Genomic DNA, 53,190 nt, shown 5'->3' on the forward strand with positions numbered 1-53,190 from the left:
CACCGCCGAAGGCAAGCTCTACCTGTGCGCGGTCAAGGATGTTTACTCCAACAGGATTGTCGGCTATTCGATCGACTCACGGATGAAGTCCCGCCTGGCCGTGGCAGCACTGAACAGTGCGGTCGCCCGACGCGGTGACATGGCCGGCTGCATTCTGCATACCGATCGCGGGTCTCAATTTCGGAGCCGGAAACTCGTCCATGCCCTGAATCGTCATGGCATGACCGGGTCGATGGGCCGGGTCGGGGCGTGCGGGGACAATGCAGCGATGGAATCGTTCTTCGCTCTGCTTCAAAAGAACGTCCTGGACCGGCGTTTCTGGGCTACCAGGGAGGACTTGAGGATCGCGATCGTGACCTGGATCGAACGCACCTACCACCGCCGCAGACGCCAAGCCGCCCTCGGCCGTTTGACCCCGATCGAATACGAGTCCATCATGAACACGCAGGCCACACTGGCAGCGTGACTAACCACTGTCACCTATCCGTGCAGCAGTCCCTAAGTCGGCGGCTCGCAGCTTCCATCCTGCGTGGGTAGCGCCATTTCATCCCGTCCCCCTCTAGTTCTCGGCAATCATATCTCCCGACCCATTACCCGGCTCGCTAAGAAGGCCCTGACGTGACTCAGGGCCTTCTCTTCGTTCCCTAGTTTTAGTGCAGCTAGCCTAAGCCAGAATCGTAAATGACGAGCCAGAATCATTCATTCTCAACTTAGACAAGACTTGGATACCTTATGCCTAGGGCCCATGGTCCGGACCACCCAGATAGACCGAGCTGACGGAGAAGCAACCAAATTTTCAACATCGGACGTTAGTAGCTCATCTCACTCCCCTGCGCCGCCCCGAAAGGGCGCACCACCACCGGGCTCTTCGTAGCGATGTTGTAGACCGGCGTGTCAGCAGCAGCCGATATCTCAGGACCTGCCTGGACTACAGCATCAGGACCGACCGCCGCCGTGTGAGCCGAACGCTGGTACACAGTGGTTCCGAAGCGCAGGTCCGGCCCGATCGTGTCAGCGACGATACGGCGAGCTTCGCGCTTTTCGCCGTCTTTCTCGTATGAACGGAACTCAAGCTCCCCGGCGACTGTGACAGGGTCACCCTTCTTCAGCGAGTTCGCAGCGTTCTCTGCGAGCGCGCGGAATGCGGAGACGCTGTGGAAGACCGGTTCGCCGTCCTGCCATGTACCGTCTGCTCCTTGGATTCGCTGGTTGACGGCCACACGCAGTTTGGCGTGGGCTACCCCGGAGTCCCCATAGCTAAGCTCCGGGTTCGCGACGAGGTTGCCGGCAATATTGATGGGAATCTTGGTACTCATTGCTTTCATCCTTTCCAGTCCCAGCGGGCTTCTCCCGCTGGACACCTAACTGATCGTCAGAGTCCCGGGCCTGCGATCACGGGCTCGTCCGGCAAACTCAAGGGCTGGCCTACGCTCACGTAGGTTGCCGGTCGGTTGAGGTATGGATCAGCTTCGGTCGCGGGGACCTTGCCTCCGAACCCGGGCGGCTGGGTGACTTCGAGGATCCCTTTCGTCGCTGCCGTGACTCGTCCCAGCACTGACTTTGCGATGTCCACGCGGGACCGAGGCAATTTCACCCTCGGTCCTTGCGAGGCGGCGTCGTTCTCGGTCTCGATGACGGCGTCGGCCCATCCGGCGAGATATGAGGCTGATTGTGGTCCGCGGTCGATTCCGTGGGCGCGGAGGACTGTGTAGGCAATGGATTCGGCCTCGACCTCGGCCAGCCCGCGGTGGTCGGCGCTGCTTCCGTAAAGCCGGCCGACGTCGTCGTCCGGCCCGTGCAAGAGGACGTGCCCGAGCTCGTGCGCGAGCACGGCGGTGCGTTCCTCAGCGTTCAGCCATGAACCTACCTGGACGTGGTGCTTTGCGAAGTCCGTATAGCCACTCGTGAGTCCATACTGGGCATCCTCGATGTGGACTTTGAAGCCGCGCCGATGGGCAACCTCCCCCAAGGAATCGAAAAGGTTCGAAGCGACCACACCGCGCCCGATTCGGTCGCGCGGCACGAGCAGCGGCGTTCCCGACGTTTGCGAGACGTCGAAGACGGCCTGGCCGCGCCAGCCAGTGATGACGGTCTTCTTTCCGTCGTCCACGGCGCCGCCAGGTAGCTTCTCGCCAACACGCGTCCGTTGCCGGGTGCCGTCCGGCAGAGTGAATTCCTGCATGCGTGCAGTGCGCGGCGCAATGACCCAAAGAGCGTGCTCGCCCTTCAGCACTGTTCGGCCGTGGCGTTCCCACTCCCTGTATCCAGCCACGAGAGTGGGCTCATCTGTTCCGCGCTGTGCCATCTGCATCATCAGCAGTGCCACGTTTCCGCCGGAGTACCGCCAAAGGGTTGCCGACGCGTCCAACAGCGTTTGCCAACGAGACGGCGACTCAACGGCCTGCTCCAGGATCGTGTGAAGTCCATCCGTCAGGACCGCGATGCGCTCCTCCGGTGTCATCCGCTGCTTGCCCACTCCGGGCAACGCGGACTGCGGTCCGACGAGAGTGGAACGCGGTTCGCTTTCATTTCTCGGAGCCACGACGGCTACCTCCATGCCTCTTGGAATCCGGATGCGGATACCTATTCATGTCCATCGGCGGCCAGACAGCATGACTTCATTTGCTCGGCCCCGGGTTGCCGGTGCGCCAACCTCCATTGGAGAAACTCGGGATCCTCTACTGCGAGGAGTCTCGCAGTCGGTTCCTTGTGCGATTGCAGGCCTACGCAGCCGGCCGTCCGGGTATGCGTCCGGAGACGCTCGACGGCGTGTGGGAGCCTCTCGTGAAAAGCCAGCGGCCCGAACCCAGCGTCATCGGCGGAGAACGAAACCTGCTCTAACCGTTGAAGGGCATAAAGCTCTGCCACCATTTCCGGATGCCTCCACCAGCAATCGGGCACCACCGACGTAGTCAGTTGATAAGTGGCAACCAGCCATTTCACCCAAGCTGCGAGCGCGGTCCAGACGTTTTCGGCCTGTTCCGGGCTCATGTCCCGCCACCGGTGGGTTGTTCCCGGGGAAGCGCCGGTAGCGCGGAAAGCTGATCTGAAGAGTTCTGCGGTCAGTTCGTCGTCGTCCTTCCCTGCTGACGGGATGTCGAAGAATTCGACGTCGTCACGATTCCCCATCGCTTGTTCTTTCGGCCATTTGTTGTTGCTTATGCCCTTCGGCCAGGGCCTGTTCGATTTCCGCTTTGGAGCGTCCCAGTTCCGCTGCGTCTTTGCGCTTGTGCCATTCGCGCAGATCCAAAAGGATCGGTCTGGTGCGCCGGCCCAGCATGAGCGCTGTACCGGCGGGCAACCGGCGGATCTCATCAAGTGCAATGACGGGGCTGTCGCGGATTTGTTCCCCGTCCTGGCGGCCCTGGGACGACCAGGAGCGGGTGTTCAATGTCAGGCTCCGTTCCCCCAGCAACCCGGCGAGCGAGCGAAGGTCGCGTTCGTCCGAACCGCCGCCGAAGATCACCTTGATGATCGCCGAGTCCCAGATAGTGGCTGCCTCATCGATAGACCAGCCCGTCCGGGCTTGGGAGAGCGACTGCAGCACCACGAGGGTCGAGATGCCGATTCCTCCGCCGTCGGCGAGCGCGATAGGCAGACCGGGCCACGGCGCGAGGTTGGCGATCTCGTCGAGGATCAGCGTAAGGGGCGGATCGAGCCGGCCGCCGGGTGAGACGAAGGCCATTTCCCTGGCCGCGTTGTCTATGTCGTCGATCAATGCCGAGAGATACGGTCCTGCGGCTGCGGCTCCCGCTCGAGTGCCGATCAAATAGAGCGTGCCCCTATCCCGGATGAAACTCTTCGGGTCGAATTCTTCTGACTCGTCGCGAGGATTCAGCGCGGCCAGGACTTTGGGCGAGGACAAGGGCGCCACAGCCGCCGAGACGCCAATCCAGGAATTGGACGTATTCCTTGGATCGTCCTCGAGGATTCCCATAAGGTCGGCTTGCCACCCCAGCCCAGCCCCAGGACGGCTGAGGACCTCCAACGCCTCTCGGGCCAGCACCGGGCTCGATGACCAACGCCGGAATGCACTGACGCCTTCGCCAGATAAAGCTGCAGCGTGAAGCAAGCACTGCAGGACTATCAAGGATCGCTTCTGCCAGGCGGCGTTCTCACCCTTCATCTCTGTGTCGGCTGTGATGACCAGGGCACGGCGCGTGGCAATATCCGGATCCTGGCATCCGCGGACCGGCGACCAGCGCAGCGTCGACGCCAGCCCGGACATTCCTTGCGGGTCGAACACGGTCACGGGCCTGTTCCCGGCCGCCCGGGCTTTCATCGTGACAACAAGGTTGTCGGCGCGGGTAGAAGTCGTCACCACAGCGCCGGGCGCATCGAGAATTGCATTGATAACGACGTACAAGCCCTTGCCCGAACGTGGCGCACCTTGGATGACCATCGATTCTTCGGTCGAGACGTGAATTGTGACCCCTCGAGACCGCCCGAGAGTCCAAGACACATCCTCAATGGAGGGGTTGCTCAATCCTGGCCGGGTGAACTTCCCCCGCCGCCGAACTGCCCGCGCGCCGAAATCATGCAAAATTTCCGAGCGGCCTGCGACACCATCACGGTTCAAGATCTCTTGCCGCAGCCATGCCCCCGACTGCCGCCATGTTCGCCACGCCCAAATACCCGCGACCGCGAGCGCGGCAAGGATCAGCAGAACCGGGGCGACAATCCACCAGACGTCCCCCATGCCAACCTCACAGTCGCCCGGGCGACGCACTATCCAGTCGATCCGGCCTGCAAAGAGTCCGACGGCGGCAGCAGGGTTGAGGCGCAACGGAGGTGTGGTGCCGCATCGCAAGGTGACGAGGAAACCGGCGAGAGCCTGGACGAGGAAGGAAAGGCCCACAAGCCCGGAAAGTGTGATGAGCCCGGCCGTCACCATAGGGCTGGTGTTTCCTGCCCGCGGATGCATGAACATCAGATCATCCGTTCATCGGTGCCGAAAACCTCGAGCTCATCCGTAGTGACACGGTTGGCGACAATGAAGGAGCGATTGCCGACCTTCCACAGGCCGACGCCCTTCGGGAGATTCTCCACGTGCTCGCACTCGGCCTCGGTCAGGCCGAGCGCTTCCTTGGTGAGGCGCATGGCATCGTGCTTTTGACGGTAGATGATTCGCGTATCGGCCTCGGTGAGAAGCCCGAGGGCCTTTTGACGATGCCCGCTGGTGCTGTCGCCGATCTCGTTGAGGTCAGCAACCTTGTGCATAATGAGGAGGTTCGCGATCCCGTAAGTGCGGGCAAGCCGCCACTGCTCGCTCATTTTGGCCAACATGTAGGGATCGGCGAGCATTCGCCACCCCTCGTCGTACACCACGAGCCGCTTCCCGCCGTCGGGATTCGTAACCGCAGCCTCTAACCAGGTGGCGCCACAAGCCGCTGCCAGGGAGAGCGCCTGCTCTGATGCCCCGATCAACGCCGAAGTATCCATGACCATCATCGGCGCATCAGCATCGAACGCAACGGTTGAAGGCGCATCGAACATGCCCTCCAGATCGCCAGATACGGTGCGCCGCAGAGAGTGACTCACGGCAGTTCCTCCATCCCTGCCGACTAGCCCGATAGTTTCCTTCGACGGGTTCAGCAGGTGATCCAGGACCATTGGCAACGTTGGGTTCGAGTTCTGGGCAACCGTCTCCATGAGGGCCATATCCAGGGCTGTGTGCTCAACAGGATGGAGTGGCATCCCCTGCCGCATCAGCGACACTAAGGCCACCAGTAGGTAGCGACGGCGTTGGCGAACCACAGCCTGCCACTGCGCGTTGCTCAAGGCACTGGATCGTGGCCCGGCGTCGAGCGGGTTGACGCGAGCGGCGCGACCTGGGCCAACGGAGATGACTTTTCCGCCGACAGCGTTGGCGACTGCGACCCATTCGCCTTTGGGGTCTGAAGCCACCGCAGCCTTTCTCCCCAGGGTGATCGACCGAGCTACCAAGGATTTTCCGCACATTGACTTTCCGGTTCCGACGGTGCCGATAACGACGATCGACGGCCCGTTAATGACGCCTTTGTCGTAGAGGATCCACGGATCATAGGAAAAGGCACCGGACCCGAAGACGTCCGTGCCTATGTAGGTTCCCTCATGACCCAGGCCCGATTCGGTGATGAATGGGTAGGCTGCCGCGAAGGTCATCGTTGACGCACGGTGTGGTGCCAGGCGCAGCCGGTGAGGGCCGCGGAGGGAGTCCGGTTCGCGGCTGCCCCAGTCTCCTCCAGGCTCAACACCGTCCAGGCCGGCGTCGAGCGCTTCACCAATCTTCTGAAGGGCGCCGACCCAAGGTTGGCTATCCGCTCTCCCAACCTCTCGCCGTCGTTCTTTCCACGCGCGTTTCCCACCGGACGGAACGTATTGGACGTTCTGAGCGGCGCGGGTCATCGCAGACCCCTTCCGAACGGAAGCGCCCCCGCAACAAACGCCGCCCATTGCTGTCCTGCCAGTAGCCGCAACTCGACGAATGCACCGGCCGCCGCAGACTCCAGTTCTTGGCGGTGTCTGGCCAATTCCTCAAGCGACGATGCGGTGATGGTGATGTAAGCAGCTGGTCGCACGTCGCCGTGGCCAGCGACAATTTCTTCCTCGCGTTGGGAGACTTCTTCTTCCTCAGCCCGCTGCTCGCGGGTGAGGGGTCTGTCGAAGCGCGTGTTGATCCGGCGCCGGGTTTCATGGGCTTCTTGCGCGGAGCGTATGTCCCGTAACGCCTCCGCCGTCGGCACGGTCCGGATCACTTCGGTCACTGTGTGGCGGAAATCCCCGACATAAATCAAGGGATGAAGAAATCCGGGAAAGACCTTCTGCCGCGGCCATTCGGCGATCCAGAACGTTTGATGGAACCCCGAGTCGGTTCGGACATACGTCCAATGCTCTTCGACCGCCATGGGCCCTGAGGCGGAATTTCGTCTCGTCGAGTCCTGATTTTCGGTTCCATCGACGGCTCGATGCTCTGCGCTGTCCGCAACCGCTGCCGGGTCGAATGCTGCGCGGATAACGTCGAGAATTCCGTTCTCAGGTAGCCACTCCTCGACCCTGACATTGTGGGTCGCCAGCGCCGTCGTGATCGCTTCGACCTCCAGCCGAAGTACTTGTTCGACGCCGGCCACTCCCCCGCCGGATTCCCTGATCCGCCGTCGGGCTTTGGCTGTGTCAAGAACGAGAGCGATCAAGAGATCATGACTCATGGCGGATCCAGCCGCCGAGATCAGGTCCTCGTAAGCTCGCTGTCCCCAGGTGAGTTCGTCTGGCCTGCCTGCGCCCACCGCCCGTTCGTAGAAGGCACGCAGAGCCGACGACGGATAAGGAACGGTGTAATCCTGAACGGCGATTCTCGCCACACTCGTTCGCTGGGCCATTCCCGCCTGAACCCGGGACCACGCCTGCACGGCCCAGGCTTTGTCGTCGGTGTCCAACAGCGCGAAAGACCGAGTGCTGCAGCGCAACACTGCCACAGCTTCCCTACCGCGGACGTCCACGATAAAAGCTTCCCCATGAGCGGTACGGCGCAGCTCCAAGTTTCCCAGTCCGCCCGGAAGTGCCAACCGGCCGGCCAGGACAGCGCGTTCCGGCCGGCCCAAGAATCCGGTCTGGCTTTTGATCGATCTATAGAAGAACAGAAGAGCATGGCTCGCCCACACAGGGTACGGAATCCGCGAGTACTGCAGCAATCCGAGCAAGATCAGCACTAGCCACAGCGGGCCCGAGGTGAACAGGCCGGCGGGTCCGTTGACAGCCGAGGCCACACTTGCCACGAGGACACCCGCAGCAAGCCAAAGCAGTTGATACCACTTCAGCCCCATGAAAAGACCGCGGCGCTCGTACCGGGGGAACTTGACTGCCTCAAGCGTTCTTGCATTTTCATACATGGGAATCATTGGCTTTCGGCGTCTTCACGATTGTTTTGGATTGGGCCGACGGAGGGACCGTCGGGGCGACTGGAGAAGAGGACTTGGGCGATGCGGAACGTCCCGGCACCGAGAACTGCGGCGGCTGGCTCGGGGTCTTCGGAGTCAATCCGTCAGTTGAGCGGTGTGCCGAACTCGATCCCCCGGATCCCTGCATTCCGGGCGAGTCAAGACGCGAAGGCGCGGTTCCGGCGTCGAGCATTGGCGTTGCTCGTTTTGCACCAGAATTCCCCAACGGCGGCACAATCGGCGGCGTTCCTGGTAGGGCCGGTCGGGGCGGCTGCGCGGTCGAGGGAAACTTAGGACGGCTCGACGGGATGGGCCGAGTGATCGCCGAGCGGGAAGCCAGTCCAGCGAGTGTGAATCGACCGCCCGTCTGCCGGCTGATCTGCCGGGCCGTGAAGGCTGAGCTGCGTGAAAGGATGTGGCCACCGCCTGCGGTTTGTGCAGCCGCCGCCAACTCGCCACCGGCGAAGCTAACCAGCCTTAAAGCCATTAGAGGGGCGCCGCACGCCAAGGCCATACCGACGGCACCCCCGGCCAGCCCAGCGAATGACTTCGATTCGGCAAAAAGCCTGATGGCCACGGCGAGGACCGTTGCGGCCAGCGGCTTTGCGATGAGCAGCGCAACCACGATCTCACACCACCTTCGAGCCCAGGACTTCGTCTTTTCCCACGGCATGAGCATCAAGGCCACCGGCGCGACGGCCGCGAGCACGATGAGGGCGAACGACCGGAAGATCATCGAGCACATCAGGATGAATGCCAGGATCCAGACCACGATGACGGCCATGGCCGTTACGATGACCGCCCCAGCAGCACCGCTGCTCGTTCCCGGGGATAGCGACACCACGTTCCATTCCCGGCCGGATCCCTCAGATGCGCGTTCGAAGCCGAAAAGTCGCATGAACACGACGTATGGGTCGGTTCCCATCGAATCGAGGAGCGCCTCAGCTGCGGAATCACCGACCTTCGTGAGCTGCCGGGCCAAGTAGACCGCACCGGCCACCATCGGTATGGCAACAGCACCACCCACGAGTGCCCTGATCAAACGACGAGGCTGTTGGCTAATGAGCCCAGACAGCAACTGGAGGATCATAGCGATGACGAGCGGGGTCAACATGACGACGACCCACCAGTTCGTTAGGCCTTGCACCGCGCTCCACTGGGAGTCATCAACGTTTGAGACGCTGAACGCGCCGGTGATGAATGACCAGATCCACGACCCGATGTTCTGGAGGATCTCCGCGAACATCGACGTGATGGAGCCTTGGAAGCCATCGTTCGCTTGGGAGACGAGGCCGCAGCCAGGCGGCCACCATCCGTTCAGATCACACTGAACCGGCATGGCTAGAACCCTAGAGGGAATGCCGACTGGGACCAGAGGATGTAGCCGTTGATGCCGCCAAGGATCGCGGCCACCGGGCCGGTCCATAGCAGAATCATGCCGCCACCGGAGGCCAGCCGCGACGACTGGCTCAACTTTCCGGCCAGGAGCATCGCGGCCCCGACGATCGCCACAATGGCAATCACTATGAAGGCACCGACCAGAATGCCGCCGCCGATCTCTTTCAGCGAGGCAAGGAAAGGAAAATTAGGGTTCGGGGTGATTCCCGGATCCACAGCTGCGAAAAGCATGACGCGCGCTCCGTCCGTCGACTTCCAAAGGAATGAGCAAATTTGAGCTCACGACTTCATGGACACAGCGGGACGGAACGACATGACCTCGGCGGGCAGATCGGATCGGCCATTGAGGGAGCGGACTGATGTCGGACTGCCGTCAGGGGCGCTTGAGATGGACGCGCAGCATCCCGGACCAGTTGTTGGAGGAGTAGCTGCTCACGACACCGGCCTCTTTCAATCGCTCGAGTACCGAGCGATGCGCGTCGTCGTCGGGGAGGCTGGCCTGCCGGGTCCCCGGTTGGGTGATTGTGGCGTAATCCCCGCCCATGGCGTTGAGCAGGGAGCGCATCTCCTCGAACGGCAGACCCTGTGATCGTGCAATGAGGCCGATGAGACGTGCAGATCCCGCTCCTCCTCTCTGGAGCACATCGAGCTGCGCGTGGTTCAGTGCGATCCCCTCTTCCAGGGCGAAATCGGCGATGGGGCCGAGTCCGCGAGGTGCGGCAGCTGCATACGCGGGGAGATGTCCGATCACAGCGAGCTTGACGCTGGCAGGCACAAGGGCGCTGCCGAACAGCTGTGGCAATTGGGAGCCGGGGAGGACCATGGGGTCGAAGAATTCGGAGAAGTGCGAGGACTTACTGATGGCGAACTCGCGAGTCGGCCAGTCGATCATGAGCCTGTCGGAGAATGCTGATCTGTCGTCGGCTATGATCCCGCGCTCGATGAGCAGGCCGATGAGATCTCCGGATTCAGGCGTGATGCCGGTCGCAGGGAGGACATCGGAGAGTTCGAGGCTTGCTGCGAGATTCGCGCGGAGGCACTGGCTGGGCAGTGGCCCGCGGGCGTCCAGGATCGCCGCGGCCAGTTTGGCGCGGGCCGGCTCGGAGGCTCCTTCGATTTCGCTGACCTTCCCGCTGTGCCCGAGCAGGGTGGCGAGATTCGTGTCAATCTGACCTGTGGCGTCCATGTAGAAGGTGATGTTCGCAAACGTCGGAGGCACCCTCAGGTCGAAGACAAGGTCTCCGAATGCCGCTTCGGGCGCGCTCGTCAGGTCATCAATGCGGCAGTCGTCGGCGGAACGCCTGATGATCTCTCCAAGCGCCGGCGAGCTCGAAGTCGCAACGGCTTCGATGATCTCTGCGAAGGCAGCGGGCGAGTGTATGGTGGGCTGCTCGTGTTCGCACGCACTGACTGCGGCAAGGTATTCGGGGGCCCGGGCGACTGCCTGTCCGAATACGGGCTCGCTGTTGGACCGGAGAACGTCGAGTGCGATGTCGGGCGCTCCCGCGAGAGCCAGAAGATTCTCTTCGGTCATGCTGTAGGCCCCGGTGTTCGCCACTGCTGCGCGGGCGGCAGGGCTGAGAAGGGTGACCGACGGGATCTTTGTTCCGGTCCGCGTGATCAGGTCGATGGCGCGCGGCGCGTCGGTCTGGCGGGCGCTTTCAGTGATCGCCGCGAATTCTGTCCAGTGCGCGTCGATGTACTCGCGCACTGGGTCCCCGAGTTCGTAGGTGAGCCCATCCATCCAGCTGGACAGGGCAGCATCGAAGAGAGCTGACGGTGCGCCCGCGTCCACGGGGGCCTCGGTCGCGAGGTAGGTGAAGAATCCTGGCAATCGCCCGAGCAAATCCTCGACAAACCTCGTCTTCTCTCCCGTGCTGAGTTCGAGGTACTTACCGACGAATTTCCGCTCCGGCTCGCCCCAGCTGGCGATCTGCCGCATCAGCGGGTCAGCGCGGGACGGCGATTGGCTCAGAAGGAAGTCGACCACCGAGATGTTGTACATGCTCCGGTCTGAAAGGATCGTTTCTCCCTTCTCGGCGAGGATAGCTTCTACGTCTTCTGGGGTGAGCTGTGCCGTGTAGTCCGAGTGTCCTTTGTCGATGTAGTGGACGATGTAGTTGAGGGCGTTCGGCCGAAGGTGCTCGCCGTAGTAGATGGAGATGTAGAGCGCGAAGTACTCGTTGATGAAGCCGTTGGCAACCAGGTCGTACGCGAGGGGGGACTGTAGGATCTGCTTGGCCAGGTCTTGGAAGGAGTCTGAACCGAGCGTGAACTCCGGGCGGTTGAAGATCTCCTGCCACTCGTGGTGGCGTAGGAAGGCGACGTCGGCTTGCGCGTTTTCGCACCGGCCCTGAATGGCTGACCGCTCCTCGAGGTCCCACTCGGCCAGGTCGATTTTCTCATTCAGGAATGTCGGCAGGTCACCGAAGGGGACCCAGTAGGTGTGGCTGTTGGTTCCGCTTGCGGCGTCGACGTACAACTCTCTCTGGTTTGCGATGATGTCGATCCAGAAATCCTTCTCTTCCAGGCGTTCGAGAGGCACCCATGCCCCTCCCACCTGGAACAGCTGGGAGCCTCCACGTCGGGCGAGCCGGCCGTGGAAGGCGGCGACTTCCTTCAGCCGTTTTCCGAGATGCCGGCTGCGCTCCTCGATGAAGTCGTGCGACCTGAGAAACGTGGTCTCCTTCAGCACCTGCTCAGACCGGTCATCGATATTCACCCTGACCAGTTCCCTCCACGCATCGTGGAGTTCGTCCAGTTTGCTGGTACCAAATCGGATGGCCTCGAAGTCGCCCATGTGCATGTTCTTATACAGCACCATGGCGAAGAGCAGATCGGCGTTGAGGCCGGGCATCTTTTTTTGATCTTCAACCTCGTCGAGGAGGCGTCGTTTGAAGATGTCGAACTCGTTGCTGATGCTGAGGATGAGCCTCATGTCGGCCACGTGACGGGCGGCTACGTCGACCAAGGGCCGAGCCACGCGGTCACCCATGGTTTTGCTCATCAGGTCGCGGGCGTTGTGGTGCGTGATGAACGGCACGAGAGGAATTACGACGTCGAAGAACTTGGTTCGGCTGAACTGATCGGCGTGTCCCTGTTCCTTCGCTTCGTCCGTGGTCTCGCTATCGGCTTGCAGCAGCTTGTCGAACACGCTGTCCCGGAGTGCGTAGATGAACTTCACGGGAGGGCGGCCAGTAGTTGGGCGACCAAAGAACTGCTTGAATCCGCGGGAATCGCCTGCCCGGTTCGCAACCTGGTGGGACCCGTTGAGCAGGGTGTTGAGGGCTCGGAGTGTCTCGAAGATGTGGATGTTCTCGAACCTGTCGATGTCCTCGAAGACCACGATGTCCCGTCCGCTGACCTCGAAGAAGTAGACGATCTCGTCGAGATACTGGTCGAAATAACTCGTGGACTGCGGCGAGAGCGTCACAGTAGCCGCACCGGCGGCCACCTTCTCCAGGAACAGCCGGTTGTGGGTGAACCAGAGTATGGTGACCAGGATTGCGGCTATCAGCAGAACTAGGACGGCGTGCGCAAGCACCTGTGGAAGAAGGTCGTTCCCGACTCCGGCCACCAGGGGCTTGTCGAGGCCTGAAAGGAACAGGACAGCGACAACGGCTACTCCGATCGCGAACGCAAAGAGCGTCGGCTCGGCGATCCTGAAGCGGGTGATCCGGCGGAATCTCGAGCCCCGGGTCTCTGCGGGATCCAGGCTGTAGAGGATCTGCTTAACGATCTCCTTCTGGATCCGGTTCGTCGTCGTCGTCGAGGCCGGATTGGCGCTTGTCCCCGGTGTCGGAGATGCGGAGGGCTCGGGTTCGTCCGGCTTGTCCCCGACGGTCGAGAGCGACAGCTGGACCACCCGAGTCGGGTAGAGCTCGGAAATCTTCTCCAGAGCGCTGCTCTTGCCCGTGCCGTAGGGGCCGGTCAGTGCGATGTTCTTCACCTTGGGCCGATTTTCGATAGCATCGGCCAAAGCCTCGACATAGACGCCGTGCTGTTCTCTGCTGTAGCCAGGAGTAAGGCTCAACAGTTCCAATTTCCGATCCGAGCCGGTTTCTACTGCACCGTCGAGAGTGCCCCCATGATCCATAACCGAATGCTATCCCGCGTGGCCGTGATACCAGCGGATAGTCTCGGCCGTCTTAGTCGATGTGTCCGTCAAGTTCGGCCGTAGGCCCTTGAGGGCCTTGGCGATGCTGGTGTTCAGCTCGTCGGCCCGAGCGAGGATTGCGGCCTCCTCCTCCGGGGCGATCTGCCTTACTGACTTCACGGCAGGTGCATGACCGGTCGGAAGGTCTACTTGGTGCTGTCTGTTTATCGGGCATGTGCGCGGTCGTCATGATGCGCGATGACCCTGGACCGCTATGCCGACCGGACGACCCCGATACTGTTGCGGACGCGCTGGGGCGGCGCCGAGCAGACCGGCCCGCCTGACAAGGATCTGACAAGGGTGCAGGCGTGAAAAGCCGTGTGCAGATGTGAGTTGACCGGGGAAGAGTGCACCAAGAATGGCGGAATCACGAGGAAGTTGGAGGTTTTCCGAGGTTTACCGGAGCCATGATTCTGGGTTCAAATCCCACCGTCACCGCGAGGGGGGTTTTACGAATTACCCCCGCCAGTGATTATCATGCGTAATTTTGCGATGTCTCGTGACTCCATGAGCCTTACCCGCTATGTTTCGCGCACCCACGCGGCGAATCCACATGAGTTCGGGAAAGTTGAGGATATTCGCTGGCCGCCCCGGAACTCGACACCGACCGCGATCTGGCAAGCGCCGCGCATCTGCAGCACTACTTCTCTCACCGAATCCTCAGTCGCTTGCGTGAGTATGTGCTCTCACTTCGAAAGTATGCTCCGATGACAGGGAAGAACTACGACCGAGTCATCAAGGTCTGCCGAGGCAACACCGCCCTCAAAATAGAGGGGTCTTCCGCGCCGGGCGTCTACTTGGCGACATCATCGACCCTGCTGGCACCCCGTTTCATCAGTTCGCCAATTCGATTAGAGGATGCCCAATCGCTTGGGCGCTACGCTGGCAACCCGGTTCCCGCTAACTTCTAACTGACTCCTCTAGGCTCCCCGTGAACTCCACGGACCTTTGGAACAACCGAGAGGCGAAAGCGTTGTTCCTAGTCCCGGACCGTGGCACCTAGATTCCGTGACACCAATTCGGAGCCGGATTCCGTCACCTTGACGATCGGGGACAAAGAGGACGTTAGCGAGTTCGGCCCTTGGACCGGAGATGATCCGGGGCAACGTGTAGGTCCAGATCTCGTCTTGACACTGGGCGGACCGGCCTTGACCATGCCAGCAGTGTAGGGCGGAGTGTTGTCGGCCAGCAGCCCTACGGGACTTGGTCAGTTCCGTAGCGAAGCCAGTCGTAGACTACGCAGAGTTTGCCGTACTGCGTTGTCCACCACGAATATTGGCGTTGCGCAAGATTGGCAAGTAGGTATTGCTGCAAGCCCTGCCAATCAGCTGTGTAGCGGACGACCTCCCATGGGTTTTTGAAGATCCATTCGGTTCCCCTTTTCGAGACGAGCTCGTCCATTGTGAGAGTCTGAGGTTCCACCCTCGGTCTCAGCAACGTATTGACCCTATCTACGCGCTTCTTTACTTGGGTGGGAACCTTCGCGGCCGAGGCAACCTGCCCGTCCGCAGTCAAAGCATTCATCTGGCGCAAGTATTTGAAACAAGGCACGTACCAGGCCAGTTGGAAATGCGGCATAGCGTTTGCCACAACCTGCTCAGGCGCCAGGCCTCGATCTGGGGCTTCAAGTACATCGTCCATGATGTCGTGGCGGGTCAGACCAATGATTCCCTTCACGGTCATCTTCGCCCCAACTCCAAAGACAACGTCGAAGTTGTCGGAGCTGTCATCATCCTCGATGTCGGATACCCGCACCGGACGTCCATGCGGATCATTGTTCTTGACCAGCTCATAGACTTGAGATTTCAGGTGGCGCAGCACGCGGGCTGGCATTGCTCGCTCGCGTTGACCCAAAACCGTGAACAGTTCCACAAAGTCGGGCACAACGATTTCCACCGCTTGAATGCTTACCCCGTTAGCCAGGACAGATCTTGTTCGGACCTCAGGCGAGGAGGTAGGTCGCCAGTGGGAATATCAACCGGTCACGCAGTTTATCTACGTTCTTACCGCGCATCGCAGCTACAAGCGATTCCAGGATTTCCTGAATGTTCAGATCGCTCATGCTGTAGCCAAGGAAGATGACAGGGTGTTCGACGAAGACAGTCATCAGCTTGGCCGCCAGGTAGGCGTTACGGTCTCGGAAGTCTTGATAGTCCTCTGCTGTGAGTACAAGTGAGCCGGGGTCGGTCGAGGAACCGTGAATCATGTAGATCTCAGCGATTCCTTGAGTGTCAGAGAACAGGAGCTGATCCTGACCGACAAACGCGGTATAGCTCTCGAATGCCTTTGACAGGAGGGGATCGTAGTTCGTGGTGATGACGCCATCGGCGTCTACGGCCTTGAGCAGATCGAACTCAGCCGCATGGTCGGGCGGTATGGGAGTGCTGGCAACCTTGATGTCAACCAGATTGGCGACTTCAATCTTCAGGGCAGATGATGGATCGGTCACCTGATCCTGCCATTTGGCTCTGGACGCCTCGAAGTCCGGGGACTTCCACCACACCGGGTAGAACGCATCAGCAATCAAGCTGGCGGTCTTTGGTAGATCACTACCGGCGAGACCTTTTTAGTAGGCATACGGGTTAGATGTCAGGTCCGCGAAATGCCGCAGAAGCCCCTCCCAGTCAGGGATGCCCGCATACCGGCGAGACAATCCGGAACCTACGAAGAGGTACGGTCCGGCCAGACCCTTTAGATGAGGGCCAAGGTAATCTGCTACTACTCCCAAAAGGTCTACGCCTTCCTTCCGGTCCTGATGCGCATCCCCCGGCATTGACACAAAACCCGAGGCTCGCAGCTTTGGATGTTTGCTGCCCACTAGAGTCGAAGTTACCACCAGCCGATGGCGTTTCCGGTTGCGTACGAGCAGGATACCTGCCGCGGTGACCTTGTGCCCGTAGGCTCGAGGCAGCCTCGGGCCAGCCTTTCGGGCATGGATACGAGCAGCGCAGGGGTGCGAGCGCCTACCTCAGCGACATTTCTCTGCGACTCCTGTCGGCAGCGGCCATGGGTGGCATACCTAGTTAGGGCGCTCAGGGACTAGCGATTCGTGTGAGCCAAATGCATTGGCACAGAACATTGTCGATGTGGATGACTACATGGCTCCCGTGAGATCGAAATAGGCCGTTCCGGCGTTCCAATCAATGGGATGCAACAAGGTCCCGACCGCCGGGTTGAGCGCGCTATACATCATGCCGTTACCAGCGTAGATGCCCACGTGCCCCCAGTTGTTGGGCCCTTGTGGATCCTGGACCACGAGGTCCCCCGGCTGCGGTTTGTCTGTTTGGTGCCCAACGGTCCACTGGTCCACTCGTGGCAAGTGGATCCCTGCCTGCCTGTAGATCCATTGAACATATCCGGAGCAGTCCCAGGCCTTGAACGCCGTGCCGCCCCACACGTAAGCACCACCCACGCCCTCCTGAGCAAAACGCAGAAGGTCCTTCCGAATCTGGCTCAGATTCGGCGTCAAGCCCCGCAGCGCCGGGCCGTTTGTTGAACTGCCGCAGGACGCCGGCACAGCGCCATCCGCGAGCGCGTCCACGATTGCCGTGGCCTCCGGCTCCCACCGCGCATACAGCTCAGGAAAAGCGGACAGTTGTACCGCCTGAGCAGCGGCACCTTTGGCCAAAGACTCCCAGCCAGCAACATCGAGCAATCCGCGCGGACTGCTGTGGTTAGGACCAGTCGGGCCGCCGTAGAAAGCCTGCGCATCGTAGACGGGATCCATCAGTTCCCCGATCGTCCCCCAGCCAGCGCCTGGCCGTTGTTGGGCGGTGCCAACAGAATCGTGGTCGTTGCCGACGCCGTCGTGCGCGAATTGAAGCGAGTCTGGGACATTCGAATTCGCCAAGACTCGCAGACTGGACTCTTGGAGGGCCATCATGATGGCGATGACTTGACCGTCTTTCGGGACCCCCATTTGTTTTCCCACCGCTATGTAGGTCCTCGCAACCGATCGCTGCCCAGGGGTCAGAATGATCGGCGGCAGGCCCTGTGGCTGAATCTCCAAGCCTCCGGAACTATTCGACGAGGGTGGCCCTATTGCATCCGCGCCTAAGGTGCAGACATAGGCGGAAGCCGCTGATCCGGCTGCAAACACTGCCACGCCTGCACAGAACGCACACACAAGGAAAAGCCCCGTCGAAGTCGCAGCGGCAATCGACGCCTGCGCGATCACCCGGCGCTTCGTCAAGCCGGCCAGAATTGCTACAGCTGGCATCAGTAGACGATCCTGCCTGGCGTCGCGTAGAAGGCGACCAGAACGCAATGATCGTCTGGCGCTGTCGTCGCCGGCGGGCAATTCACCATGACACTTACAGGAGCCACGTACCCGTTGTGATCCGAATCGGATTGATCCACGACACCCAAAGTCACCGTGCACACGTGCAGCCCCGTCCAGGGCGCCGGGTGCTCACGCACTTTGGCCAATTCGCCGTCGCACAGAACGGACTGAGCCTTTGCCGAACGGCGTGCATGAAGTGCCGTCAATGACGCATACGTCCCGGCATTTACGCCGGTCGCCTCAAACTCCTGCACAAGAACCGATAAGGGATTGGAAGCATCAGGCAGGACCACCCACCAGTCCCGGAGGCGGGAGTAAACCTCAGAGTACGACGCCGTTCGCGCGTCCCAGGTGTAAATCGCCGTCGCTGCCGCTTCAGAAAGCTTCCGGTAATCCGTCGTATGAGGCTCGTCAACTGCGGACACCAATTCCGATGTGGCCGTAGGCGATGGTGCCGGCGGCGAACTGCTCGGGGTCGCTGAGCTCGAAGGGGACGACGCGGCGCTCGATAGAGGGACAATCCCCGATCTGACCCCGGTCGGAGGGCGCGTGAGAACCAAGAGCACGACGGCCAAGCTCGAGAGAACTACGACGCCGAACCACCAAGCCCTCAATCCGCTCCTACGTCGCTGTGGGCGCCTCCGTTGTATCGTCATACCAGCCTCCTCACCAGTTCATGACGAGAACCTCGGGATACACCATGACTCAGGAGGCTCGCGCCATCCCGTTTCGAAGAATCCGCCAGGAGGCCTGATACAAGCGGCGGGCAAAGCCGATCTGCACAGCCAGATAGCGTTCTGTGACACCGAGCTCCGTGGCCAATGACTCCAAGACTCTGGTTCGCTCCGACCCGCGCACATCTCGACGAACGATGCATGCGGCAACCCTGCGCAGCACCGGCGTCGGGAGGCATTCCACCGAGTTGTGGCAGACAGCCTCAACGCTCCGAAGATCTGACCGCTTTACATCAAGGGCGTTTTGAACTGTCCGCGCCGTGTGGCGTACAACTGTCACCGCACGCCACCGTCGACGATCCTGCGCTGACGGCGGACCGTATTGACGCGGGGTGGTGAGGCTGTCGAGGGCAAGTTCCCAAACGTCCTCGCGGACGCTGGCCCGTGTCAGGGCAATAATTGTTCGCGCCCAATCCTGGTCAATGGCTTTATCGGCGCCACCGTCCCACCCCCGATCAATGCCCAGAACGGCCAATGCATCGGGTGGCGCGTCCTCAGCGGCCCCTGCGGGATCGACGAGCAGCGGAAGCGTCTCATGGGCCAGTTCACGACGGATGTGCGATGCGCACACGTTGGCAGACACTCCCTGAACCCAAGCCTCGAATCTCACTCCCGGAAGCTGGCGATAGTGGCCGCGCCTGATCCCGTCCCAAACGGCCATCCGGATATCTTGCATGACGTCATCGACATCGCACGCGCGGCCGATCCGCGACAGTCGGGAAACGACGTAGGACCGCACGCCTTCGACGGCCACCATTATTTGATCGATTTGGACAGGGAAGTCGGCAGGATCTGGGGACCTGCTCAAGGAAATGTCAATACTGCTTGATGCTGGTTGATAGTGCCGGGCGCCGATTGCCCTGGCATTGACATCCATCGTGTTCACCACTTCGACAGTCAGACGCGAATGAGCTCTGGCGTCAGCTTCCCCGGCGCCGGTTAGGCGCAACGGCCAGAACCGGTTCGCGCCCAGAATCGCAGCAAAGCTATGCAAACTATCGTCAAGAGTATTTAAAATATTGTCAAGACTGCGAGACTTACTTTTTCGTTGCTGTTCGACAAGAATGGTTCCATGCCACGGATCACCCAGCCTCACGACGACGCGTGGTCCGCCGACGTCGAAGCGGCAGTCGCGACATTTGGCAACAGATCTCGAAACGAAATTCTCCGCTACCTTTCAGCGCACGGCCCCGCAACCCGGGGGGACATCGTGGACGCAGTGAGCGCCCGCGAGCCGAGTGTGGCTAAACATCTCCTGGCCCTTGAAGAGTCCGGCGCGATAACGGTAGACGTTGAACCAGGCCGGAGGCACGGGCGTTCTCCGCGCTATTCAGCCAACGGTGCACGAATCAAGGAACTGCTGGCGGCCCATCTGCAGTACCTACTTGAGGAGTAGCCGCGGCCTGTTCTCCTTCTGGGTGGAGGCTGATGTCCCTGTTGAGGAATTCTGTGATGGCGCGCAGCGTTTCGGGCGATACATCGCCCAGTGTCCGGGCGGCAAAGGACTTAACCCGGGCCGCCCGCAACGATCTGACGAACTCGAGCTGCGAGTCAATGCGTTCCGGCAATTCAGCATCGTCACCGATCAAGTAGGACGGATCGACATTGAACAGATTGCACAGACCGGTTAGCAGGACCCGGTCCGTGACAAGCCGGCCAGTCCCCTCTTTCATGTAGAACCAGCGGGCCCGGGAAAGCTTGATTCCTTTGGCCGCAAGTTCGGATTGGACTTCGTTGAAAGTCACGGGCTTGCCACGCTCGGCTACCACGACATCGAGCAAAAGATTCAGACGACGTGCAAGTTGGGCTTGCGGAGACAATGCGTCACCTTGAGATTCCCCGTCATCGCGCATTCTCCGTCCCCTCCCGCCACCACAGTCGTCCGCCAAGCCGCTCGTGTACCGGCCTCCGCGTCCCAGTATTCCGTGGGCAGCATCCGCCGGGCAACCGGAGTTGCTACACGGATCTTCCATCGCGATTCCAGGAGGCGTACCCTGCTCCTGTAGACCCGTCTACAGGAGCAGGTCCCGTCAACACCCAGGCTGTGGTCTCAATGTCGAACATCCTGATGAATAAAACGAGAAGTCGGATCGTCCGGTTTCTTGTCCGAAGGGGCCCGGCCACCTGCGCCCAAATCTGCGACGAGCTCCAGGTCTCGCCGTCGGCGATCCGACGGCACCTCCATCTAATGCGCGAGCAGGGCCTCGTGCAGAACCGATCACACCGATTCACGGTTCACCCCCAGCAGGTTCAGGAGCTGCTACGGGAAACAGCCCTGATTTTCGAGGTGCGTGTCATGCCGTGCGAGCCACCGGAAACCATGGACGAAGGCAGGAGAAGTTTCTCGTCCTAGGAGCGACCACGAGAGGATCGAGTGAGCTCGCATGAAACTCGAATTTTTCGAGCCAGCTGAGGCCGCCTCAGTGCTCAAGTGTTCCGAGGCATGGCTTCGGGAGGGCGCGACAAAGGGCGAGTTCCCCCATGTCGTCTGGGGAAAGGGCAAGATCATATTCACGTCCGGCCACCTAAAGGAGATTGCCGAGCTGCGCGAGGTCAGGGCAACTGCAACACCAACGTCTACGCCGAGGATGATTGGGACACGAGCTCGATCACAACAGAGGATTTCGTAGTGTTGACAGACGCCCTTAGGCTCGCCACGCAATCGACGATCGCTCGACAGCATCCGCGGCATCCTGCAGCGCTTGAGGCATGAGGTGGCCATAAACCTGCTCAGTTGTCCGAGTTGATGCATGCCCGAGGCGCCTCGAAACTGTGAACAAAGAGACGCCGTCCTGAATCAGCCAGGAAGCATGTGTATGCCGCAGGTCGTGGATTCGAGGTGACTTCTTCAAACCGCGGGCTTGTGCGGCCTCAACCGCGGGAACCCAGTAATGATGCCAGTACAGCTTGTGAACTATGCGCTCACCCTTGGGCGTCGTGAACAAGAGGTCAGAACCGGGTCGGCTGGCCACTAGGGGAATCAGGATCTCCACCAATTGAGGGTTCAACGAGACCGTCCGTTTCCCTGCACCAGTCTTGGTCGCGCCGATGTAGTACTCGGAGTCAGCGCCGCGCTTCCACGCTTTGTTGATACGCATGGTGGCAGGCTTGGACATCAGATCGACGTCGGCGACGGTCACGGCTGTTGCTTCTCCAAAACGCGTTCCAGTCATCACCAAGAACTCGGTAAAAGCCTTGTACCGCTCCCCCATACCCTCGAGAATCAACCCGAACTCGGCGTGAGTCAGGAACCTTGCTTCATCCTCGGCTTTCTCGCCGGAGGGGAGCTGGACCCCCCGACAAGGATTGTCCTTTCGGTATCGCAGCATCACAGCCGTCTCCATGGCCGAAAAGATCAATCCATGGTTGTTTTTGATGGTCTTCGGAGACCTACCCTTTGCCTGCATCGTCTTGATCCAGTAGGTCAAATGCCGGTAGTCCAGCTTGTCCACGGGAATGTGACCAATGACATCGGCGATATGCAGCCTCAGCATCGTTTGGTACGTGTGGACCGTGCCGACAGAAGGCCGCACCAAAAGGTCGATATGTTCCTGGATGACGGCCGCGACGCTGGGCGCTTTGGTTTGGTTCTTGATCATCGCGTGCTGGGCGATTTCAAAGGACTGGTTGTTTGCATCGAGCAGCCGCTTGAGGGTCTCTGCTTCTGATGCCGTGGAGAAGGTGATTCCTTCTTGCTTACGCGTCTCGGGGTTGCGCCAGCGGACTGTGAACGAAGTCGATCCGTCAGATTTTTTGCGCTCCCAAATGCTGGCCATAGCCCAAATTCTAGGCTTCGTGTGCACAAAAGACGAGATTTTGTGCACACTCAGAAGCCCAAAACCACTTTGACCTGCAGAAACACTGTGCCCGAGGTGGGACTCGAACCCACACACCTTTCGATACCGCATTTTGAGTGCGGCGCGTCTGCCAATTCCGCCACTCGGGCGCGGAACACCGAAACAAGACTAACCGACGTCAGGCTCTTCACAGAACTCAACGCTCCCTGTTGCAGTGCGCGAAACTACTCTACATGCAGATAGGCTAATTTCCAGAACCGGCTCGGCCGAGCCATAAATCATACGCAAGGACCGCGTACAACTAAGATGGTTGAGAACCCCGCCGTACGTCTTGAAGGAGATCCCGTGTCAGAACAGACGGAGTCTAAGCCCGCATCCCAGCCGGCACGCCGCGTAGTTGTCGCAGAAGATGAAACCCTCATCCGCCTGGACATCATCGAGATCTTGAAGGGCGAGGGCTTCGACGTTGTCGGCGAGGCCGACAACGGTGAGAAGGCCGTACAGCTGGCCGAGGAACTGAAGCCTGATCTGGTCCTCATGGACGTCAAGATGCCGGTCATGGACGGCATCTCGGCAGCGGAGAAGATCGTCAAGGCGCGGATTGCCCCCGTGGTCCTGCTGACAGCGTTCAGCCAGAAGGAACTCGTGGAGCGCGCCCGCGACGCCGGCGCCATGGCCTACGTCGTCAAGCCTTTCACCCCTGCGGACTTGGTCCCGGCCATCGAAATCGCGCTTTCCCGCCACGAAGAGATCAGGGCCCTCGAAAACGAGGTGAGCGACCTTCAGGAGCAGTTCGCCACGCGCAAGCTTGTAGAGCGCGCCAAGAGCCTCCTGACCACCAAGATGGGCCTCACCGAGCCGGAAGCATTCCGGTGGATCCAGAAGACCTCCATGGACCGCCGCCTCAGCATGCGCGAGGTAGCCGAGACCATCATCAACCAGGTCAACTAGCACTCCCCTTCGAAGGGCGCCGCTTCCACTCGAAGCGGCGCCCTTCGTCGTCCCCGCGGCCGGCCCCGCCGGCCCACCGCGGCCAGAGCCCCAAACCCCAAAAAAGGGGCTCCGCCAAACGGCGGAGCCCCTAAACGGCACTAAAGAGATCAGGCCTTGGCCTTCGCCCTCTTCTTCTTTTCCGGCCACGGTCCGAGCTTTTCCTTGCGGGCCGCGGATTCTTCCATGCGGGAAGTGTCTGCGAGGTCGCCCACCTTGTGGACCTTGAGCGAGTTCGTGGAACCGGCCTGTCCGGGAGGGGAACCGGCCGCGATGACTACGAGGTCGCCGTTCTCCACGATCTTCATTTCGAGGAGGCTGCGGTCAACCTGTGCCGTCATGGCGTCGGTGTGGCCCACCATGGGGACGAGCACGGGCTGGATGCCCCAGGTCAGTGCCAGCTGGTTCCACACGTGCTCAAGGGGCGTGAATGCGAAGACCGGCTTGACCGGACGAAGGCGCGACAGGCGTCGGGCCGAGTCGCCGGACTGGGTGAAGGTACAGATGAACTTCGCGTCCAGCTGGTCGGCGATCTCGACGGCGGCACGCGTGATGGCGCCACCGCGGGTCTTCGGCTTGGTCCCCAGCGGAGGAACGCGCTCGAGGCCGTGCTCTTCGGTGGATTCGATGATCCGGGCCATGGTCTTGACCGTCTCGATCGGGTACTTGCCGACGCTGGTCTCACCGGAGAGCATGACCGCGTCGGCGCCGTCGAGAACGGCGTTGGCGCAGTCGGACGCCTCTGCGCGGGTGGGGCGCGGGTTGTCGATCATGGACTCGAGAACCTGAGTGGCCACGATGACCGGCTTGGCCCAACGGCGGGCCAGTTCGATGGCGCGCTTCTGGACGATCGGCACTTCCTCGAGCGGAAGCTCGACGCCGAGGTCGCCACGGGCAACCATAATCGCGTCGAACGCGTCGATGATTTCGTGAAGCTGGTCCACAGCCTGCGGCTTCTCGATCTTGGCGATGACCGGGATACGGCGGCCGGCTTCATCCATGATTTCGTGCACGCGGGTAATGTCCGCGGCGTCACGGACGAAGGACAGCGCAACCATGTCCACGCCGCGCTTGAGGGCCCAGCGGAGATCGTCCTCGTCCTTTTCGCTCAACGCGGGGACGTTGACAGCAACACCGGGCAGGTTGATGCCCTTGTTGTTGGAGACCCAGCCGCCGACGGTCACGGTGGCAACCACCTTGACGTCGTCAACCTCGATGGCGCGCAGGGCAACCTTGCCGTCGTCGATCAGCAGGGCGTCGCCGACGTTGACGTCTTCAGTCAGGCTCTTGAGCGTGGTGGAGCAGATTTCCTTGGTACCCGGGACGTCCTCGGTGGTGATCGTGAAGGTGTCACCGACGGCGAGTTCGTGCGGACCGTCGACAAATCGGCCGAGCCGGATTTTCGGGCCCTGCAGGTCGGCCATGATGCCAACGGGCTTGCGGAGCTGGGCGGAAGCCTTGCGGACGTTCTCGTACGTGTTGTCGTGTACCGAGTAGTCGCCGTGGCTCATGTTCATGCGGGCGACGTCCACGCCGGCTTCCAGCACCGCGAGGGTGTTGTCAAAACTGGAAATTGCCGGTCCGAACGTTGCCACGATTTTTGCGCGTCTCATATACCTACCCTAGTAGTGTGCTGCGGTTGGAGTTGGGAAAGGGTCGTGCGCCGGTCCTTAGAGGACCGCTATGGCCCGGTCGGTGGGGGCGACCGGTGCCGGGAGGATGGTGCTGCCCATGAGGTACTTGTCGACGGCGGCAGCGCAGGCGCGGCCTTCGGCGATCGCCCAGACAATCAAGGACTGTCCGCGGCCGGCATCGCCTGCCACGAAAACACCCTCGGTGTTGGTCATGTAGTACCCATCTCGGGCCACGTTGCCGCGGCCGTCGAATTCTGCGCTGACCTGTTCGGTGATTCCGGCAGGCTCGGCCCCCGTAAAACCGAGCGACAAGAAGACCAGGTCGGCCGGAATGATGCGCTCCGTGCCGGCCTTCGGGAGGCGCCTGCCGTCAACGAACTCGGTCTCGGCGACCTTGACTCCAGTGAGCTTGCCGTTTTCGCCCACAAACTCAACGGTCGAGGCGAGGTAGGTGCGTTCGCCGCCCTCTTCGTGCGCGCTGGCCACCTCGAACAGCGTGGGGAACGTCGGCCAAGGCTGGTGCGAGGCGCGCTCGAGCGGGGGCTGCTTGCCGATCGCGAGGGTCGTGACGGACGCGGCGCCCTGGCGGTGCGCCGTGCCGAGGCAGTCAGCGCCGGTGTCGCCGCCGCCGAGGATGATCACGTGCTTGCCCTTGGCATCGATCTGGCCCTCCACGGTCTCCCCCGCGACCACGCGGTTGGCGGGCACCAGGTAGTCCATGGCGAAGTGGATGCCGTCAAGGTCGCGGCCGGGGATGGGCAGGTCGCGCGGAACGGTGGCGCCGGTGGCGATCACCACGGAATCGTAGCGGCGGCGCAGCTGCTCCCAGGTCACGTCGCTTCCGACCGCCACACCCGTGCGGAAGCGGGTGCCCTCGGCCTTCATCTGCTCGACGCGGCGGTCGACCTGTTCCTTCTCCATCTTGAAGTCGGGGATGCCGTAGCGCAGCAGTCCCCCGATCTTGTCGTCGCGTTCGTAGACGGCCACGGTGTGGCCGACGCGCGTCAGTTGCTGTGCGACGGCAAGCCCCGCAGGTCCGGAGCCGACGACGGCGACCGTCTTGCCGGTGAGGCGCGCCGGCGGAAGCGGTTGGACCCAGCCGTTTTCGAACGCGTCGTCGATGATCGAAACTTCCACCTGCTTGATGGTCACGGCAGGCTGGTTGATACCCAGGACACAGGATGCTTCACACGGCGCCGGGCACAACCGGCCCGTGAACTCCGGGAAGTTGTTCGTCGCGTGAAGGCGCTCGATCGCTTCCTCGCCCTTGCCGCGCCACATGAGGTCGTTCCACTCCGGAATAAGGTTCCCGAGCGGGCAGCCCTGGTGGCAGAACGGAACGCCGCAGTCCATGCAGCGTCCCGCCTGGGCTTTGAGCACGCCCCTGTCCTGGGCTTCGTAGACTTCCTTCCAGTCCATGATGCGCACGGGGACAGGACGGCGTGGCTGCGTCTCGCGCTGCCGGACTTTCAGAAATCCGCGTGGATCAGCCACCGGTTACCTCCAGGATTCGGGACCATACTTCTTCGCCGTCAGGATCAAGGCCCTCTTCAATGGCGTCAATACGGGTTTGCAGGACCGCGGCGTAGTCGCGCGGCAGGACTTTGGTGATGCGGGCGGCTGTGTCATCGAAGTTTTCGAGCAAGCGGCCTGCGAGGACGGATTCGGTTTCCTCCAGGTGCTTGACCAAGAGGCTGTGCACGATGGTGCGGTCCTCGTCGTCGAGCTCAAGGAGCTGCAACTCGCCGGAATCCAACGCCTGCTTGTTGACACGGGCAGGCTGGAGGTCCAGCACGTAGGCGGTCCCGCCGGACATGCCGGCACCGAAGTTGCGGCCGGTGCGGCCGATGATGAGCGTCTGGCCGCCGGTCATGTACTCGCAACCGTGGTCGCCGATGCCTTCGACGACGGCGGTGGCACCCGAGTTGCGTACCAGGAAGCGTTCGCCCACTTGGCCGCGCAGGAACATCTCACCGCTCGTGGCCCCGTAGCCGATCACGTTGCCGGCGATGACGTTGCGCTCCGCTTGGAAAACGTTGGTACGGTCCGGGCGGACGATGATGCGGCCACCCGAGAGGCCCTTGCCGACGTAGTCGTTGGAGTCGCCGAACATGCGCAGGGTGATGCCTGCCGGAAGGAAGGCGCCCAGCGACTGCCCGGCCGTGCCGTTCAGGGTGATGTCGATCGTGTCTGTGGCGAGCACATCAACGCCGAACGTCTTGGTCACGACGTGTCCGAGCATGGTGCCGACCGAACGGTCCGTATTGATGACGTCGACCGTGATCTTCACGGGCGTGCGGTCGCTCAAGGCCTCGGCGGCCATGCCGATGAGGCGCTGGTCGAAGTGCTTGTCGAGTTCGTGGTTCTGGCCGGTGAGGTTCCGCAGCGGAACATCGTCGTCGAACTCAAGGCCGTGCAGGATCGGGTCGAGGTCGAGTCCGTCGGCCTTCCAGTGGTCGATAGCTTCGCGGGTATCCAGGACCTCGGCGTGGCCGATGGCCTCTTCGAGGCTGCGGAAACCGAGTTCGGCAAGCAGCTCACGGACTTCCTCGGCGAGGAATTCGAAGAAGTTGACCACGAATTCCGGCTTGCCGGTGAAACGCGAGCGGAGCTCGGGGTTCTGGGTTGCGACGCCCACCGGGCAGGTATCGAGATGGCAGACGCGCATCATGATGCACCCGGACACCACGAGGGGCGCGGTTGCGAATCCGTACTCCTCGGCACCCAGCAGGGCAGCAATGACAACGTCGCGTCCCGTCTTGAGCTGGCCGTCCACCTGGACCACCACGCGGTCGCGGAGCCCGTTGAGCATGAGCGTCTGCTGGGTCTCGGCGAGGCCGAGCTCCCATGGGACACCGGCATGCTTGAGCGAGTTGAGCGGCGAGGCGCCGGTTCCGCCGTCGTGCCCGGAGACGAGCACGACGTCGGCCTTCGCCTTCGTGACGCCGGACGCCACCGTGCCGATCCCGACTTCGGACACCAGCTTCACGTGGACACGAGCCGAGGGGTTGGCCCGCTTGGCATCGTAGATGAGCTGCGCGAGGTCCTCGATCGAGTAGATGTCGTGGTGCGGCGGCGGGGAGATGAGCCCGACGCCGGGAGTTGAGTGGCGGGTCCGGGCCACCCAGGGGTACACCTTCTGCGCCATCAGCTGGCCGCCTTCGCCGGGCTTGGCGCCCTGGGCCATCTTGATCTGGATGTCCTCGGCGTTGGTCAGGTACAGGCTGGTCACGCCGAAACGGCCGGACGCAATCTGCTTGATCGCCGAGCGGCGCTCCGGGTCGAGCAGGCGGTCCACGTCCTCGCCGCCTTCACCGGTGTTGGACTTGGCGCCCAGCCGGTTCATGGCGATCGCGAGCGTCTCGTGGGCTTCCTTGGAGATGGAGCCGTAACTCATCGCTCCGGTGGAGAAGCGCTTCACGATGCTGGAAACCGGCTCGACCTCTTCAAGGGGCACGGCAGGGCGCAGGCTGTCCTTGAACTTCAAGAGCCCGCGGAGGGTCATGAGGTTCTCGGACTGGTCGTCGACGCCCTTGGTGTAGGACTTGAAGATGTCGTAGCGGCGTTCGCGCGTCGCGTGCTGCAGGCGGAAGACCGTCTCCGGGTTGAACAGGTGCGGTTCGCCGTCGCGGCGCCACTGGTATTCGCCGCCGCCGAGAAGCGGGCGGTGCGGCAGCTCGATGCCGCCTTCCGGGTAGGCCATCTGGTGCCGCGCGGAAACCTCCGCGGCGATGACGTCCAGGCCGACGCCACCCAGCTGCGAGTGGGTGCCGGAGAAGAACTCGTCGACGAGGTCCTGGGACAGGCCCAAGGCTTCGAAAGTCTGGGCGCCGGTGTACGAGGCGACCGTGGAAATGCCCATCTTGGACATGATCTTCATGACGCCCTTGCCGAGGCCCTTGATGAGGTTGTAGACGCCGTCTTCGGGAGTCACGCCCACCACTTCGCCGGTGCTGATGAGCTGCTCCACCGATTCCATGGCCAGGTACGGGTTCACGGCGGAAGCGCCGTAGCCCACGAGCACAGCCACGTGGTGCGTTTCGCGGACGTCGCCGGCCTCCACCACGAGGGCGGTCTTGGTGCGGTTGGCGCTGCGGAGCAAGTGGTGGTGCACTGCGCTGACGAGGAGCAAGGACGGGATCGGCGCCCACTGCGCGTTCGAGTCGCGGTCGGACAGCACGATGTACTGCACGCCACGGTTGATCGCGCCGGAAACCTGCTCGCAGATTTCGGTGAGGCGGCTCCGCAGTGCCGCTTCGCCGCCCTCCGGACGGTAGAGGCCGCGCACCTTCATGGCGACCTTGTCCCCGTCGGCGTTCTCGATGTTGGCGATCTTGGCGAGCTGGTCGTTGTTGATCACCGGGAACGGCAGGGAGATCTGCGGCTGGCGGACCTGCCCGACGTCGAGAAGGTTGCCGTTGGGGCCAATGGCGCACTGCAGCGAAGTCACGAGCTCTTCGCGGATCGCGTCCAGGGGCGGGTTGGTGACCTGGGCGAATGACTGCACGAAGTAGTCGAACAGCAGGCGCGGGCGCTTGGACAGCACAGCGACCGGAGTGTCGGAGCCCATGGCGCCGAGCGGTTCGGCCCCGGTACGGGCCATCGGACCGAGGAGGATCTTCAATTCCTCGGTGGTGTAGCCGAATGTCCGCTGGCGGATGTTCACGGATGCTGCGGTGTGCAGCACGTGCTCGCGCTCGGGAAGGTCGTTGAGGTCGATCAGGTTGTCCTTGACCCATTCAGCCCAGGGGTTGGCTGCGGCCACCTCGGCCTTGACCTCGGCGTCGTCGATGATGCGGCCGGCTTCGGTGTCCACCAGGAACATCTTGCCCGGCGAAACACGGCCCTTCTTGACCACCTTGGCCGGCTCGACCTCGATCACGCCGACTTCGGAGGCGAAGACCACCAGGCCGTCTTCGGTGATCCAGTAACGGCCCGGGCGCAGGCCGTTGCGGTCAAGGGTGGCACCAACGAGGTTGCCGTCGGTGAAGGATACTGCGGCGGGACCGTCCCACGGCTCCATGAGCAACGAGTGGTACTCGTAGAAGGCGCGGCGCGCGGGATCCATCGTGGCGTGGTTTTCCCAGGCCTCGGGGATCATCATCATGATCGAATGCGTGATGGGCCGTCCGGAAAGCCAAAGCAGCTCGGCAACCTCGTCGAAGGACGCGGAATCGGAGGCGCCGGGCGTGCAGATGGGGTACAGCTCTTCAGGCGTATCTCCCAGCAGCGGGTTCGCGAGTTGCGACTGGCGCGCCCGCATCCAGTTCCGGTTGCCTTTGACGGTGTTGATCTCGCCGTTGTGGGCGATGGTCCGGAAGGGCTGTGCGAGCGGCCATGACGGGAAGGTGTTGGTGGAGAAGCGCGAGTGCACAATCGCCAGCTTGGTCTTGAAGCGCTTATCCGAGAGATCCGGGTAGAACGGCTCCAGCTGCGCCGTGGTCAACATGCCCTTGTACACGATGGTGCGCGAGGACAGGGACGGGAAGTAGACGCCGAACTTGTTCTGGGCGCGCTTTCGGATGCGCCATGCCCGGGAGTCAAGTTCATTCCGCTCCAGCACCTCGCCGGTCGCGGAAGCAAGAAACGGCTGTGCGAAGTACGGCATGCAGGCACGGGCCATGGCTCCGACCAGGTCCCCGACCACCGGCACTTCACGCCAGCCAAGGACAGTCAGGCCCTCATCGGCTGCAAGCGCCTCGATGCCCGCTTTTGCGGTCTGCGCCTCGCGGGTTTCAGCTGGCAGGAATGCCGTACCCACCACGTACTGGCCGGGTGCGGGGAGCTCGAACTCGGTGACGGCCCGGAAGAACTCGTCCGGAACCTGCATGAGGAGTCCGGCGCCGTCGCCCGTACCTTCGTCCGCGCCGACGGCGCCGCGGTGCTCAAGGTTGCGAAGGGCGGTCAGGGCCGCTTCCACGATGTCGTAGCCGGGTTCGCCACGCAAGGTGGCGATAATGGCCAGTCCGCAAGCGTCCTTTTCCTGCTCAGGGTTGTAGAGTCCCTGGGCTTCCGGGAGCGCAGCGAAACGCTTGAACGGCGAAATGGTCCCGTGCGGTTCGGCTGATTCGGACCAGCTTGGATTATGAAGATGGGTCATTGAAGACGTCCTTCCTCGAGATCGTGCGAATGGAAGGGACAACGCTGGCCCCACCTTGCCAGCCGTGTGACGGGCATAACAAAGCGCTAGTTACTTGAAATTGTAGGTCAGCGGACAATACGCAACGAACAGTTACGCATGCCCCTGACCCAAGCTTGACCGCGGAGCCTCTGTGTGCTGCCGGGCGACTGCCAAGTGTGCCACGACGCTGTGGCCGGGGGCCTCTGGGCGGTAGCCCGGTTCCCCTGTGCCGTAGCGCTGGCTACTTGGTGCTGCCAGCTTCCGGCCCGGATCCGGGGGCGCTGCTGGCGGTGGTTTCGGTGGACGCGGAGCCGGAATCCGACGTGACGCCGGCATGTGACTCCTCGGCCGTTTCCGTAGGCTCAGCAGTATGGCCCAGATCGCTTTGGTTATTCGGGAGATTACCATGCGCACCGGTATCTGAGACAGATCCGTCCGTATCATGGGCCTTGGCATCGGTCACAATTGTGCTGTGCGCCTCATCGGCAGCGGCCGGCTCGTCGGCATCTGAGTGAGCGCCGGCCTCTGAGTGAGCGTCGGCACCTGTGTGAGCGGCGGCCTCGTCCTCCTCGGCGATCGCCGCGGCGGGCTCGTGGCCCGGAAGGTACGCCGTGTCCGGCTCCGGCCTGCCGCGCAGGCCCAGGACGATGAAGACGACGAGCGCTGCGACGAAGACGAAGATGCTCGTCCAGACGTTGAGCCGGGTGGTGATGCCGAAGAGGCTGATCTGTTCGGCGTCGTCGATGCGCAACGCTTCGATCCAGACGCGGCCAAGGGTGTAGTAGATGGCGTACAGCCAGAAGAGCCTGCCGCGGCGGAAGTGGAAACGGCGGTCCAGGACGAGGAGGATCGCGACGCCGATGATGTTCCAGATGGATTCGTAGAGGAACGTCGGGTGGAACAAGGTGCCGCTGGGCATTCCCGCCGGGAAATTGGGGCTGCTGGGGTCAATCTGGAGGCCCCAAGGCAAGGTAGTGGGTCCGCCGAAGAGTTCCTGGTTGAACCAGTTTCCCCACCGGCCGATCGCTTGGGCCAGCAGGAGGCCGGGGGCTGCGGCATCCATGAAGGCCGTGAGCTTGACGCCGGAACGGCGGCAGCCGATCCAGGCACCGACAATCCCGAGAACCACGGCACCCCAGATGCCCAGGCCGCCCCGCCAGATCTGCGGGATCAGGGAAAGGTCACCCGTTCCGTTGAAGCCCGGGCCGAAGTAGGCGTCCGGTGAGGAGATGACGTGGTAGAGCCGGCCGCCCACGATGCCGAAGGGGATGGCCCAGATGGCGATGTCCCACAGGCTGCCTTCGGGCGTGCCGCGGCGCTTCCAGCGCACGGCCGTGAGCCAGAGGCCCAGGACGATGCCCAGGAGAATACACAGGGCGTAGGCATGGATGCGGAGGCTCCCTCCGGGCAGCGGAATATCAAATCCGGACCATGAGGGGCTCGGAATGCTCATGGGAGCCATTGCCGCGACGTGGAGGAGACTCTGCATTGTCTACGCTTTTCCTTTTCTAGGCCTGCGCGGTGGCACGGCCGAGGCCGGCGCTGAGGTTCTTGGTGAGTTCGGCGACGGCGTCGACGCCGCCGTCGCGGAGTGCCGCTACCAGGGCGGTACCGACGATCACGCCGTCTGCATAGGCGGCAATCTCGCGGACGTGGTCTGCGGTGGAGACTCCGAGCCCGACGCAAACCCGTTCGGCGCCGGCTGCGTGGGTATCGGCCACAACCTTCTCCGCGGCGCTGCTGACTGACTGCCGGGCGCCGGTGACACCCATGATGGAGACGGCGTAGACGAAGCCGCGGCTCGCCTCCACCGTCATGGCGAGGCGTTCCGGCGTGGAGGACGGGGCTACAAGGAAGACCCGGTCGAGGCCGTACTTGTCGGATGCGGCGAACCATTCGGAGGCTTCGTCCGGAATGAGGTCGGGGGTGATGAGCCCGGCTCCCCCGGCGTCGGCCAGCCTGCGCGAGAATTCGTCGACGCCCATGCGCATGACCGGGTTCCAGTAGGTCATGACCAACACCGCGACGTCGGTTGCCGCCGTAATGCCCGCGACGACGTCGAAGACGCTTCCGACCCGGAAACCGTTGGCGATCGCCTCCGTGGTCGCAGCCTGGATGACGGCGCCGTCCATGACGGGGTCCGAGTACGGGATGCCGATTTCAATCAGGTCGGCGCCGTTGCGGGCCATGGCGATGCCGGCGTCGATGCTCGACTGGACATCCGGGTAGCCTGCCGGCAGGTAGCCGATCAAGGCAGCCCGGCCCTGCGCCCGCGCGCGGTCGATCGCGGCCGCGGACTTGCTGCTCATCTGCTCGGTCATCGGTTCTGGCCCTCGTTTGCTTCTTCGGTGCTTGTTCCGTTTGGTTCTTCTGTTTCTATTTCGAGGTTGCTGCGTACGGACGGCCCCTTGGGCTTGCGCGTGGAGAGGGTGGTGCCCTTGACGTGGCCGTCCTCATCCAACATGTCGAACCATTCGGCGGCTGTTTCCACGTCCTTGTCACCACGCCCGGACAGGTTCACGATGATGATCGTGTCGGCCGGGTTTTCCTTGCCTTCGTTGAGCCGCTGGCCCACCTTGATGGCACCGGCGAGGGCGTGGGAGGACTCGATGGCGGGGATGATGCCTTCGGTCCGGCAAAGCAGGCGGAACGCTTCCATGGCCTCGGTGTCCGTGATGGCCTCGTACGTCACGCGGCCTATGTCCGCCAGGTAGGAGTGTTCCGGACCGACGCTCGGGTAGTCCAGGCCTGCGGAAATCGAGTGGGACTCGATGGTCTGGCCGTCTTCGTCCTGCATGAGGTAGGACCGGGCGCCGTGCAGCACACCGGGGCGTCCCAGGGAGATCGCGGCCGCGTGGCGGCCGGTTTCGACACCTTCGCCCCCGGCCTCAAAGCCGTAGATCTTCACCGAGGCGTCATCCAGGAAGCTGTGGAAGAGGCCGATCGCGTTGGAACCGCCCCCGATGCAGGCACATATGGCATCGGGAAGCCTGCCGGTCTGTTCCAGGATCTGGGCGCGGGCTTCCTCCCCGATGACCTCATGGAAGAAACGCACCATCGCCGGGAACGGGTGCGCCCCGGCAGCGGTGCCCAGCAGGTAGTGGGTGGTCTCCACGTTGGAGACCCAGTCGCGGAGTGCGTCGTTGATGGCGTCCTTGAGCGTCTGTGATCCGTTGGTCACGGGAACCACCGTAGCGCCCAGGAGTTGCATGCGTGCCACGTTGAGCGCTTGGCGGCGGCAATCCTCCGCGCCCATGTAGACGACGCATTCCAGGCCAAGCAGGGCTGCTGCGGTGGCGCTGGCAACTCCGTGCTGGCCGGCACCGGTCTCGGCGATGACACGGGTCTTGCCCATGCGCTTCGCGAGCAAAGCCTGGCCGAGGACGTTGTTGATCTTGTGGGATCCGGTGTGGTTCAGGTCTTCGCGCTTGAGGAAGATGCGCGCCCCGCCGGCGTGCTGCGAGAAACGCTTGGCCTCCGTGAGCAGCGACGGACGGCCCGAGTAGTTCTTGTTGAGGTCCTTCAGCTGGGCAAGGAACTCAGGATCGGCTTTGGCCTTCTCGAACGTGTCCTCGACTTCGTCCAGGGCGGCGATGAGGGACTCGGGCATCCAGCGTCCACCGTAGGAGCCGAAGTACGGCCCGGTGGCGTTGCGGAGCGAGGCTCCACCTTGTAGGAATGCGTCGGCCACGTTCTCTTGCGAGTTGGCTGTTGATGCGTCCACCATCAGTCTCACCGTCCTGTTCAGTTGGTAGTTTGGTTTTTCCGAGGGCCGCAGGACAGCTGCCAGCCGCGCCTGCTGCTGTCCGGGTCCACGCCGCGATTCAGGTCTTGTCTCAGGTCCTGACGGCGATGGCGGCGGCTCCGGCCGCCTTGAATTCGCTGATCCGCTCGCGCGGGGTGGAGACACTCACAAGCGCCTCCCCCACAAGGATCGCGTCGGCACCGTTTGCCGCGTAATGCGCGACGTCGTCGGCGTTCCGCACACCGGACTCGGCCACCACCACTGCCCCCGCCGGTATGCTTCCGGCGAGCGAGGCAAAGAGGGAGCGGTCGACGTCGAGCGTCTTGAGGTTACGCACGTTCACCCCGATGATCCGCGCGTCGGCTGCCGCGGCACGCTCGATTTCCTCGGGCGTGTGGGTTTCCACCAGGACGTTCATGCCGAGTTCGCGGCTCAACGCGCTGAAGTCCCGCAGCTGTGCGTCGGAAAGCGCCGCGACGATCAGCAGGATGAGGTCGGCGCCATGGGCGCGGGCTTCCCAGATCTGGTACTCGTCAACGGTGAAGTCCTTGCGCAGCAGCGGGATGTCGACGGCGGCACGGACCGCGTCGAGGTCCGCGAGGGACCCGTTGAACCGCCTCTGCTCGGTGAGGACGCTGATCACGGAGGCACCGCCGTCAGCGTACTCCACAGCAAGCGCCGCGGGGTCGAGGATGCTCGCGAGATCGCCCTTGGAGGGGCTGCGGCGCTTGATTTCCGCGATGACTTTCAGTTCGTCGCGGCTGGCAGATGGACCACCCAGGGCAGCCCATGCGTCCAGAGCAGGCGCGGTGGCCGCGGCGTGCTCTTTCAGCTCGTCAAGGGCAACCAGGCGGCGGCGTGCCTCCATGTCCTCCCTGACACCGACGATGATGTCATCAAGAACGGTCACAGTCAGTGGCCGGCGTTCTTCAGCTTGCTGCCGCCGACGCCGTAGCCGGCCCGGCGCATGGCCCAGCCTGCAATCAGGCCGGCAACCATCACGACGATGCCGCCGATGAAGATGGCGGTGCTGGCGATGACAAAGGCGATGGAGGCCACTAAGGCCCCAACCAGCATGACAATCACGCAGGTCCACGCGGCCGGGCTGTTGCCGTGGCCGATGGCGTCACTGTGGCTCGCAGCGGAGACAGGGGCCTTGTTCGCGGACACTGTGGTTTTGCTCATGTGAAAATCTCCTCAGGGTGAATACTGCTTACATTCTGCCATTTATTGACCGCTCCCGGGACATCGTCCGACGTCCGGACGGTCTTATGTAGGGTCTTCTCCGCGCGACAACCTGTCCCAGCTGTCGATCTCGTCGACGGGTCCGGAACCGGCGAGGGCAGCGCGGCCGGCGACGTCGTACTTGGTGCGTGCTTTCCAATACCGGCCCGCGAGGGGCAGCAGGCCGCCGCACAACGCAAGCAAGCCGGCGGCGACGACGGCAAGTACAGGGAACACGGTGGATGACGCAGCCGCTTGGCCACCCGAAATGCCGGTGGTCGCCGCGATGGTTCCCTGCGCCGCGCCGAGGGGATCGGCCAGGACGGTCACCGCGGCGATGAGGATGCCGGCCGAGGCAAGCACAATGATCGCTGCAATGATCCAGCGTGAAACCTTGCCCGCGATGGACGCCGCCAGTCCCCCGGCAAGGGAGACGAGCGCGAGTGCGGTCACCGCTGTTGCCGCCTTGCTCCCCTGGACGTGGAGGTCCGCGTTCGCGGTGGCGGCGGGATCGAGCCGCACGTTGATCCAGGTTTGCGTGGTGGTCCCGAAAACGGCTAGGGCGAAAATTGCCGTGGCAAGCACGAAGTTGCCCTTCCGTGCCCACACGGGAGGCTTTGTGGTGGCCGTCTTGGGTCGGGGAGCACTCACAGGCCGGAGTTCCCGTCGACCACAGGCTCCGCGGAAACGGCGTCCGGGGAAATGTTGTGGAGCGCTCCCGCGGTGTGCACGGCACGCAAAGGTGCCGCGGCCTTGTTCACGGTCTCCAGTGCCTCAGACGGCTTGTGGGAATCGGCCACGATGCCGCCGCCGGCCTGGACGTACGCCCGGCCTTCACGCAACAGTGCCGAGCGGATGGCGATCGCCATGTCCATATCGCCGGCGAAGTCCAGGTAACCGACGACGCCGCCATAGATGCCGCGCCGGTGCGGTTCGAGTTCGTCCAGGAGGCGCAATGCGCGGGGCTTGGGCGCGCCGGAGAGCGTACCGGCGGGGAAGGTCGCCTTCAGCACGTCGTATGCTTTCGCCCCGGGCGCCAACTCTCCGACCACCGTGGACACGAGGTGCATGATGTGGCTGAAGCGTTCCACCTCCATGAACTGCGTGACGTCCACGGTTCCCGCAACGCAGACCTTGGACAGGTCGTTCCGGGACAAGTCCACGAGCATGAGGTGTTCGGCGCGCTCCTTCTGGTCCGCGAGCAACTCCGTAGCCAGCGCTTTGTCCGCCTCAACGGTCTTGCCCCGCGGCCGTGATCCGGCGATCGGGTGGGTGATGACCTCATTGCCCGTTACAGTCACGAGGGCCTCGGGAGAGGAACCGACAATCGTGTATTCGCGGCCGTCGGCATCTTCGAGGCTGAAGAGGTACATGTACGGACTCGGGTTGGTGTTGCGCAGCACGCGGTAGACGTCCAGCGGATCCGCGGCACACTCCATTTCGAAGCGGCGCGAAATGACCACCTGGAAAACTTCTCCATCCACGATCGCTTCCTTGCCGCGATCGATCGCGTTGAGGTATTCCGTCTCGTTCCAGCGTTCCTGGACGCTGGACGCGAAGTCGAGGGCCTCGGACTGCAGCACCGATACGGGCTGCTGCACCGGTGTGCTGATCTGGTCCAGCAGTCGCTTCACCCTGGCGACGGCGTCGTGCCAGGCCTCGTCGACACGTTCGGAACTGTTGTCGAAATTGATCGCGTTGGCGATCAACAAGACGGTGCCGTCCACGTTGTCGTGGACCGCCATGTCGGTGACGAGGTTCAGGGCCAGCTCCGGCAGGTTGAGGTCGTCTTCCGGGGGGCTCGTCAGCTTCTCCCAGTGCCGGACGGCTTCCCATCCGAGGAAGCCGACAAGGCCGGAGGTGAAGGGTGGAAGGTCAGGGAAGCGGTCCGTTTGCAGGGCGGCAATGGTGTCACGGACGGCGTCGACGGGGCTGCCGTCCACCGGCACGCCGACGGGAGGTTCACCGATCCAGTGTGCCTGGCCATCCTTGCTGGTCAGGGTGGCGCGGGAACGGGAACCAATGAAGGAATAGCGTGACCATGCTCCGCCGACGGCTGCAGACTCCAGGAGGAAGGTGCCGGGCTGGCCCTGGGCCAGCTTGCGGTAGAGCCCGATGGGAGTCTCGGCGTCGGCCAGTACCCTGAGCCGGACCGGGATGACGCGGCTGTGTGCGGCGAGTTCGCGGAACTCCTCCAGGCCCGGGCTGATGATTCCAAGGTCCTGCATGGTTAGTGTTCTCCGCTTTCTTGTGTTCTTGCCTCAGTGGATGGTGTGTAGTGGGCTAGTCCCGCTCGCCTGTCACGGCGGCGAGGCTCCGGCCGTCGAAGCAGGTGCGTGTACCGGTGTGGCAAGCCGCGCCCACTTGGTCAACGCGAACCAGAAGCGCGTCGCCGTCGCAATCCAAGGCCACCGACTTCACGAACTGGACGTGCCCGGAGGTGTCTCCCTTGCGCCAGTATTCCTGGCGGGAGCGGGAGAAGAACGTCACCCGTCCCGTGGTCAGCGTCCGGTGCAAAGCTTCGTCGTCCATCCAGCCGAGCATCAGGACCTCGTCGGTGTCGAATTGCTGGATGATCGCTGCCACGAGACCGGCGGAATCGCGTTTCAGCGCGGCGGCCAGCTCTTGCGTGAGCGGACTTACGGGCGCGACGTCGGGCTCCGCGGCGGGAGAGGCAGCGGGCGTGGCTGGGGGTGTTGACTGCTCAGACATCAGATCAAGTCTAGTGCCTCTTCCGGGGCCGAAAATCTGTGGCGGTTCCAGTGCGCAACAGAGGGCGTCTCGTGCTAGTTTCACAAGTGATGCATTTCGTCGATCCCTCCCGCGAAGTACTGGCCGAAACACTCCTGGCGGCCGGACCTGACTCCCCCACGCTCTGCGAAGGGTGGCTGACCAGGGACCTAGCGGCACACCTGTACTTGCGGGAGCGCAAAGCGGCCGTCGGCATCGGCTTGCTCGTCAAGAGCCTCGCCCGCGCCTCGGATAAAGCGACGGCCAAGCTGGCGTCCAAACTCGAGACTCCGGAAGATTACGCCGAGCTGGTGAATACCTTCCGCTCAGGGCCGCCCGCCTTGTCCCCCCTGAAAATCAAGGCACTCGACGAGTCGTCGAACCTCATCGAATACTTCGTGCACACGGAAGACATCCGCCGCGCCGGAGACCGTTGGGCTCCGCGGGCCCTGGACGAGGAATACTCGGACGCCCTGTGGGATGAACTGATCAAGCGGGCAGCCATTCTCTACCGCGGCGTGGACCTTGGGATCGTCTTGGTCCGCCCCACGGGCCCCCGGCATGTTGCCAAGCGGGCTCCCGTATCCGTTGCCATCGTGGGCGAGCCGGGTGAACTCCTGATGCACGCGCACGGCCGCACCCAACACGCGCTGGTCACGTTCGAAGGCCAGCCGGACGCCGTCGCGCTCCTGCAATCGGCCGAAGTCGGCCTCTGACAGTCGGCCCCTGACAGTCGGCCCCTGACCCTCGGCCTCTGAGCCGCACCCAACCCGCGTGTGGATGGACCCGCTAGCGGACTTCGAAACCCGCTTCGCGGATCGCTGTCTTGACCTGCGCCATCATGTCATCCGGACCGAAGTGGAACACTGAGGCAGCCAACACGGCATCGGCCCCTGCTTCCACCGCGGGCGGGAAATGCGCCGGCTCCCCCGCGCCGCCGGAGGCGATGATCGGAATGCGGACGGCGGCGCGGACCAGGCGGATGAGCTCGAGGTCGAAACCGTCCTTGGTGCCGTCGGCGTCGATGGAATTCAGGAGGATCTCCCCCACTCCTCGGTCCGCGGCTTCCTTGGCCCACGCCACGGCGTCGATTCCGGTCCCTTGGCGTCCACCGTGGGTGGTCACCTCGAAGCCCGATGCCGTGGGTTCGGAACCGGGCCTCGTCCGCCGCGCGTCCACCGACAGGACCAGCACCTGGGAGCCGAAGTGCCGGGTGATCTCATCGATGACGTCCGGGCGTGCCACGGCGGCCGTGTTGATGGAGGCCTTGTCCGCGCCGAAACGCAAGAGCTTGTCCACTTCGGCAACGCCCCGGACGCCGCCGCCAACGGTCAGCGGGATGAAGACTTCCTCGGCGGTGCGCCGAACGACGTCGAATGTAGTTTCGCGGTTGCCGGACGACGCCGTGACATCAAGGAACGTCAGTTCGTCCGCTCCGGCGTTGTCATAGCGGTGCGCGAGCTCCACCGGGTCTCCGGCGTCGCGAAGGCCCTCGAAATTGATGCCCTTCACCACACGGCCGGCGTCGACATCCAGGCACGGGATGACCCGTACTGCTACAGCCATTGCTACTCCTTGGGTGTGCTGTTCGTCGGGCCGGATCAGATGCGGCAGGCGTGGATGCTGCTGACCAGGATGGCGCGGGCGCCGAGGTCGTACAGCTCGTCCATGATCCGGTTGGTTTCCTTTTTCGGAACCATGGAGCGGACGGCAACCCAGTCCGAGTCGCGCAGCGGCGATACGGTGGGCGATTCGAGGCCCGGGGTGAGGGTGGCGGCCGATTCCACCAGGTCCTTGCGGATGTCGTAGTCCATGAGGACGTACTGGCGGGCCACGAGCACGCCCTGCAAGCGCCGGATCAGGACCTCGATCTCCTTCGCGGTGCCGTTCGCGGCACCACCCTCGCCTGTGCGGCGAATCAGGACGGCCTCGGACTTAAGGATGGGCTCACCGAAAATTTCCATTCCGGCGGCTTTGAGCGTGTTGCCGGTTTCGACGACGTCGGCGATCGCGTCAGCGACGCCGAGGCGCACGGAAGACTCCACGGCGCCGTCGAGACGGACTACCTTGGCATTGACGCCCCGCTCGGCGAGGTAATGGCGCAGGAGCCCGTCGTAGCTCGTGGCGAGGCGCTTGCCTTCAAGCTGCTCGACGGCGGAGAAGTCGCCGACGGGGCCGGCGAAGCGGAAGGTGGACGCGGCAAAGCCCAGGGGAAGCAGCTCTTCAGCCTCGACCTGGGCGTCCAGCAGGAGGTCCCGGCCGGTGATGCCGACGTCGAGTGTCCCCTGCCCGACATACACGGCGATGTCGCGGGGGCGGAGGAAGAAGAACTCGATGTCGTTGTCGGGATCGACCATGACCAGTTCGCGGCTATCGCGCCTCTGGCGGTACCCCGCCTCGGACAACATAGCGGAGGCGGCTTCGGACAAGGATCCCTTGTTGGGGACGGCTACTCGCAGCATTTTGGGACTTTCGTGGGGGTGGAAGGGGATGGTTTCAGGCATTGTGCTCATGTTTTCCGTGGGAACCTACAGTGAGCGCGGGGGCCACGCTGGGCTCCGGCACGAACCTCTTTCGGGAGGTCCTGACCGGGCGGACGTGGCTAGAGATGCTTGTAAACGTCTTCCAGGCCCAGTCCCTTGGCGAGCATCAGGACCTGCAGGTGGTAAAGCAGCTGGGAGATTTCCTCGGCGGCAGCCTCATCGGATTCATACTCTGCAGCCATCCAGACTTCGGCGGCTTCCTCCACGACCTTCTTGCCGATGCCGTGGATTCCAGAGTCCAATTCGGCCACGGTACGGGAGCCTGCCGGACGGGTCGCTGCCTTTTCGCTCAGTTCTGCGAACAGCGTCTCGAAATTCTTCACGCCCTACAGCCTACTTGCTCAGGGCCGATGACCGCGTGCCGGGCCCTTGCATGACGGGAGGGATGTGAGCGAACGCACAGGCTGCGCAGGTTCGCCCACATCCCTTGTGGTCGGTATGGCTAGGTGTACTGCTTGAGGGTCAACGCCGTCGCGAGGGCGGCGGCCACGGCTTCGTGGCCTTTGTCCTCGGACGAGCCTTCGAGCCCGGCCCGGTCCAGGCCCTGCTGTTCGGTGTCGCACGTAAGTACGCCGAAGCCCACCGGCACGCCGGTGCGGACGCTGACATCAGTGAGCCCCTCCGTGGCCGCCTGGCACACGTACTCAAAGTGCGGCGTGCCTCCGCGGATGACGACGCCGAGGGCCACCACCGCGTCGAAGTGCGGCGCCAGCCGTGCAGCCGCGACCGGAAGTTCAAAGGATCCCGGGACGCGCAGCACCGTGGGCTCGGCAATGCCGGCTTCCTTCGCGGCACGCAATGCTCCGTCGAGGAGGCCGTCCATGATCTGTGTGTGCCAGCTGGCGGCGACGATCGCCAGCCTCAGCTCCTGGGTTTCGGCCGGGTTGAGGGTGGTGAGGTCGATGGTGGGGGCGCCGTGTCCGCTCATAGGTGTGTGGTAATCCGTTCAGTGGTGAAAGTACAGGTCAGGGGTGAAAGTACAGGTCCGTCGGGAAGGACAGGTCAGTCTTGGTCGAGTTCGAACGCGATGGAAGCCGGTTCGGTGTCACCGAGGGTCAGGAGGTGGTCCATGCGGTCCTTCTTGGTCTGAAGGTAGCGAAGGTTTTCTTCACGGGACGGGACCTCGGTAGGCACCATCTCCACCACCTTCACGCCGGCCGCGGCAAGCCGGTTCTGCTTGTCCGGGTTGTTGCTCAGGAGACGGATTTCATGAAGATCCATTTCGGCGAGGATCTGGGCTGCCGCTTTGTAGCAGCGGGCATCGACCGGAAGGCCGAGTTGCTCGTTGGCTTCGACCGTGTCGAAACCGGCTTCCTGGAGTGCGTACGCCTTGATCTTGTTGGCCAGCCCGATCCCGCGGCCCTCCTGGCCACGGAGGTACAGCAGCGTGCCGCCCTCTTCGGCTATCAGCTCCAAGGCATAGGCCAACTGTTCGCCGCAATCGCAACGGTACGAACCGAATACGTCTCCGGTGAGGCACTCCGAGTGCAGACGCACCAGCGGGGCCTTGCCTGCGGCCGGCGCCTTCGGGGAACTCACCGCGAGGTGCTCTGCCCCTGTTTCGAGGTCGGTCCACGCTTGCGCCACGAATTCACCGAACGCCGTTGGCAGCTGGACGATCGGGCCGCCGCTCACGGGATGCACCGCGTGCGCCGCCGTGCCGCCGTCGTGCGTTTTCGATGTGCTCATCGCTGCTCCTCGTTTCCTGCCGGGATGGCAACCTGCCGCCCAGCCTCCGACGCTACAACATATGCCACGAGATCCTCGATCGAAATCAAAGGACATCCGTGCTCGGCAGCGAAGTCGCGGAGGCTGTCCAGCCGCATCATTTCACCATCGTCATGTACCAACTCAGCGATCACGCCCACTGGGGCGAGCCCCGCAAGCCTGCAAAGATCCACTGCTGCTTCCGTGTGACCCGGACGTTCACGCACTCCACCCTTAACGGCCCGGAGCGGAAAAATATGCCCGGGCCGCGTGATGGAGGACGGCGTGCTGCCCGGATCGGCCAGGATCCGGGCAGTCAGGGCCCTGTCAGTTGCGGAAATACCGGTGCTTACACCCACGGCGGCATCACAGGACACCGTGTAGGCCGTGCCCTTGGCGTCTTCATTGACCACTACCATGGGGGGCAGCGCCAGGGCATCAGCCCGTGACTCCTCGAGTGGAACGCAAATGACTCCCGAGCTGTAGCGGATGGTCCATCCCATCAGGGCAGGCGTCGCGTGTTCGGCGGCGAAGATGATGTCGCCTTCGTTTTCGCGGTCTTCATTGTCCACAACAATGACGGGACGGCCGGCGGCCATCGCCTGCACGGCCTTCTCGACGGGGTCCAGCCCGCGGCGTACCACCGTGGTGCTCCCGTTGCGTTCGGCGCTCACTGGTCGGCTCCGCCCGCAGTTGCCGGCGCACGGAAAGACAGCAGGCGCTCGGTGTACTTCGCAAGGACGTCCACCTCAAGGTTGACCCGCCCGCCTGTGGCCTTCGCCCCGAGTCCGGTTTCGTCCAGCGTGGTGGGAATGAGGCCCACTTCAAACCAAGGGTTCTGTTCCTCGGCGGGACTGACGGCGGTGACGGTGAGCGAAACGCCGTCGACGGCGATCGAGCCCTTTTCGGCGATGTAGCGGGCCAGCGGGGCGGGGACGCCGAAGCGGAGCCGGTCCCAATTGCCCAGCGACTCGCGCTCCAGAAGGTGCCCGACGCCGTCCACGTGGCCCTGCACGACGTGGCCGTCCAGGCGGCCTCCCGCCTGGACACAACGCTCGAGGTTCACGGTGTCACCCGGAGCCAGTTCGCCGATGGTGGTGCGGACGAGGGTTTCGCCCATGACGTCAACGCTGAATTCCCGGCCGTCGATCTCCGTTGCGGTGAGGCACACGCCGTTGACAGCGATGGAGCCGCCCAGGCCAAGCCCCTCGGTGGTACTCGGGGCCATAAGGCGCAGCGTGGCGCTGGCCCCGCCGTCGTGCTCGACGGACAGGACCGTGCCTTGTTCAGCGACGATTCCTGTAAACATCAGTGTCCTCCTGTGGTGGTGTCCGGGGCGTCCCTGCCCGGAAGTGGTTCGTGGTGTCCGGGGCGTCCCTGCCCGGAAGTGGTTCGTGGTGGTCGGGATGTGACTTGCTCCAGGCCGGCTTGTTTCCGTCGGATGGCCCGGACCTCAGATGCAGCCGCAGGTCNGTCGGGATGTGACTTGCTCCAGGCCGGCTTGTTTCCGTCGGATGGCCCGGACCTCAGATGCAGCCGCAGGTCGCGGCCCAGCGCATGGACCGCACCGCCTCCGGCGTCGTCCCAGTTCCAGTGCTGGGCGTCGGCGAGCGTTGAGATGCCGAGATCCGTCAGGGCAGGCGTACCGGAGCCCAGCAGGGTTGGCGCGAGATAGACGATCAATTCGTCCACTAGGTTCGCTGCGAGGAAGGCGCTCAGGATGCTGGAGCCGCCTTCCACCATGACATGGCGGACGCCTTCGGCGAACAGCAACTCCAAGGCCTCGGCAGGGTCGCGGGTGGGCAAGTGGATGAACTTGCCGTCGTTCCCACGCACGGCGGCGTCTGCCGGGACCTCGCGCAGACCCATCACGGCCCGCAGTGGCTGGCTCGGCGAGTCGTCGCCGTTCCCCTCCCGGGCGGTCAGCCGCGGATTGTCCACCATGACGGTTTCGGTACCCACCAGGATGGCGTCAATCAAGCGGCGCAATCCGTGATTGTCGGCCAACGATTCCGGACTCGAGATCCATTGGCTGGTCCCGTCCACGGCGGCGATCTTGCTGTCCAAGGTCTGCGCAATGTGAAGCGTGACGAACGGGCGCCGCGCCGCCACTGCAGCGAACCACTCGCGGTTCAGCTTCAAGGCCTCGGCGGCGGCCAACCCGGACCGGACGTCCACACCGGCGGCGCGCAGCGTCGCTGCACCTCCCGCGGCGGGATCGTGGGGGTCATCGATCGCGTATACCACCTGCGCAATACCGGCGTCGATGATGGCCTTGGCGCACGGTCCCGTTCGGCCTATGTGGTTGCACGGCTCCAAGGTGACCACCATGGTTGTCCCTGCGAGGTCCAGGCCCTTTGCCTGCGCCTTGGCGATCGCGTCTGCCTCGGCATGCGGCGTGCCCGCGCCGCGGTGGTAGCCCGTGATGAGTTGCTCTCCATTGGACCCAAGCACCACCGCCCCCACCAAGGGGTTGGCGCCACGCTGGCCCCGGAGGGCCACGTGCAGGGCAGTCTCCATTGCCGCCGACTCGGCTTCCGAGAAGGTCGGGTTCGCCGCATCGCTCATGAAAGGGCTCCTGCGGTTTCCGGCTCGGCTGTTGGCCTCAGCGGGCGGCTTTCGCGTCGGTCCGCACGCAACCAGACGAAGAACCCGGCAAGTGTGAAGAACCCGTAAAAGAGATACATAAAGGCACTGGCAAAGTAACCGGCGCTGAACAGCAACGGAACTCCGACAATGTCGACGGCAACCCAGATGAGCCAGAACTCGGTCCAGCCCCGTGCCATCCCGTACGTGGCCAGAAGTGAACCCATAAAGGTCCAAGCGTCGGCCCATACGGGCGGGTAGGATCCCATCGACGCGAAGACGGGGGTGAGTGCTGCGGTTCCTACAATCATGGCCGCGGCCAGGCCGAACCGCGCCTTGGGGCCTGCCCAGCCGGGCACAATGGCGCTGCCGTGGGTGCCCGCGTTGGGGCCCTGGCGCCAGCGGTACCAGCCATAGGCGGCCACACTGATGAACATGACCTGGCGCCCGGCCTGGCCCCAGAGGGTTGCCGGCGACGCGGCGCCGAAGACGTTGCCGAGGAACACCGTCAGCAGGAGCAGGTTGCCTGCGATTCCGATGGGCCATGCCCAGACTTTGCGGCGCATTCCGCCCAGGGCGCTGGCGAGCCCGAAAATATTGCCTAGCACTTCGCGAAGAACAAGCACAGATCCGCCAACGGGAATCTGTGCTTCGAAGAGCCATCGCAGAAAGTCCATGCCGTTCCTTCCCTCGAATGCCGCGATGGCTCCGGGGGTGTACGACAGCGCGATGCGGGGCGCTCGGAACGCCCACGCATGACTGTACGTGCTTCTCCCATCCAGACTTTGACTGTCGGTACTGGAATTCCACCAGTTCAACCGTCCGCCGTCGTGGTTCCCGTGAAAGGAAACGCGATGGCTCGCGGGTCGCGGACTATGACCGCCGGTTCGGAATTACACCGACCCCGGAGCACGTATGTGTGTTGCTATTCTGACACAACTGGAGCACCGGCCGATGTATTCCCGGACCGATATGAAGGCCAGTGCGTCATTGTTGTCACATTGCCGCGAGGATGTCACATTACCGCGAGGCCGGCGGCCCGCAGCCGGCCGATGGCGGCCGCCGGGTCCTCATGGCCGTAGACGGCGGAGCCGGCAACGAATACGTTTGCGCCGGCCTCGGCCGCCCGGACGATGGTCTCCTCCGTAATCCCGCCGTCGACCTGGATGGCGACGCCGATGCCGGAGCCGTCGATCGCGGCACGCGCCCGGCGGATCTTGGGGAGCGTCACGTCCAGGAAGGACTGCCCGCCGAAGCCGGGCTCCACCGTCATGATGAGGAGCATGTCCAGTTCACTGAGCATGTCCAGGTACGGTTCCACCGGTGTGGCCGGGCGGAGGGCCATCCCCGCCTTCGCACCGCGGGCCCGGAGCTCACGGGCGAGCTTAATGGGAGCCGTCGCCGCTTCCGCGTGGAAGGTCACCGAGGCCACGCCGGCGTCCGCATAGGCCGGTGCCCAGCGGTCGGCGTCGGCGATCATGAGGTGGGCGTCGAGCGGGACGGGGCTGACGGCCTGGATCCGTTCCACCACCGGCAGGCCGAGGGTCAGGTTCGGGACGAAATGGTTGTCCATGACATCGACGTGGACGGCATCGGCGTTGCTGATTCTCTTCAGCTCGGCTTCCAGGTTCACGAAGTCCGCGGACAGGATGCTCGGGTTGATACAGCACTCAGTCAAGGCAATTCCCTCAGTGTTGGTGGCGGTCGGGGCGGTTCGGCAATTCTCCAGCTTAAGGGCGCGGGACTTTCAGCCGGTGATGGGCGCCGAAGGTTACGGCTTCTTCCGGAGGAGCGCGAGGAACATTGCATCGGTTTGATGCACGTGCGGCCACAGTTGGGCGGTCAAGCCGTGCCCGGCGCCCAGGTTGCCGCTCAGGCTGACGGCGTCCAAGGCCGCGCCGGAGTCGATCTGCTCCACGTCGTCCCGCCTGCGGAGGACATCGCTGACGACGGCGGTGGTTTCGGCCGGGTGCGGAGAACAGGTTACGTACCCCACCACGCCCCCCGGCTTTGCGGCGTCGATGGCGGAGTCAAGCAATTCACGCTGCAAAGGACCGAGATCGGCGAGGTCCTTGGGCGTCCGGCGCCACCGTGATTCGGGGCGGCGGCGAAGCGCACCAAGGCCACTGCAGGGAACGTCGACCAGGACGCGGTCGAAAGTCCCGGGTTGTTCCTTGCCGACGTCGCGCCCGTCGCCTACCCGTACCGTCCAGGCGTCCGCAGGTACCGCCGAAAGTGCCTGGCTGACCAACTTGGCGCGGTGTTCCGCGGGTTCGTTGGCCAGGAGCGTGGCGCCTTCTTGATGGGCGAGGGCAGCCAACAGCGCTGCCTTGCCGCCGGGACCGGCGCACAGGTCAAGCCATTTCCCGCCGTCCTTCGCGGCCGGACCGAGGTCCACCCCCGCGACGGCGCGGGCTACGAGCTGGGAGCCGACGTCCTGGACCCTTGTGGTGCCTTCGCGAATGGCGGACAGACGCCCGAGGTCGCCGCCGCTGGACAGTGCCGAGTCGATCACGAGTTCGCCGGGAGTTGCTCCGTTCTCCAAGGCTTCATCCAGGCTGCCGATGCCGGGCAGTGCCACCAGGTTCACCACAGGGGCCGCGTTGTCGGCTTCGAGGAGTTCGGTGATTTCGCTCGCGGGACGGCCGTGCGTGACGAGCGATTGGCGCAGCGCCCGGACCACCCACTCCGGGTGCGCGTGGCGTACGGAGGCGATCTTGGTTTCGTCGGTCTCGTTCTCCAGCAGGTGGTCGAGCCACTCGGCGAGCGTCCTGGCGGTGACCTTCCGGAGCACGGCGTTGATGAGCGACGACGGGCCGGCACCGATGACCGCGCGGGCCAGCCCGACGGTCTGGTCGAGTGCGGCGTGGGCAGGAACGCGCATGGCGAGCAATTGGTGGGCGCCAAGCCGCAGCGCATCGAGGATTGCCGGATCGAGTTGCGCGAGCGGCCGGTCGACACACTCGGCCAAGATGGCGTCGTACATGCCCTGGCCGCGCAACGCCCCGTAGCTCAGTTCGGTGGCGAATCCGGCGTCGCGCTTGTCGAGGTGGTGGTGCCGGATCCGGGCCGGCAGCACGAGGTTCGCGTATGCGTCTTCCGAAGCGACTGCCCGCAAGACTTCGAACGCCACCAATCGCGCCGGATCCGCGCGCCTGGTCCGCTGGGACGGTGCACTGGCTGAGAAACCGCGCTGCGGTCCCCTGTTCCGTTCCCGTTCTTGGGCGTTGCGCTTGCTTTCGCCGCGTGGTCCGCGGCTGCCCGGGCCGCCGCCCTCCCGGTTCCCGCTGCTGTTTGGGCCGCGACGGCCGGAGTCACTCATTCGAATTCCACGCTTTCTGGTGTTGCCAAACCACGGGCCCAATCGGCCGACGGCATCATCTTCTTGCCCGCAGGCTGGATCCGGGTGAGCTGCACTGCATGGGATCCGGTCCCGACCAGGACGTTCTTGCCGTCAACCCTGACTTGGCCGGGTGCAAGGTTGCGGATGTCCGGGCGCATGCCCACCGGCTCCAGCTTGATCCGCTGGCCGTCAAGCGTCGTCCACGCTCCCGGTTCGGGCGTGACGCCGCGGGATCTGCGGTTGATGGCGAGGGCGGGTTGCGACCAGTCGAGCCTGCCGTCGTCGAGCGTTAGCTTGGGGGCCAGCGAAACCTCGCCCTCCTGGGGCCTGGGGGCCGCTTGCCCGGCGTCGACGGCGGAGAGGGTCTGGCTGAGCAGGACTGCACCGCTGCGCGAGAGCCGTTCCAAGAGGTCACCTGCGGTGTCCTCAGGCCGGACTGTTTCAGTCAGGGTCCCGAAAACCGGCCCGGTATCGAGTCCTTCCTCGAGCAGGAAGGTTGCGGCACCGGTGATGTCGTCGCCGGCGATCACTGAACGCTGCACGGGCGCGGCTCCCCGCCACGCCGGAAGGAGGGAAAAGTGGAGATTGATCCAGCCGTGGCGCGGTATCCCGAGCGCCGCTTTGGGAACGAGGCCGCCGTAGGCGACGATCGCGGCCACATCGGGCTCATAGGATGCGATCCGGGCCGTGGCCTCTGCGTCCACCTTGGACGCATGGATGATGTCGATGCCGAGCTCAGCCGCACGGGCGGCCACCGGCGACGGCGTCAGGATCCGTTTACGTCCCGTCGGAGCATCCGGCCTGGTCAGCACCGCCACGATCTCGAATCCGGCCCCGACCAGCGCGTCAAGGGACGGCACGGCTACAGCCGGGGTGCCGGCGAAAAGCACCCTCATCCGGCGGCGCCGAAACTGCCGAAGCTGGAGCCTACGGTGTTGGCCCTCTTCGCGGTGGTCTGCTCGGTCACGGAGTGGTAGTTCGCTGCGCGGATGGCCCGGAGTGCGGTTTTCCGGTCCTCACCCTCCAGCCGGTCGGTAAAGAGGATCCCGTCCAGGTGGTCGGTCTCGTGCTGGAAGCAGCGGGCGAGCATGCCCTCGGCCTCAACCGACACCGGATTGCCGTTGATGTCGACGCCGGTGGCGCGGGTGGCCCTGCGGCGGCGGACCGGGAACGCGAGTCCGGGGATGGAGAGGCAGCCCTCCACTTCGTCAGGCTGGAAGTCCTCGCTGTTCTCCAGCACGGGGTTGATGATGTGGCCTTCCACGCCGCCGATCCGGTAGGTGAAGACCCGCTGGCTGACGCCGATTTGCGGAGCGGCGAGGCCGGCCCCGTCCACATCTTCCATGGTCTCGGTCATGTCCTGCACAAGTTTGGCGAGCTCAGGCCCGAATTCCGTGACTGGATCAGCAACCGTGCGGAGCACGGGATCGCCGATGATACGGATACTCAAAATGGCCATGTGCTGTCTTTCCTCACGATCGGCATAGCTTCGGTCCCTGCAGAAAGGGCCTAGGCCAGTTTAGTTGAGCCTGCGGGTACTGTGGCGGCAGGGTACGACGGCGGCGCTACAGGGAGCAGCGCACTTCCCGCTGCGGCCACGTCGGCCGACATCTCCCACACCCGCTTCAGGGCGCAGAACTTCCACCAGTGGCGCTTGAGCACGTCCGGGTTGGCGCGCTGGGGACGCACCTCGGTCTCGCCGATGGCCACCGCCAACAGCACCGGGTTCTCGCCGTACTTCCACGGCTCCCACTCCCCTGCCACGGGATCCACGAGGCTTTCCTCGGCCTTCATGCCCGCAACCAACTGCATCACTACCTTGTCGTCGAGCGGTTTCACCGTTCCGTCGCGGGTGGTGCCCTTGGTCTTGTAGTCAATCAAGCAGACCCTGCCACTGACTTTGGCCACGAGGTCCAAAGTTCCGGCGTAGCCGACGCTGGAGTTCCACACGGTGATCTCGGGCGCAACAGGCTCCACCCGGTACAACTCCCACCATTCGTCGAAGCGGGCCGCGAAAGCTTCCTCGCCGTTCGACGCGAGCTCGTCGCGGGCTTCCTGCGCGCGGTGTGCCCGGCCCAGGGCGCGCAGGGCCACTTGCTCGCAGTAGTAATGCACGCGGTCGCCGCGGCGCGCGGCGAGGTCCCGGTAGACCTCTGCGGCCTTGGCCGCCTTGTTGACGGCCTGCCGCAGCCTGGCAGGACTGGCCAGATGTTGCGGGAGTTCAGGGTCCTGAGCCAAGCTGCTCGCACCCATGTAGCCGAACCACCCGTCCAGGGAGTGGGCCTGCTGGCCGATCACTGTGGTGATGGAAGGAACCGAGAAGGCCTCGGATGTGGACCGGGCATACATCCGGCCATATTCGGTGGCGTGGGCAAGCAGTGGATCTGTCATAGGAAGACTCTTTCACACACCCCTGACAGGAAGATGCGGAGCCTTGGTGCCATAATTGGTCACGTCCTCGGCTTTGGGAGCGGTCTTGATCCTCGACATAACATCACTGCGGGTCGCCCTCGGGGTGGTCGCCCTGACCTTGCTCCTCTTGTTCTACGCGTCGTATAGGCGCACACGGTCGTCCTACAACGGGTGGTGGTGCGTTGCCCTCCTGTTCTTCCTCGCGGGCAACCTTGCGTTCCTTCTCAACGGGACGCCGTATCAAGTCTGGGCGAATCCCGCAGGAAACGTCCTCCTCGTAGGCGGAGCGTTCAGTGTGTGGACCGGCGCCCGGTCCCTCAGGATGTTGCCGGCGCCCAGATGGCAATTTGCCGCGGCCTGCGGCGCCACCGCCGTCGCCTCGGCTTTGGAAAACCCCGGTTACAACACCTGGTCCGGGGGCCTGGTCTATCTGGGACTGATGACCGTGGGCATCGCCTTGGCGTCCCGCAATCTGTGGCTACTGGATTCCAGCTACTCCCACGTGCACAAGTCGATGGCCTTCGCCGCGGCATTCTTGGCCGCCTACTATTTCTGCCGCCTGGACGTGTACATCGTGGAGGGCCCGAACGGACCGAACTTCACCGCGTATTTCGGCTCATCGATAGCCAGCCTGGTCACGCTGGTACTCCTGGTTGCCGTCTCTTTCAGCATGACTGCGCTCAGCAACGACCAGTTGATCAACCGCCTCAGCGAACGCGCCGCCCGCGACAACCTCACCGGGCTCCTCAACCGCGGCACTTTCATGGACCTTGCCACCAAGGAACTGGAGCGGTTGCACGCCCGAAGCTCCGTGGCCTCCTTGATCCTGGCCGACTTGGACCATTTCAAGGCGATCAACGATGAGCACGGTCATGCCGCCGGCGACGCCGCCCTTCAGGCATTCGCGGATGCGTGTTCCGCCTCCGTGCGGTCCACCGACCTGGTTGGACGGTACGGGGGCGAAGAGTTCATCCTGCTCTTGCCGGGTGCCAGCCAAGAGCGGGCCGAAAGCATCGCGGCAGACATTAACCAGGCTTTGGCCGCAAACAAGGACGCAGACGACATCCACGTTCCAACCGTGAGCTACGGAGTCACCTCAACAGAGTTCGACGACGACCTCACCGCGATGATCGCGGCCGCGGATTCGGCACTCTACGAAGCCAAGTCGCTCGGCAGGAACCGGGTGGTCAGGGCATCGCCCCGCCTGAGTTAGGCACAGAAAAACCCCGCCTGTCCTGCGTTGTAGCAGGACATGCGGGGTTTTCTTGGTGGGCGATACTGGGTTCGAACCAGTGACCTCTTCGGTGTGAACGAAGCGCGCTACCACTGCGCCAATCGCCCGTGCACAAGAAGACTAACCGACCCCGGCCGGAATTCAAAAATCCGGAAAACGCCGGAACAACGCCTCGCGCGGACGAACACCGAATCACAAAGATGTAACTCCCAAAATCCGCGCCAATTCAAGGAACTTGCCCCTGTTGCTTACCATTCGGGCAGATCGATTTGGAGTTTCCCGGAACCTCCTATAAAGTTTTTACTCGTCGGAAAGCGACGGAATGCCCCCTGCGGACAGGCCGCCGAAGAAGACCATGCGGACGTAGCTCAGCTGGTAGAGCACCACCTTGCCAAGGTGGATGTCGCGAGTTCGAATCTCGTCGTCCGCTCGCAGGACACTGTCACGGCATTGACTTCTTGGAACGTCGGGAATCGTGCTTACACGGTGGGTTGGCCGAGAGGCGAGGCAGCGGCCTGCAAAGCCGTATACACGGGTTCGAATCCCGTACCCACCTCGGTGAAAACCTTGGTTTCCGGTCCAGGCCGGATTGCATTTGGGCGATTGGCGCAGCGGTAGCGCGCTTCCCTGACACGGAA

At 63.4% G+C, this 53,190-nt stretch carries 47 protein-coding genes, 4 tRNA genes and 1 riboswitch; of the genes, 8 read left to right on the forward strand and 43 right to left on the reverse strand.

Features of this window, described 5'->3' with window-relative positions; all coding sequences use genetic code 11:
- Positions 1 to 466, forward strand: a 466-nt coding sequence (locus tag L0B83_RS16725; RefSeq protein ID WP_234759689.1) for an IS3 family transposase, incomplete at its 5' end; no start/stop codon positions are given.
- 343 nt (positions 467 to 809) lie between these two features.
- Here L0B83_RS16725 and L0B83_RS16730 read toward each other — a convergent pair.
- The 14 genes from L0B83_RS16730 to L0B83_RS16795 form a co-directional block, all read right to left on the reverse strand.
- A complete protein-coding gene (locus tag L0B83_RS16730; RefSeq protein WP_234759690.1) occupies positions 810 to 1,316 on the reverse strand; it encodes a single-stranded DNA-binding protein in 507 nt (168 codons plus the stop codon).
- A gap of 56 nt (positions 1,317 to 1,372) precedes the next feature.
- Positions 1,373 to 2,542: an ArdC-like ssDNA-binding domain-containing protein gene (locus L0B83_RS16735; protein WP_234759691.1), complete on the reverse strand. Its 1,170-nt coding sequence runs from the start codon at positions 2,540 to 2,542 to the stop codon at positions 1,373 to 1,375.
- Positions 2,543 to 2,583: 41 nt separating this feature from the next.
- On the reverse strand, positions 2,584 to 3,129 hold the full coding sequence (locus L0B83_RS16740; RefSeq protein ID WP_234759692.1) for a hypothetical protein: 546 nt from the start codon (positions 3,127 to 3,129) through the stop codon (positions 2,584 to 2,586).
- Positions 3,116 to 4,930: a type IV secretory system conjugative DNA transfer family protein gene (locus L0B83_RS16745; protein WP_234759693.1), complete on the reverse strand. Its 1,815-nt coding sequence runs from the start codon at positions 4,928 to 4,930 to the stop codon at positions 3,116 to 3,118. Before L0B83_RS16745 ends, L0B83_RS16740 begins: the two co-directional genes overlap by 14 nt.
- Positions 4,930 to 6,387, reverse strand: a complete 1,458-nt coding sequence (locus tag L0B83_RS16750) for a putative type IV secretion/conjugal transfer ATPase (RefSeq protein WP_234759694.1) — start codon at positions 6,385 to 6,387, stop codon at positions 4,930 to 4,932. Before L0B83_RS16750 ends, L0B83_RS16745 begins: the two co-directional genes overlap by 1 nt.
- Positions 6,384 to 7,868, reverse strand: coding sequence for an SCO6880 family protein (locus L0B83_RS16755; protein ID WP_234759695.1), 1,485 nt, complete (start codon positions 7,866 to 7,868; stop codon positions 6,384 to 6,386). Before L0B83_RS16755 ends, L0B83_RS16750 begins: the two co-directional genes overlap by 4 nt.
- Positions 7,861 to 9,255 (reverse strand): type IV secretion system protein, encoded by a 1,395-nt coding sequence (locus L0B83_RS16760; protein WP_234759696.1) that lies wholly within the window; start codon positions 9,253 to 9,255, stop codon positions 7,861 to 7,863. The genes L0B83_RS16755 and L0B83_RS16760 overlap by 8 nt, the downstream gene beginning before the upstream one ends.
- A 2-nt stretch (positions 9,256 to 9,257) precedes the next feature.
- Positions 9,258 to 9,545 (reverse strand): hypothetical protein, encoded by a 288-nt coding sequence (locus tag L0B83_RS16765; protein WP_234759697.1) that lies wholly within the window; start codon positions 9,543 to 9,545, stop codon positions 9,258 to 9,260.
- A 142-nt stretch (positions 9,546 to 9,687) separates the two neighbouring features.
- Positions 9,688 to 13,410, reverse strand: coding sequence for a YobI family P-loop NTPase (locus L0B83_RS16770; protein WP_234759698.1), 3,723 nt, complete (start codon positions 13,408 to 13,410; stop codon positions 9,688 to 9,690).
- Positions 13,411 to 14,664: 1,254 nt separating this feature from the next.
- The gene (locus L0B83_RS16775; RefSeq protein ID WP_234759699.1) at positions 14,665 to 15,366 is read right to left on the reverse strand and encodes a hypothetical protein; all 702 of its coding nucleotides are present in this window, start codon (positions 15,364 to 15,366) and stop codon (positions 14,665 to 14,667) included.
- A 46-nt stretch (positions 15,367 to 15,412) separates the two neighbouring features.
- Entirely contained in the window at positions 15,413 to 15,997 is a 585-nt protein-coding gene (locus tag L0B83_RS16780) for an SIR2 family NAD-dependent protein deacylase (RefSeq protein ID WP_234759700.1), read from the reverse strand.
- Positions 15,998 to 16,564: 567 nt separating this feature from the next.
- Positions 16,565 to 17,389: a C40 family peptidase gene (locus L0B83_RS16785; protein WP_234759701.1), complete on the reverse strand. Its 825-nt coding sequence runs from the start codon at positions 17,387 to 17,389 to the stop codon at positions 16,565 to 16,567.
- A 299-nt stretch (positions 17,390 to 17,688) separates the two neighbouring features.
- Positions 17,689 to 18,177: a hypothetical protein gene (locus tag L0B83_RS16790; protein ID WP_234759702.1), complete on the reverse strand. Its 489-nt coding sequence runs from the start codon at positions 18,175 to 18,177 to the stop codon at positions 17,689 to 17,691.
- A gap of 280 nt (positions 18,178 to 18,457) precedes the next feature.
- The gene (locus tag L0B83_RS16795; RefSeq protein ID WP_234759703.1) at positions 18,458 to 19,375 is read right to left on the reverse strand and encodes a sigma factor; all 918 of its coding nucleotides are present in this window, start codon (positions 19,373 to 19,375) and stop codon (positions 18,458 to 18,460) included.
- 183 nt (positions 19,376 to 19,558) lie between these two features.
- Here L0B83_RS16795 and L0B83_RS16800 point away from each other — a divergent pair, with 183 nt between their 5' ends.
- The gene (locus L0B83_RS16800) at positions 19,559 to 19,882 is read left to right on the forward strand and encodes an ArsR/SmtB family transcription factor (protein WP_234759704.1); all 324 of its coding nucleotides are present in this window, start codon (positions 19,559 to 19,561) and stop codon (positions 19,880 to 19,882) included.
- Here the strand turns inward: L0B83_RS16800 and L0B83_RS16805 are convergent.
- Positions 19,836 to 20,339, reverse strand: a complete 504-nt coding sequence (locus L0B83_RS16805; RefSeq protein ID WP_234759705.1) for a hypothetical protein — start codon at positions 20,337 to 20,339, stop codon at positions 19,836 to 19,838. The genes L0B83_RS16800 and L0B83_RS16805 overlap by 47 nt on opposite strands.
- Before the next feature lie 215 nt (positions 20,340 to 20,554).
- Here L0B83_RS16805 and L0B83_RS20030 point away from each other — a divergent pair, with 215 nt between their 5' ends.
- Complete coding sequence (locus tag L0B83_RS20030) at positions 20,555 to 20,839, forward strand: helix-turn-helix domain-containing protein (RefSeq protein WP_372461210.1); 285 nt, start codon at positions 20,555 to 20,557, stop codon at positions 20,837 to 20,839.
- 292 nt (positions 20,840 to 21,131) lie between these two features.
- Here the strand turns inward: L0B83_RS20030 and L0B83_RS16810 are convergent, their stop codons facing one another.
- Both L0B83_RS16810 and L0B83_RS16815 read right to left on the reverse strand, forming a co-directional pair.
- Positions 21,132 to 22,262, reverse strand: coding sequence for a tyrosine-type recombinase/integrase (locus tag L0B83_RS16810; protein WP_234759706.1), 1,131 nt, complete (start codon positions 22,260 to 22,262; stop codon positions 21,132 to 21,134).
- Positions 22,263 to 22,350: 88 nt separating this feature from the next.
- Positions 22,351 to 22,432: transfer RNA gene (locus L0B83_RS16815), tRNA-Leu, on the reverse strand.
- A gap of 196 nt (positions 22,433 to 22,628) precedes the next feature.
- Between L0B83_RS16815 and L0B83_RS16820 the strand changes: the two genes are divergently transcribed.
- Positions 22,629 to 23,234 carry an ANTAR domain-containing response regulator gene (locus L0B83_RS16820; protein WP_234759707.1) on the forward strand — a complete coding sequence of 202 codons (606 nt, stop codon included), beginning with the start codon at positions 22,629 to 22,631 and terminating at the stop codon, positions 23,232 to 23,234.
- Positions 23,235 to 23,383: 149 nt separating this feature from the next.
- Here the strand turns inward: L0B83_RS16820 and pyk are convergent, their stop codons facing one another.
- The 11 genes from pyk to hisI form a co-directional block, all read right to left on the reverse strand.
- Positions 23,384 to 24,886 carry a pyruvate kinase gene (gene pyk / locus L0B83_RS16825; protein WP_234759708.1) on the reverse strand — a complete coding sequence of 501 codons (1,503 nt, stop codon included), beginning with the start codon at positions 24,884 to 24,886 and terminating at the stop codon, positions 23,384 to 23,386.
- 57 nt (positions 24,887 to 24,943) lie between these two features.
- Positions 24,944 to 26,401 carry a glutamate synthase subunit beta gene (locus tag L0B83_RS16830; protein WP_234759709.1) on the reverse strand — a complete coding sequence of 486 codons (1,458 nt, stop codon included), beginning with the start codon at positions 26,399 to 26,401 and terminating at the stop codon, positions 24,944 to 24,946.
- Complete coding sequence (gltB, locus tag L0B83_RS16835) at positions 26,394 to 31,007, reverse strand: glutamate synthase large subunit (protein ID WP_234759710.1); 4,614 nt, start codon at positions 31,005 to 31,007, stop codon at positions 26,394 to 26,396. Before gltB ends, L0B83_RS16830 begins: the two co-directional genes overlap by 8 nt.
- A gap of 262 nt (positions 31,008 to 31,269) precedes the next feature.
- Positions 31,270 to 32,517, reverse strand: coding sequence for a prolipoprotein diacylglyceryl transferase (gene lgt, locus L0B83_RS16840; protein WP_234759711.1), 1,248 nt, complete (start codon positions 32,515 to 32,517; stop codon positions 31,270 to 31,272).
- A gap of 19 nt (positions 32,518 to 32,536) precedes the next feature.
- The gene (gene trpA, locus L0B83_RS16845; protein ID WP_234759712.1) at positions 32,537 to 33,349 is read right to left on the reverse strand and encodes a tryptophan synthase subunit alpha; all 813 of its coding nucleotides are present in this window, start codon (positions 33,347 to 33,349) and stop codon (positions 32,537 to 32,539) included.
- A complete protein-coding gene (gene trpB / locus L0B83_RS16850; protein ID WP_234759713.1) occupies positions 33,346 to 34,755 on the reverse strand; it encodes a tryptophan synthase subunit beta in 1,410 nt (469 codons plus the stop codon). The genes trpA and trpB overlap by 4 nt, the downstream gene beginning before the upstream one ends.
- A gap of 109 nt (positions 34,756 to 34,864) precedes the next feature.
- Positions 34,865 to 35,683: an indole-3-glycerol phosphate synthase TrpC gene (gene trpC / locus L0B83_RS16855; RefSeq protein WP_234759714.1), complete on the reverse strand. Its 819-nt coding sequence runs from the start codon at positions 35,681 to 35,683 to the stop codon at positions 34,865 to 34,867.
- Between the two features lie 2 nt (positions 35,684 to 35,685).
- Positions 35,686 to 35,958 (reverse strand): HGxxPAAW family protein, encoded by a 273-nt coding sequence (locus tag L0B83_RS16860; protein ID WP_234759715.1) that lies wholly within the window; start codon positions 35,956 to 35,958, stop codon positions 35,686 to 35,688.
- Between the two features lie 84 nt (positions 35,959 to 36,042).
- Entirely contained in the window at positions 36,043 to 36,648 is a 606-nt protein-coding gene (locus tag L0B83_RS16865) for a Trp biosynthesis-associated membrane protein (RefSeq protein ID WP_234759716.1), read from the reverse strand.
- Positions 36,645 to 38,225: an anthranilate synthase component I gene (locus tag L0B83_RS16870; protein ID WP_234759717.1), complete on the reverse strand. Its 1,581-nt coding sequence runs from the start codon at positions 38,223 to 38,225 to the stop codon at positions 36,645 to 36,647. Before L0B83_RS16870 ends, L0B83_RS16865 begins: the two co-directional genes overlap by 4 nt.
- Positions 38,226 to 38,280: 55 nt before the next feature.
- Positions 38,281 to 38,709 (reverse strand): phosphoribosyl-AMP cyclohydrolase, encoded by a 429-nt coding sequence (gene hisI, locus L0B83_RS16875; protein WP_234759718.1) that lies wholly within the window; start codon positions 38,707 to 38,709, stop codon positions 38,281 to 38,283.
- 89 nt (positions 38,710 to 38,798) lie between these two features.
- On the opposite strand from hisI, the gene L0B83_RS16880 reads away from it, so the two are divergent.
- Positions 38,799 to 39,443, forward strand: coding sequence for a TIGR03085 family metal-binding protein (locus L0B83_RS16880; RefSeq protein WP_234759719.1), 645 nt, complete (start codon positions 38,799 to 38,801; stop codon positions 39,441 to 39,443).
- Positions 39,444 to 39,516: 73 nt separating this feature from the next.
- Here the strand turns inward: L0B83_RS16880 and hisF are convergent, their stop codons facing one another.
- From hisF to L0B83_RS16950, 14 genes are all read right to left on the reverse strand, one after another.
- On the reverse strand, positions 39,517 to 40,293 hold the full coding sequence (gene hisF / locus L0B83_RS16885) for an imidazole glycerol phosphate synthase subunit HisF (RefSeq protein WP_234759720.1): 777 nt from the start codon (positions 40,291 to 40,293) through the stop codon (positions 39,517 to 39,519).
- A 35-nt stretch (positions 40,294 to 40,328) separates the two neighbouring features.
- Positions 40,329 to 41,189, reverse strand: a complete 861-nt coding sequence (hisG, locus tag L0B83_RS16890) for an ATP phosphoribosyltransferase (protein ID WP_234759733.1) — start codon at positions 41,187 to 41,189, stop codon at positions 40,329 to 40,331.
- A 140-nt stretch (positions 41,190 to 41,329) separates the two neighbouring features.
- Positions 41,330 to 41,593 (reverse strand): phosphoribosyl-ATP diphosphatase, encoded by a 264-nt coding sequence (locus L0B83_RS16895; protein WP_078105460.1) that lies wholly within the window; start codon positions 41,591 to 41,593, stop codon positions 41,330 to 41,332.
- 119 nt (positions 41,594 to 41,712) lie between these two features.
- Entirely contained in the window at positions 41,713 to 42,198 is a 486-nt protein-coding gene (gene ribH / locus L0B83_RS16900; protein WP_234759721.1) for a 6,7-dimethyl-8-ribityllumazine synthase, read from the reverse strand.
- A gap of 74 nt (positions 42,199 to 42,272) precedes the next feature.
- The gene (ribA, locus tag L0B83_RS16905; protein WP_234759722.1) at positions 42,273 to 42,959 is read right to left on the reverse strand and encodes a GTP cyclohydrolase II; all 687 of its coding nucleotides are present in this window, start codon (positions 42,957 to 42,959) and stop codon (positions 42,273 to 42,275) included.
- On the reverse strand, positions 42,956 to 43,651 hold the full coding sequence (gene ribB, locus L0B83_RS16910; RefSeq protein WP_234759723.1) for a 3,4-dihydroxy-2-butanone-4-phosphate synthase: 696 nt from the start codon (positions 43,649 to 43,651) through the stop codon (positions 42,956 to 42,958). The genes ribA and ribB overlap by 4 nt, the downstream gene beginning before the upstream one ends.
- Positions 43,648 to 44,286: a riboflavin synthase gene (locus tag L0B83_RS16915; protein WP_234759724.1), complete on the reverse strand. Its 639-nt coding sequence runs from the start codon at positions 44,284 to 44,286 to the stop codon at positions 43,648 to 43,650. The genes ribB and L0B83_RS16915 overlap by 4 nt, the downstream gene beginning before the upstream one ends.
- Positions 44,286 to 45,545 carry a bifunctional diaminohydroxyphosphoribosylaminopyrimidine deaminase/5-amino-6-(5-phosphoribosylamino)uracil reductase RibD gene (gene ribD / locus L0B83_RS16920; RefSeq protein WP_234759725.1) on the reverse strand — a complete coding sequence of 420 codons (1,260 nt, stop codon included), beginning with the start codon at positions 45,543 to 45,545 and terminating at the stop codon, positions 44,286 to 44,288. Before ribD ends, L0B83_RS16915 begins: the two co-directional genes overlap by 1 nt.
- Entirely contained in the window at positions 45,542 to 46,240 is a 699-nt protein-coding gene (gene pnuC, locus L0B83_RS16925) for a nicotinamide riboside transporter PnuC (RefSeq protein ID WP_234759726.1), read from the reverse strand. The genes ribD and pnuC overlap by 4 nt, the downstream gene beginning before the upstream one ends.
- An 84-nt stretch (positions 46,241 to 46,324) precedes the next feature.
- Positions 46,325 to 46,480, reverse strand: a riboswitch (FMN riboswitch).
- A 98-nt stretch (positions 46,481 to 46,578) separates the two neighbouring features.
- Positions 46,579 to 47,241, reverse strand: coding sequence for a ribulose-phosphate 3-epimerase (gene rpe, locus L0B83_RS16930; RefSeq protein WP_234759727.1), 663 nt, complete (start codon positions 47,239 to 47,241; stop codon positions 46,579 to 46,581).
- A 93-nt stretch (positions 47,242 to 47,334) separates the two neighbouring features.
- The gene (locus tag L0B83_RS16935; RefSeq protein ID WP_234759728.1) at positions 47,335 to 48,885 is read right to left on the reverse strand and encodes an RsmB/NOP family class I SAM-dependent RNA methyltransferase; all 1,551 of its coding nucleotides are present in this window, start codon (positions 48,883 to 48,885) and stop codon (positions 47,335 to 47,337) included.
- Positions 48,882 to 49,802 (reverse strand): methionyl-tRNA formyltransferase, encoded by a 921-nt coding sequence (gene fmt / locus L0B83_RS16940; RefSeq protein ID WP_234759729.1) that lies wholly within the window; start codon positions 49,800 to 49,802, stop codon positions 48,882 to 48,884. The genes L0B83_RS16935 and fmt overlap by 4 nt, the downstream gene beginning before the upstream one ends.
- Positions 49,799 to 50,365 (reverse strand): peptide deformylase, encoded by a 567-nt coding sequence (gene def / locus L0B83_RS16945; RefSeq protein WP_234759730.1) that lies wholly within the window; start codon positions 50,363 to 50,365, stop codon positions 49,799 to 49,801. Before def ends, fmt begins: the two co-directional genes overlap by 4 nt.
- Positions 50,366 to 50,415: 50 nt before the next feature.
- A complete protein-coding gene (locus tag L0B83_RS16950; protein ID WP_234759731.1) occupies positions 50,416 to 51,297 on the reverse strand; it encodes a tetratricopeptide repeat protein in 882 nt (293 codons plus the stop codon).
- An 85-nt stretch (positions 51,298 to 51,382) separates the two neighbouring features.
- Here L0B83_RS16950 and L0B83_RS16955 point away from each other — a divergent pair, with 85 nt between their 5' ends.
- Positions 51,383 to 52,531 (forward strand): GGDEF domain-containing protein, encoded by a 1,149-nt coding sequence (locus L0B83_RS16955; RefSeq protein WP_234759732.1) that lies wholly within the window; start codon positions 51,383 to 51,385, stop codon positions 52,529 to 52,531.
- A gap of 53 nt (positions 52,532 to 52,584) precedes the next feature.
- On the opposite strand, the gene L0B83_RS16960 is transcribed toward L0B83_RS16955, so the two are convergent.
- Positions 52,585 to 52,659, reverse strand: a tRNA-Val gene (locus L0B83_RS16960).
- A 250-nt stretch (positions 52,660 to 52,909) separates the two neighbouring features.
- Between L0B83_RS16960 and L0B83_RS16965 the strand changes: the two genes are divergently transcribed.
- Both L0B83_RS16965 and L0B83_RS16970 read left to right on the forward strand, forming a co-directional pair.
- Positions 52,910 to 52,982, forward strand: a tRNA-Gly gene (locus tag L0B83_RS16965).
- 55 nt (positions 52,983 to 53,037) lie between these two features.
- Positions 53,038 to 53,108 (forward strand) — tRNA-Cys (locus tag L0B83_RS16970).
- Positions 53,109 to 53,190 lie beyond the last annotated feature (82 nt).

The organism is Arthrobacter alkaliphilus, assembly GCF_021483235.1.
Taxonomy (GTDB): domain Bacteria; phylum Actinomycetota; class Actinomycetes; order Actinomycetales; family Micrococcaceae; genus Arthrobacter; species Arthrobacter alkaliphilus.

What these genes read in the sequence shown, in the direction of transcription:
- L0B83_RS16745 (WP_234759693.1), bottom strand. Translation starts at nt 4,930, where the DNA reads ATGTTCATGCATCCGCGGGCAGGAAACACCAGCCCTATGGTGACGGCC.
- L0B83_RS16800 (WP_234759704.1), top strand. Translation starts at nt 19,559, where the DNA reads ATGCCACGGATCACCCAGCCTCACGACGACGCGTGGTCCGCCGACGTC.
- L0B83_RS16870 (WP_234759717.1), bottom strand. Translation starts at nt 38,225, where the DNA reads ATGCAGGACCTTGGAATCATCAGCCCGGGCCTGGAGGAGTTCCGCGAA.
- L0B83_RS16765 (WP_234759697.1), bottom strand. Translation starts at nt 9,545, where the DNA reads ATGCTTTTCGCAGCTGTGGATCCGGGAATCACCCCGAACCCTAATTTT.
- hisI (WP_234759718.1), bottom strand. Translation starts at nt 38,709, where the DNA reads ATGTCTGAGCAGTCAACACCCCCAGCCACGCCCGCTGCCTCTCCCGCC.
- L0B83_RS16810 (WP_234759706.1), bottom strand. Translation starts at nt 22,262, where the DNA reads ATGGCCAGCATTTGGGAGCGCAAAAAATCTGACGGATCGACTTCGTTC.
- L0B83_RS16805 (WP_234759705.1), bottom strand. Translation starts at nt 20,339, where the DNA reads ATGCGCGATGACGGGGAATCTCAAGGTGACGCATTGTCTCCGCAAGCC.
- fmt (WP_234759729.1), bottom strand. Translation starts at nt 49,802, where the DNA reads ATGAGGGTGCTTTTCGCCGGCACCCCGGCTGTAGCCGTGCCGTCCCTT.
- trpA (WP_234759712.1), bottom strand. Translation starts at nt 33,349, where the DNA reads ATGACCGAGCAGATGAGCAGCAAGTCCGCGGCCGCGATCGACCGCGCG.
- ribH (WP_234759721.1), bottom strand. Translation starts at nt 42,198, where the DNA reads ATGAGCGGACACGGCGCCCCCACCATCGACCTCACCACCCTCAACCCG.
- hisG (WP_234759733.1), bottom strand. Translation starts at nt 41,189, where the DNA reads ATGCTGCGAGTAGCCGTCCCCAACAAGGGATCCTTGTCCGAAGCCGCC.
- pnuC (WP_234759726.1), bottom strand. Translation starts at nt 46,240, where the DNA reads ATGGACTTTCTGCGATGGCTCTTCGAAGCACAGATTCCCGTTGGCGGA.
- L0B83_RS16880 (WP_234759719.1), top strand. Translation starts at nt 38,799, where the DNA reads ATGCATTTCGTCGATCCCTCCCGCGAAGTACTGGCCGAAACACTCCTG.
- L0B83_RS16760 (WP_234759696.1), bottom strand. Translation starts at nt 9,255, where the DNA reads ATGCCGGTTCAGTGTGATCTGAACGGATGGTGGCCGCCTGGCTGCGGC.
- L0B83_RS16770 (WP_234759698.1), bottom strand. Translation starts at nt 13,410, where the DNA reads ATGGATCATGGGGGCACTCTCGACGGTGCAGTAGAAACCGGCTCGGAT.
- L0B83_RS16915 (WP_234759724.1), bottom strand. Translation starts at nt 44,286, where the DNA reads ATGTTTACAGGAATCGTCGCTGAACAAGGCACGGTCCTGTCCGTCGAG.
- L0B83_RS16750 (WP_234759694.1), bottom strand. Translation starts at nt 6,387, where the DNA reads ATGACCCGCGCCGCTCAGAACGTCCAATACGTTCCGTCCGGTGGGAAA.
- pyk (WP_234759708.1), bottom strand. Translation starts at nt 24,886, where the DNA reads ATGAGACGCGCAAAAATCGTGGCAACGTTCGGACCGGCAATTTCCAGT.
- L0B83_RS16950 (WP_234759731.1), bottom strand. Translation starts at nt 51,297, where the DNA reads ATGACAGATCCACTGCTTGCCCACGCCACCGAATATGGCCGGATGTAT.
- L0B83_RS16935 (WP_234759728.1), bottom strand. Translation starts at nt 48,885, where the DNA reads ATGAGTGACTCCGGCCGTCGCGGCCCAAACAGCAGCGGGAACCGGGAG.
- L0B83_RS16730 (WP_234759690.1), bottom strand. Translation starts at nt 1,316, where the DNA reads ATGAGTACCAAGATTCCCATCAATATTGCCGGCAACCTCGTCGCGAAC.
- L0B83_RS16860 (WP_234759715.1), bottom strand. Translation starts at nt 35,958, where the DNA reads ATGAGCAAAACCACAGTGTCCGCGAACAAGGCCCCTGTCTCCGCTGCG.
- L0B83_RS16755 (WP_234759695.1), bottom strand. Translation starts at nt 7,868, where the DNA reads ATGTATGAAAATGCAAGAACGCTTGAGGCAGTCAAGTTCCCCCGGTAC.
- L0B83_RS16740 (WP_234759692.1), bottom strand. Translation starts at nt 3,129, where the DNA reads ATGGGGAATCGTGACGACGTCGAATTCTTCGACATCCCGTCAGCAGGG.
- trpB (WP_234759713.1), bottom strand. Translation starts at nt 34,755, where the DNA reads ATGGTGGACGCATCAACAGCCAACTCGCAAGAGAACGTGGCCGACGCA.
- ribA (WP_234759722.1), bottom strand. Translation starts at nt 42,959, where the DNA reads ATGAGCACATCGAAAACGCACGACGGCGGCACGGCGGCGCACGCGGTG.
- L0B83_RS16785 (WP_234759701.1), bottom strand. Translation starts at nt 17,389, where the DNA reads ATGGGGGTCCCGAAAGACGGTCAAGTCATCGCCATCATGATGGCCCTC.
- def (WP_234759730.1), bottom strand. Translation starts at nt 50,365, where the DNA reads ATGGCCATTTTGAGTATCCGTATCATCGGCGATCCCGTGCTCCGCACG.
- gltB (WP_234759710.1), bottom strand. Translation starts at nt 31,007, where the DNA reads ATGACCCATCTTCATAATCCAAGCTGGTCCGAATCAGCCGAACCGCAC.
- lgt (WP_234759711.1), bottom strand. Translation starts at nt 32,517, where the DNA reads ATGCAGAGTCTCCTCCACGTCGCGGCAATGGCTCCCATGAGCATTCCG.
- hisF (WP_234759720.1), bottom strand. Translation starts at nt 40,293, where the DNA reads ATGGCTGTAGCAGTACGGGTCATCCCGTGCCTGGATGTCGACGCCGGC.
- L0B83_RS20030 (WP_372461210.1), top strand. Translation starts at nt 20,555, where the DNA reads ATGAATAAAACGAGAAGTCGGATCGTCCGGTTTCTTGTCCGAAGGGGC.